Origin of the sequence: Marilutibacter spongiae (genome assembly GCF_014145325.1) — a bacterium.
GTDB lineage: Bacteria > Pseudomonadota > Gammaproteobacteria > Xanthomonadales > Xanthomonadaceae > Marilutibacter > Marilutibacter spongiae.
The window spans coordinates 56913-112257 of sequence record NZ_JACHTF010000012.1 but is presented as its reverse complement, the minus strand read 5'-3'; the positions used below and the strand labels follow the sequence as shown (position 1 = coordinate 112257).

At 69.4% G+C, this 55345-nt stretch carries 50 protein-coding genes (1 of these 50 running past the window's edge); 16 read left to right on the top strand and 34 right to left on the bottom strand.

Features of this window, described 5'->3' with window-relative positions; translation table 11 throughout:
- The 4 genes from H4F98_RS11935 to H4F98_RS11920 form a co-directional block, all read right to left on the bottom strand.
- Nucleotides 1-57, bottom strand: partial view of a hypothetical protein gene (locus tag H4F98_RS11935; RefSeq protein ID WP_182687988.1) — the 5' portion only. The gene continues 288 nt to the left of window position 1, outside the view; the window shows 57 of its 345 coding nt (coding positions 1-57); it begins with the start codon at nucleotides 55-57; its stop codon lies off the left edge, out of view.
- Nucleotides 58-156: 99 nt separating this feature from the next.
- A complete protein-coding gene (locus H4F98_RS11930; RefSeq protein ID WP_246373138.1) occupies nucleotides 157-3597 on the bottom strand; it encodes an amidohydrolase family protein in 3441 nt (1146 codons plus the stop codon).
- A 91-nt stretch (nucleotides 3598-3688) separates the two neighbouring features.
- Nucleotides 3689-4633: a DegV family protein gene (locus tag H4F98_RS11925; protein ID WP_182687958.1), complete on the bottom strand. Its 945-nt coding sequence runs from the start codon at nucleotides 4631-4633 to the stop codon at nucleotides 3689-3691.
- 97 nt (nucleotides 4634-4730) lie between these two features.
- Nucleotides 4731-5375, bottom strand: a complete 645-nt coding sequence (locus H4F98_RS11920) for a 2-hydroxychromene-2-carboxylate isomerase (RefSeq protein WP_246373137.1) — start codon at nucleotides 5373-5375, stop codon at nucleotides 4731-4733.
- Nucleotides 5376-5517: 142 nt separating this feature from the next.
- Between H4F98_RS11920 and H4F98_RS11915 the strand changes: the two genes are divergently transcribed.
- Nucleotides 5518-7152, top strand: a complete 1635-nt coding sequence (locus H4F98_RS11915; RefSeq protein ID WP_182687956.1) for a sensor domain-containing diguanylate cyclase — start codon at nucleotides 5518-5520, stop codon at nucleotides 7150-7152.
- Between the two features lie 31 nt (nucleotides 7153-7183).
- Here H4F98_RS11915 and H4F98_RS11910 read toward each other — a convergent pair whose 3' ends face one another.
- Nucleotides 7184-8500, bottom strand: a complete 1317-nt coding sequence (locus H4F98_RS11910) for an amidohydrolase family protein (protein ID WP_182687944.1) — start codon at nucleotides 8498-8500, stop codon at nucleotides 7184-7186.
- Nucleotides 8497-9951 (bottom strand): amidohydrolase, encoded by a 1455-nt coding sequence (locus tag H4F98_RS11905; protein ID WP_182687942.1) that lies wholly within the window; start codon nucleotides 9949-9951, stop codon nucleotides 8497-8499. Before H4F98_RS11905 ends, H4F98_RS11910 begins: the two co-directional genes overlap by 4 nt.
- Before the next feature lie 168 nt (nucleotides 9952-10119).
- Between H4F98_RS11905 and H4F98_RS11900 the strand changes: the two genes are divergently transcribed.
- Entirely contained in the window at nucleotides 10120-10746 is a 627-nt protein-coding gene (locus H4F98_RS11900; RefSeq protein ID WP_182687940.1) for a lysozyme inhibitor LprI family protein, read from the top strand.
- 78 nt (nucleotides 10747-10824) lie between these two features.
- Nucleotides 10825-11367 (top strand): DUF924 family protein, encoded by a 543-nt coding sequence (locus H4F98_RS11895; protein ID WP_343064765.1) that lies wholly within the window; start codon nucleotides 10825-10827, stop codon nucleotides 11365-11367.
- Nucleotides 11368-11921: 554 nt separating this feature from the next.
- Here H4F98_RS11895 and grxD read toward each other — a convergent pair.
- Nucleotides 11922-12851, bottom strand: coding sequence for a Grx4 family monothiol glutaredoxin (grxD, locus tag H4F98_RS11890; protein WP_182687936.1), 930 nt, complete (start codon nucleotides 12849-12851; stop codon nucleotides 11922-11924).
- A gap of 97 nt (nucleotides 12852-12948) precedes the next feature.
- Here grxD and H4F98_RS11885 point away from each other — a divergent pair, with 97 nt between their 5' ends.
- Nucleotides 12949-13743, top strand: a complete 795-nt coding sequence (locus H4F98_RS11885; RefSeq protein WP_182687934.1) for a polysaccharide deacetylase family protein — start codon at nucleotides 12949-12951, stop codon at nucleotides 13741-13743.
- Nucleotides 13744-13765: 22 nt separating this feature from the next.
- Here H4F98_RS11885 and H4F98_RS11880 read toward each other — a convergent pair whose 3' ends face one another.
- The 5 genes from H4F98_RS11880 to H4F98_RS11860 form a co-directional block, all read right to left on the bottom strand.
- Complete coding sequence (locus H4F98_RS11880; protein ID WP_182687932.1) at nucleotides 13766-14461, bottom strand: methyltransferase domain-containing protein; 696 nt, start codon at nucleotides 14459-14461, stop codon at nucleotides 13766-13768.
- Between the two features lie 11 nt (nucleotides 14462-14472).
- Complete coding sequence (locus H4F98_RS11875) at nucleotides 14473-15081, bottom strand: SGNH/GDSL hydrolase family protein (RefSeq protein ID WP_182687986.1); 609 nt, start codon at nucleotides 15079-15081, stop codon at nucleotides 14473-14475.
- Between the two features lie 82 nt (nucleotides 15082-15163).
- Complete coding sequence (locus H4F98_RS11870; RefSeq protein ID WP_182687930.1) at nucleotides 15164-16423, bottom strand: aminotransferase class I/II-fold pyridoxal phosphate-dependent enzyme; 1260 nt, start codon at nucleotides 16421-16423, stop codon at nucleotides 15164-15166.
- 266 nt (nucleotides 16424-16689) lie between these two features.
- Complete coding sequence (locus tag H4F98_RS11865; RefSeq protein ID WP_182687928.1) at nucleotides 16690-17082, bottom strand: hypothetical protein; 393 nt, start codon at nucleotides 17080-17082, stop codon at nucleotides 16690-16692.
- Nucleotides 17083-17150: 68 nt separating this feature from the next.
- Entirely contained in the window at nucleotides 17151-18272 is a 1122-nt protein-coding gene (locus H4F98_RS11860; protein ID WP_182687926.1) for an N-acetylmuramoyl-L-alanine amidase, read from the bottom strand.
- A 239-nt stretch (nucleotides 18273-18511) separates the two neighbouring features.
- On the opposite strand from H4F98_RS11860, the gene rsgA reads away from it, so the two are divergent.
- From rsgA to H4F98_RS11845, 3 genes are all read left to right on the top strand, one after another.
- Nucleotides 18512-19654, top strand: coding sequence for a ribosome small subunit-dependent GTPase A (gene rsgA, locus H4F98_RS11855; protein WP_182687924.1), 1143 nt, complete (start codon nucleotides 18512-18514; stop codon nucleotides 19652-19654).
- An 84-nt stretch (nucleotides 19655-19738) separates the two neighbouring features.
- Nucleotides 19739-21001 carry a flavohemoglobin expression-modulating QEGLA motif protein gene (locus H4F98_RS11850; RefSeq protein ID WP_182687922.1) on the top strand — a complete coding sequence of 421 codons (1263 nt, stop codon included), beginning with the start codon at nucleotides 19739-19741 and terminating at the stop codon, nucleotides 20999-21001.
- A gap of 668 nt (nucleotides 21002-21669) precedes the next feature.
- Nucleotides 21670-23964: an NADP-dependent malic enzyme gene (locus H4F98_RS11845; protein WP_182687920.1), complete on the top strand. Its 2295-nt coding sequence runs from the start codon at nucleotides 21670-21672 to the stop codon at nucleotides 23962-23964.
- Nucleotides 23965-24569: 605 nt separating this feature from the next.
- Here the strand turns inward: H4F98_RS11845 and H4F98_RS11840 are convergent.
- From H4F98_RS11840 to H4F98_RS11825, 4 genes are read right to left on the bottom strand one after another with little or no spacing between them, the layout of a single operon-like run.
- Nucleotides 24570-24977: an STAS domain-containing protein gene (locus H4F98_RS11840; protein WP_182687918.1), complete on the bottom strand. Its 408-nt coding sequence runs from the start codon at nucleotides 24975-24977 to the stop codon at nucleotides 24570-24572.
- Nucleotides 24978-25005: 28 nt separating this feature from the next.
- Nucleotides 25006-25389: an STAS domain-containing protein gene (locus H4F98_RS11835; RefSeq protein WP_182687916.1), complete on the bottom strand. Its 384-nt coding sequence runs from the start codon at nucleotides 25387-25389 to the stop codon at nucleotides 25006-25008.
- Complete coding sequence (locus H4F98_RS11830) at nucleotides 25386-25820, bottom strand: ATP-binding protein (RefSeq protein WP_182687913.1); 435 nt, start codon at nucleotides 25818-25820, stop codon at nucleotides 25386-25388. The genes H4F98_RS11835 and H4F98_RS11830 overlap by 4 nt, the downstream gene beginning before the upstream one ends.
- The gene (locus tag H4F98_RS11825) at nucleotides 25814-27805 is read right to left on the bottom strand and encodes a SpoIIE family protein phosphatase (RefSeq protein ID WP_182687911.1); all 1992 of its coding nucleotides are present in this window, start codon (nucleotides 27803-27805) and stop codon (nucleotides 25814-25816) included. Before H4F98_RS11825 ends, H4F98_RS11830 begins: the two co-directional genes overlap by 7 nt.
- 263 nt (nucleotides 27806-28068) lie before the next feature.
- Here H4F98_RS11825 and aceE point away from each other — a divergent pair, with 263 nt between their 5' ends.
- Nucleotides 28069-30774, top strand: a complete 2706-nt coding sequence (gene aceE, locus H4F98_RS11820; protein ID WP_182687909.1) for a pyruvate dehydrogenase (acetyl-transferring), homodimeric type — start codon at nucleotides 28069-28071, stop codon at nucleotides 30772-30774.
- 616 nt (nucleotides 30775-31390) lie between these two features.
- Here aceE and H4F98_RS11815 read toward each other — a convergent pair.
- From H4F98_RS11815 to H4F98_RS11790, 6 genes are all read right to left on the bottom strand, one after another.
- Nucleotides 31391-31627 (bottom strand): hypothetical protein, encoded by a 237-nt coding sequence (locus H4F98_RS11815; protein WP_182687907.1) that lies wholly within the window; start codon nucleotides 31625-31627, stop codon nucleotides 31391-31393.
- Nucleotides 31628-31716: 89 nt separating this feature from the next.
- On the bottom strand, nucleotides 31717-32592 hold the full coding sequence (locus H4F98_RS11810) for a protein NO VEIN domain-containing protein (RefSeq protein ID WP_182687905.1): 876 nt from the start codon (nucleotides 32590-32592) through the stop codon (nucleotides 31717-31719).
- Between the two features lie 194 nt (nucleotides 32593-32786).
- Nucleotides 32787-33548 carry a class I SAM-dependent methyltransferase gene (locus tag H4F98_RS11805; RefSeq protein WP_182687903.1) on the bottom strand — a complete coding sequence of 254 codons (762 nt, stop codon included), beginning with the start codon at nucleotides 33546-33548 and terminating at the stop codon, nucleotides 32787-32789.
- 60 nt (nucleotides 33549-33608) lie between these two features.
- Nucleotides 33609-34106: a M48 family metallopeptidase gene (locus tag H4F98_RS11800; protein WP_182687985.1), complete on the bottom strand. Its 498-nt coding sequence runs from the start codon at nucleotides 34104-34106 to the stop codon at nucleotides 33609-33611.
- A 285-nt stretch (nucleotides 34107-34391) separates the two neighbouring features.
- Nucleotides 34392-34748 carry an excalibur calcium-binding domain-containing protein gene (locus tag H4F98_RS11795; RefSeq protein WP_182687901.1) on the bottom strand — a complete coding sequence of 119 codons (357 nt, stop codon included), beginning with the start codon at nucleotides 34746-34748 and terminating at the stop codon, nucleotides 34392-34394.
- A gap of 161 nt (nucleotides 34749-34909) precedes the next feature.
- Complete coding sequence (locus tag H4F98_RS11790; protein WP_182687899.1) at nucleotides 34910-36427, bottom strand: S41 family peptidase; 1518 nt, start codon at nucleotides 36425-36427, stop codon at nucleotides 34910-34912.
- A gap of 155 nt (nucleotides 36428-36582) precedes the next feature.
- Between H4F98_RS11790 and H4F98_RS11785 the strand changes: the two genes are divergently transcribed.
- Nucleotides 36583-37854 carry a winged helix-turn-helix domain-containing protein gene (locus H4F98_RS11785; RefSeq protein ID WP_182687897.1) on the top strand — a complete coding sequence of 424 codons (1272 nt, stop codon included), beginning with the start codon at nucleotides 36583-36585 and terminating at the stop codon, nucleotides 37852-37854.
- An 81-nt stretch (nucleotides 37855-37935) separates the two neighbouring features.
- Here H4F98_RS11785 and H4F98_RS11780 read toward each other — a convergent pair whose 3' ends face one another.
- The 3 genes from H4F98_RS11780 to H4F98_RS11770 form a co-directional block, all read right to left on the bottom strand.
- Nucleotides 37936-38577 carry a DUF2242 domain-containing protein gene (locus H4F98_RS11780; RefSeq protein WP_182687895.1) on the bottom strand — a complete coding sequence of 214 codons (642 nt, stop codon included), beginning with the start codon at nucleotides 38575-38577 and terminating at the stop codon, nucleotides 37936-37938.
- 87 nt (nucleotides 38578-38664) lie between these two features.
- Nucleotides 38665-39369, bottom strand: a complete 705-nt coding sequence (locus tag H4F98_RS11775) for a glycosyltransferase (protein WP_182687893.1) — start codon at nucleotides 39367-39369, stop codon at nucleotides 38665-38667.
- Between the two features lie 193 nt (nucleotides 39370-39562).
- Nucleotides 39563-39832 (bottom strand): hypothetical protein, encoded by a 270-nt coding sequence (locus H4F98_RS11770; protein WP_182687891.1) that lies wholly within the window; start codon nucleotides 39830-39832, stop codon nucleotides 39563-39565.
- Between the two features lie 284 nt (nucleotides 39833-40116).
- On the opposite strand from H4F98_RS11770, the gene H4F98_RS11765 reads away from it, so the two are divergent.
- A complete protein-coding gene (locus H4F98_RS11765; RefSeq protein WP_182687889.1) occupies nucleotides 40117-41250 on the top strand; it encodes a helix-turn-helix domain-containing protein in 1134 nt (377 codons plus the stop codon).
- 12 nt (nucleotides 41251-41262) lie between these two features.
- Here H4F98_RS11765 and H4F98_RS11760 read toward each other — a convergent pair whose 3' ends face one another.
- Together H4F98_RS11760 and H4F98_RS11755 are read right to left on the bottom strand one after the other, a co-directional pair.
- Nucleotides 41263-41919 (bottom strand): DUF2306 domain-containing protein, encoded by a 657-nt coding sequence (locus H4F98_RS11760; protein ID WP_182687887.1) that lies wholly within the window; start codon nucleotides 41917-41919, stop codon nucleotides 41263-41265.
- Between the two features lie 111 nt (nucleotides 41920-42030).
- Nucleotides 42031-42654: a TetR/AcrR family transcriptional regulator gene (locus tag H4F98_RS11755; RefSeq protein ID WP_182687885.1), complete on the bottom strand. Its 624-nt coding sequence runs from the start codon at nucleotides 42652-42654 to the stop codon at nucleotides 42031-42033.
- Nucleotides 42655-42780: 126 nt separating this feature from the next.
- Here H4F98_RS11755 and H4F98_RS11750 point away from each other — a divergent pair, with 126 nt between their 5' ends.
- The 4 genes from H4F98_RS11750 to H4F98_RS11735 all read left to right on the top strand — a co-directional run bounded on the left by H4F98_RS11750 (nucleotide 42781) and on the right by H4F98_RS11735 (nucleotide 47512).
- Nucleotides 42781-43881, top strand: a complete 1101-nt coding sequence (locus tag H4F98_RS11750; RefSeq protein ID WP_220479201.1) for an MBL fold metallo-hydrolase — start codon at nucleotides 42781-42783, stop codon at nucleotides 43879-43881.
- A 95-nt stretch (nucleotides 43882-43976) separates the two neighbouring features.
- Nucleotides 43977-44819 carry an arylamine N-acetyltransferase family protein gene (locus tag H4F98_RS11745; protein WP_182687881.1) on the top strand — a complete coding sequence of 281 codons (843 nt, stop codon included), beginning with the start codon at nucleotides 43977-43979 and terminating at the stop codon, nucleotides 44817-44819.
- A 63-nt stretch (nucleotides 44820-44882) separates the two neighbouring features.
- Nucleotides 44883-46298 carry an IgA Peptidase M64 gene (locus H4F98_RS11740; protein ID WP_182687879.1) on the top strand — a complete coding sequence of 472 codons (1416 nt, stop codon included), beginning with the start codon at nucleotides 44883-44885 and terminating at the stop codon, nucleotides 46296-46298.
- Nucleotides 46299-46765: 467 nt separating this feature from the next.
- Nucleotides 46766-47512: a glucose 1-dehydrogenase gene (locus H4F98_RS11735; protein WP_182687877.1), complete on the top strand. Its 747-nt coding sequence runs from the start codon at nucleotides 46766-46768 to the stop codon at nucleotides 47510-47512.
- Nucleotides 47513-47527: 15 nt separating this feature from the next.
- Here the strand turns inward: H4F98_RS11735 and H4F98_RS11730 are convergent, their stop codons facing one another.
- Nucleotides 47528-49078: a tetratricopeptide repeat protein gene (locus tag H4F98_RS11730; protein WP_182687876.1), complete on the bottom strand. Its 1551-nt coding sequence runs from the start codon at nucleotides 49076-49078 to the stop codon at nucleotides 47528-47530.
- A 150-nt stretch (nucleotides 49079-49228) separates the two neighbouring features.
- The gene (ald, locus tag H4F98_RS11725; RefSeq protein WP_182687874.1) at nucleotides 49229-50347 is read right to left on the bottom strand and encodes an alanine dehydrogenase; all 1119 of its coding nucleotides are present in this window, start codon (nucleotides 50345-50347) and stop codon (nucleotides 49229-49231) included.
- Between the two features lie 162 nt (nucleotides 50348-50509).
- Here ald and H4F98_RS11720 point away from each other — a divergent pair, with 162 nt between their 5' ends.
- Nucleotides 50510-50977 (top strand): Lrp/AsnC family transcriptional regulator, encoded by a 468-nt coding sequence (locus H4F98_RS11720; protein WP_182687872.1) that lies wholly within the window; start codon nucleotides 50510-50512, stop codon nucleotides 50975-50977.
- Between the two features lie 9 nt (nucleotides 50978-50986).
- Here H4F98_RS11720 and H4F98_RS11715 read toward each other — a convergent pair whose 3' ends face one another.
- The 3 genes from H4F98_RS11715 to H4F98_RS11705 form a co-directional block, all read right to left on the bottom strand.
- Complete coding sequence (locus tag H4F98_RS11715) at nucleotides 50987-51757, bottom strand: SDR family oxidoreductase (RefSeq protein WP_182687870.1); 771 nt, start codon at nucleotides 51755-51757, stop codon at nucleotides 50987-50989.
- A gap of 135 nt (nucleotides 51758-51892) precedes the next feature.
- Nucleotides 51893-52306 (bottom strand): g-type lysozyme inhibitor, encoded by a 414-nt coding sequence (locus H4F98_RS11710; RefSeq protein WP_182687868.1) that lies wholly within the window; start codon nucleotides 52304-52306, stop codon nucleotides 51893-51895.
- 80 nt (nucleotides 52307-52386) lie between these two features.
- On the bottom strand, nucleotides 52387-52689 hold the full coding sequence (locus H4F98_RS11705; RefSeq protein ID WP_182687866.1) for a hypothetical protein: 303 nt from the start codon (nucleotides 52687-52689) through the stop codon (nucleotides 52387-52389).
- 188 nt (nucleotides 52690-52877) lie between these two features.
- Here H4F98_RS11705 and H4F98_RS11700 point away from each other — a divergent pair, with 188 nt between their 5' ends.
- Nucleotides 52878-54089, top strand: coding sequence for an MFS transporter (locus H4F98_RS11700; RefSeq protein WP_182687864.1), 1212 nt, complete (start codon nucleotides 52878-52880; stop codon nucleotides 54087-54089).
- 28 nt (nucleotides 54090-54117) lie between these two features.
- Here H4F98_RS11700 and H4F98_RS11695 read toward each other — a convergent pair whose 3' ends face one another.
- Both H4F98_RS11695 and H4F98_RS11690 read right to left on the bottom strand, forming a co-directional pair.
- A complete protein-coding gene (locus H4F98_RS11695; RefSeq protein ID WP_182687862.1) occupies nucleotides 54118-54288 on the bottom strand; it encodes a hypothetical protein in 171 nt (56 codons plus the stop codon).
- Nucleotides 54289-54292: 4 nt separating this feature from the next.
- On the bottom strand, nucleotides 54293-54580 hold the full coding sequence (locus tag H4F98_RS11690; RefSeq protein ID WP_182687860.1) for a DUF427 domain-containing protein: 288 nt from the start codon (nucleotides 54578-54580) through the stop codon (nucleotides 54293-54295).
- Between the last annotated feature and the right edge of the window lie 765 nt (nucleotides 54581-55345).

The following is a 55345-nucleotide window of genomic DNA, read 5'->3' as shown; positions in this document are numbered from 1 at the left end:
TTCGTCGCCGCGGGCCAGTCGGCCGTCGGGCAGGGACAGGTAGTAGCGGGTGGGCATCATCATGTTCCCGTGTTCGATGGCCCAGCCTAGCCCGCTCGCCATCGTGGCCCGGTGAACGCGGGGGGCGGCCGCGTCGGCACGCCCCCGCGGCGGGGCTCAGTCCAGGTGGACGTGGCCGCCCGGCGCGTGCCCCTTCGGGCAGTGGCAGATCGACGTGGGCCCGAACTCCAGGCCGAACGTCTGGCCATCGCGATGCCGCTGCCAGTAGAACTCCGGCGGCGCTTCGCCATGGTTGCCGATCTCGGCCATGTCGGCGTCGACGTCGAACAGGCGGCCATCGACCATCACGAAGCGCGTGTCGATGGTGCTGCGGATGTTCTCCAGCGGGTTGGAATTCAGCACCACCAGGTCGGCCTGCTTGCCGGCCTCCAGCGAGCCGATCTGCGAGGACAGGCCCAGCAGGTCGGCGCCGTCGAAGGTCGCCGCGCGCAGGGCCTCGAAGTTGCTGAAGCCGCCCTGGGTCAGCATCCAGATCTCCCAGTTCGGCGACAGCCCCTGCAGCTGGCCATGGCCGCCGACCTGGATCTTGACCCCGGCGTCGCGCAGCTTCTTCGCCGACTTCGCCACCTCGATGTGCCAGTAGTCCCAGTCGGGCGCGGTCTCGCGTCGGATGCTGCGGGCATCGAGCGTCTCGCGCGGGAAGAAGCGGTTGAGCTTGGGGTCTTCCCATACGTTGTCGCGTGCGTACCACCAGTATTCGCCCGACAGGCCGCCGTAGCTGACCACCAGGGTCGGCGTGTTGCGCACGTCGGTCTGCGACCAGAGCTCGACGACATCCTTGTAGAGCGGCGCCACCGGGATGTTGTGCTCGATGCTGGTCACGCCGTCGAGCACCATCGTCATGTTGTGGTGGAAGGTGCTGCCGCCTTCCTCGACCACCAGCATGCCCAGCTCGCGCGCGGCCTGGTCGATCTGCTGGCGCTGGTCGCGGCGCGGCTGGTTGTAGCTCTTCACCGAGAACGCCCCATTGGCCTTCATGCGCGACAGGTGGCCGCGGGCGTCGTCGAGCGAATTGACCACCGCCTTGAAGTCGCCGTCGGCGCCGTAGAGGATGGTGCCGGTCGAGAACACGCGCGGGCCGACCATGCGACCGGCCTTCTGCAGCTCGCTCTCGGAGAACACGAACTCGGTGGTCGCCGAGGGGTCGTGCATGGTGGTCACGCCGAAGGCGAGGTTGGTGTAGTACGCCCAGTTCTGCTGCGGCACCACGCCCTGGCCGAAATGCGCGGCGTGCGCGTGCACGTCGACGTAGCCCGGCACGATGGTCTTGCCGCTGGCGTCGATGACGCGTGCGCCGGCGGGGACCGCGACGTCGCGACCGACGGCCTCGATCACGTCGCCGCGCACCACCACGGTGCCGTCCTCGATCACGTCCTCGCGGTTCTCGGCGTCGCGCATGGTGACGATGCGCGCGTGGGTGAAGGCCACCAGGTCGCGGGGGGTGTCGACCGGTACCTGCAGGCCGACCGCGATGCCGCCGTCGTTGCTGGGCTCCGGCAACGTCGCCGGGGCGCCGGGCAGGAACGCGAAGCTGTCCTTGAGGTTGCGCGAGTGATAGCGGTCGCCCACCATCCAGTGCAGCGACTTCGAATCCGCGGCCCAGTGCAGGTAGCTGCCGACGTTCTCCGTCACCTGCTTCACCGGCACCGCCTGGGTGTCCTTGCTCAGCTCGACCGCCTTGCCGGCGGTGGCGAGCGGGGCGACGTAGGCGTTGAACAGCTCGGTGAAGGCGACCCACTGGCCGTCGGGCGACAGGCTCACCGAGTCGACGTACTTGAGGTTGAACACCTCGCGCGGGTCCTCGCCGTTGAGGCCCACCGACATGAGCTTCTTCTCCAGTCCGCCGCCGGTGAGGTAGTACACGCGGCTGCCGTCGGCGCTGAACTGCGGCGTTTCGCCGGACTCGGCGACCCGCACCGGCGTGCCCCCGCCCGCCGGCATGACGTAGACGCCGCGGTCGCCCGACCACAGCGAGCCGGTCAGGCCACCGCCGCCGGACTTGCTGTAGACGATGCGGCGGCCGTCGGGCGAGAAGCGCGGACCGTAGTAGAAGCCCTTTTCCTGGGTCAGCCGCGTGCCGGTGCCGCCTCCGTTGGCGCTGCGCACGTAGATCGCGCCCATGCCGGCGTCCGACCAGGTGGTGTACAGCAGCTTGCTGCCGTCCGGGCTGAAGCTGGGCTGGTATTCGTAGACGCCGTCGTTACCGGTCAGCCGCTCCGGGCGGCCGCCGGGCAGGCGCTTGCGCCAAAGCTGGCCGACGGCATGGAAGACCAGGTCGCGGCCGTCGGCGCTGGTGGCGACGTCGCGGATCATCTTCGGGGTGAACGTGCCCTCGTCGATGCGCTGCTCGAAGCGCAGCGGCGCGGTCACCGTCTGCTCGACGCTGGCGGTGAACGGAATCTGCACGGCCCGGCCCGCCGACATGTCGACGCGCCACAGCTTGCCCTGCGCCCACAGCACCACCGACTTCGAATCCGGCGTCCAGTCGAAGTTGGAGTACGGGCCGAAGATCGCCCAGGCCTCCTGCTGGTCGTGCGACAGGCCGTCCCAGACGGGGCGGACTTCGCCGCTGGCCAGGTCGAGCACGTGCAGCACCGACTTGTCGCGCACGCGCTTGACGAAGGCCAGCGACTTGCCGTCGGGCGAAGGCTGCGGCCGCACCGCGCCGCCGGGGGTGGCGACGACCGTCTCGACCTTGCCGGTCTCGCGGTCCAGGCGCTTGATCGCGTAGATGACGTCGTGGGGGTTCTTGTTGTACTGGAAGGTCGGCCCCTGGCTGACGTCCTCGGAGAAATAGACGTAGCGACCGTCCGGCGACACCGCCGGCTCGCCCAGGTCCTGCTGGTCGTTCTTCTTCTCGGTCAGCTGCAGGCCGCCGCCCTTCGCGACACCGCCGCTGGCGTGGTACTGCCACAGTTCGCCGGCGCCGAGCGAGCGTTCGGAAGTGAAGTGCTTGCGGCCGATGATGAAGCGCCCGTCGGGCGTCCAGGCCGGGTTGTTGAGCAGGCGGAAGTCTTCCATCGACACCTGCACGGCGCCCTGGCCGTCGGCGCCGATGCGCCACAGGTTGTTGCCGCCGCCGCGGTCGGAGGTGAAGGCCAGCTCGCGGCCGTCGGGCGACCAGCGCGGCTGCACGTCCCAGGCCGGGCCCGAGGTGATGCGGCGCGCGGTGCCGCCGCCGATCGGCAGGCGGTACAGGTCGCCCAGCAGCGAGAACGCCAGTTCGCGGCCGTCGGGCGAGACGTCGACGTCCATCCAAGTGCCTTCGTCGGTGTCGAAGCGCACGGTCTTGACCGGTCCGTGCGGCGCGCTGATGTCCCAGGCCGCCTCGTCGGCGTGGTCGCCGGGGGCGGCGCGACCGCGGGCGTCGGCGGGCGAGGCCTGCGCCGGGGTGTTGCCGACCGGGTCGAGGGCGTCCTGTTCGAGTTGCGCTTCCTCGTCCTGCGCGGGCGCGGGCGGGTCCTGCGCCCAGGCGGACGGAGCGGGCACGGAAAGGGCGCTGGCGAGCGCCACGGCAAGCAGGCGGCGGGACATCATCGGCAAGGTTCCACGGGCAAAAGACCCCGCAGCCTAACCCGCGCCGGCGCTCCCGTCCCCGGGCCGAAAGTCGGGGGGGCGCGCCGCGGCCTCAGGACAGGGTGGGGGCGTTCTCGGCGGCGAAGGCCACCACCACCGCGCCCTTGCCGACATTGACCATGCCGGTGAGGCTCATGACGCTCTCGAACAGTTCGATGTTGTTGTCCAGGCAGGCCTGGCGGAGCCCGGCGTAGCCAGGCAGCGCGCGCATCTCCTCGAGTTCGCCGCCATAGCTCAGGCAGACGGTCGGCGTCATCAGGCCGGCGCGGATGCGCTCGACCGTGAAGTCGAAGAGCTTCTGCACGGCCGGCTCGAAGCCCTTGATCTTGGCCGTCGCCGAGGTCTCCCCGCGATAGCCGCGCAGCACCGGCTTGATGTCCAGGGCGCTGCCCAGCGCGGCACTGAGCAGGCTCACGCTGCGGTCGTTCTTCTTGCGGGCGCGGGCGCGCAGGTAGTACAAATCGCGCGGGATCATGTAGCCGTGCGTGTGCAGGGCGAGGTTCTCCAGGCGCGCGCGGATCTTCGGCGGGCCCTCGCCGGCGTCGCGCAGGCGGATCGCCTCCACCGCGGTGATGCCCTGGGCGGCGAACAGGTTCTGGGTGTCGATAACGCGCAGCGCGAAGGGCGTGGCGTTGCCGGCCGCCGCGCGCACCGGCTTGTAGTCGTTGAGGATCGAGAAGCTGGCCTGCTGCGCGTTGTCGAAGATCGGACTGCGCGAGCGGGTGATCGTCATGCAGAACACGTAGTCGTATTCGATGACCAGCCGCTCCAGGAACAGATCGTGGATCTGCTGGACCGTGAATGGCATGGTCTCCGCCTCGGCGCCGCGCTCGGCGACGTGGGCGTGCAGGAACTCGAGCGTGGCTTCTTCGTCGCGATGGTCGGCGAGGACGGCTTCGCCGATTCGGACGGTGATCGGCAGGATGGTGACATCGTGTCGTTGCAGATAGTCCAAGGGCAGATCGCAGGCGGAGTCCACGACGAGGCCGATGCGCATGGGGAGGTCACTCCCGTCTCTGGATGTCAGTGGCCGCCAGAATAGCGTGACGGCCGTCGCTACTCATGCTGCATTGCGCAACCGAACGCGCGGGCGTTCAGGCCTTGCGACGGATCCCGACCGGCAGCTGGGCGACGCGCGCCATCTCGCCGCGGCCGAGCAGGCCCGGATCCTTGAGGCAGGCGAGGGCGAATTCGTGGGCATCGTTGCCCCAGAACAGGGCCTCGCCGATGGCCAGCGTGGGGACGCCATGGACGTGGGCGGCGATCGCCGAGTCGGTGCGCGTGCGCAGTCCGGACTTGGCTGCGTCGCTGGCGATGGCATCGGGCGGCACCCCCAGCGCGTCGGCCAGCGGTGCCAGGGCTTCGGAGGTGTCGGCGGCGCGTCCGGACTTCCAGATCCAGTCGAAGATCGCGTCCACCGCGTCGGCCCCGCAGCTGGCGGCGATGCACAGGCGCAACGCCGGCAGCGGGTTGAACGGATGGCTGGGCGGGAACACCAGCGGCACGCCCTCGCGTCCGGCCTGCCAGAGCACGTGGCGATAGGTGAACTCGCGCTTGCCGGGGATCTCCGCCGGGCCCTTCTGGCCCAGGGCATCAAGTACGGCGGCGAACACGATCGGCACCGGCTCGACCGCGTGACCGGCGTCGAGCATGCGCTTCACCTTCTGCCACTGCAGATAGGAGAAGGGTGAGATGAAGTCGAAATACCAGCGCATCGGGGGCGGGGCGGGGGGCGCCATCGGGGTCTCCTGGTCGGCCGGATGCCCGCCGGGGCGGCCCGGCGGGCGCATCGGCCGAGTCTAGCGCCCCCGTGGCCTGCCGGACACGGCTTGTGGCGCGGCGGGGCAGGGAGGACACTGGGCCGGTCTTCAGGGGAATCCCATGCCTCGACTCTGGGCCAGCGTGCTCATCCTGTGGTTGGCCTGCGGGCCTTGCGGGGCCCGCGGCATCGATCGCATCGAACGCGTCGACATGCAGCAGGCGTTGGCGGCCGGCGCGCTTTCGGATGCCGCGGTCGAGGGCGTCATGCAGCCGACCGGCAGCGGCATCGACGATGGCTGGTGGCGCCTGACCCCCACGCCGTTCGAAGGCCGGCGGCACCTGCTCGTCTATCACCCCTACAGCGCGCGGATCACCGTGCGTGCGCCACCGGACTATCGCCCCCGGACGATGGACATCTTCCAGGCCGATGCCGGGCGTGGGCATTCGCGGCGTGCGCTGGCCTTCGACCTGGACGCGCCGGGCCCGGTGTACGTCGGGGTCGAGGATGCCCGCTACCCCCTGCAGGTGGCGGTCAGCAGCGAAGGCGCCTACACCGTCGAGGACTACGGCCACGTCCGCGTGCTCTGGGCCAGCCTTGGGATCCTGACCGGGGTCTCGCTGGTGGCGCTGCTGTTCTGGCTGCGGCTGCGCGAACGCGTCTACCTGCTGTTCGCCGGCAGCATGTTCGCCCAGGTGCTGTACGTGCTGTGCGCCTACGGCGATGCCTATGGCGTGCCCGGCCTGTCGTGGCTGGCCGCCTTCGGCGTGGAGGGCATCTGGTTCATCGCGACCCTGTCGACGATGGTGACGGTGTGGTTCCTGCTCGACTTCGCCGAACTGCGGCCGCGCGCGCCCCGCCTGAGCCGCCTGCTGCTGCTGGTCGGCTTTTTCCTGCCCGGCCTGCTGCTGCTGGCCCTGGTGTCGCCCTGGCCCTCGGGCAACCGCTGGTTCCCGCCGCTGGGCAACGGCCTGCTGCTGCTGGCGAACGTGCTGGCGATCGCCACGCTGCTGCACGTCTGGCTGAAGGGCGGCCGGCATGCCGGCTTCGTCCTGATCGCCTGGGTGCCGCTGGTGGCGGTGTCGACCGCGCGCGCCGTCCAGTTGGGCATGGGGGCGTCGCTCTCGACATGGCTGGAGTACGGCCTGCCGATCATGCTGGCCTTCGCCGCGGTGGTGCTTGTGCTGGGCCTGGCCGACCGCATGGTCGCGTTCCGGCGCGAACGCGACGAGGCCAAGCTGCACGCCGAGCACGATGGCCTGACCGGCGCGTTCAACCGCGACGGCATCACCTCGCGCCTGCAGCGCGCGCTGGCCGAGGCGCGGGCCAGCCACCAGCCGGTGTCGGTGCTGTTCCTGGACCTGGACCACTTCAAGTCGATCAACGACACCCACGGCCACCCGGTCGGCGATGCCTGCCTGCGGGCGGTGGTGGAGGTGATCCGCGAACAGGCGCGGCTGGGCGACCTGCTGGGGCGCGTCGGCGGCGAGGAGTTCCTGCTTTACCTGCCGGGGGCGACGCTGGCGGCCGCCAGCGGCACCGCCGACCGCCTGCTGCAGGAGGTGGAGTCGCGCTGCCGGCGCGTCATGGGCGCACCGGTCAACCTGACCCTGAGCATCGGCGTGGTCGAGTGCCTGCCGTTCGACAACGTCGAGTCGCTGATCCGCCGGGCCGACGACGCCATGTACCGGGCCAAGCGGGCCGGGCGCAACCGCGTCGTGGTCCTGGGCGAGGAGGCGCTGGCACCGGCGCGCTGAGCGGGCCGGCGCCAGGGGCGTTTCAGGTCGCTCAGCCCTGGCCCGGCAGCGGGTAGGCGCGCGGCAGCCCGCCCTGCTCGCGCGGGCGCTGCGGGTGCAGGTAGCGGTCGCGCAGTTCGGTCTGCCGGCTGCGCATCTCGATCGCGCGGCCGTCCATCCATACCTGCAGGGCGACGGTGCTCACTTCCAGCGGATCCCCGCTCCACAGCACCAGGTCGGCACGCTGGCCGGGCGCGATCCGGCCCATGCGGTCGGCGACGCCGAACGCCTGCGCCGGGACCGAGGTCAGGCCCGCCAGGCCCTGTTCCCAGGGCAGGCCATGGGCGACCGCGTTGCCGGCGAGCTGGCGCACCTTGCGCGCGTTGTGCGAGTCGCCCAGGGTGAAGCCGACCGGCACGCCGGCGGCCGCGAGCCGGGCGGCATTGCCGAAACTGGCGTGGATGGCGTCGAAGCTCGACGGCAGGTCGTCCAGCGGGTTGACGAACACCGGCACCTGCGCCGCGGCGAGGTCGGCGGCGAGCATCCAGGCCTCGGCGCCGCCGGCGATCGCGATCCTGACGTCCTGCCGCTTCGACCAGCGCAGCAGCTGGCGGATGTCGGCGGCGCGATCGACGCCGACCACGACACGGCCGCCATTGTCGAGATAGCGCAGCAGCGTGCGGCGTCCGGCCGGCGTCAGCAGCGCCATGTTCGAGTCCGCACCGATGCGGCCCCGGGCTTCGTCGATCAGCTGGTCGAGCAGCATCCACTGCGCCGCGCGCGACTTGCCGGTCAGGCCCGAGGCATTGCTGCCCAGGCGCACGAACAGTACGCGCGGGCCGACCGGATCGGCGCTGCCGTCCAGTCGCACGACGCCGCCCTGGCCGCCTATGATCGAACCGCCCAGGGTGCTGCCGGCGCCGAGCAGGGTCCAGCCGATGCCCTCCACGCGGGCGACCGGCACCAGCACCGAGGCGGGGTTGTAGGCCAGGGTCACGTCGAACTCCGGCCGCACCGTCATTTCCTTGGTCTCCACGCCCAGCGCGAGACTGGCGTCGACCGTGCTTTCCTCGGCGGACACTTCCTCCAGGCCGATCTCGGTGATGCCGCCGAACAGCGTCGGCGTCAGCGAGCGGCCCTGGGCGTCGATCACCTGCGCGCCGGCCGGCGCGGCGAGGCCGGGCCCGACCGCGCGCACCACCCCGCCCGACACCAGGACGTCTGCGCCCTCGAGCGTGCCCTGCGGGCCGGCGGTGTGCACCCTGGCGTTGCGGATCAGCACCTCCTGCGCCGCTGCGGCGGTGGCGGCGAGCGCCAGGCCGGCGGCGAGCGCGGCGGCGGCGAAGGTCTTCATGCGGGCGCGGCTCATTCGACACCTCCGGTCATGCCGTGGCGGGCATCGGCGCCCTGGCCGAGCAGGAAGTCCGAAGTGGGGCGGCGGCCGGGGTCGGCGATGTCGTAGACCCGCGCGCCGTCGATGTAGACCTGTTCGGCCTTGGCGTAGACGCTGAAGGGCGTGCCGTTCCAGACCACCACGTCGGCCATCTTGCCGGTCTCCAGGGTGCCGGTGCGATCGAGCACGCCGAGCGACTTGGCCGCGTTCTGGGTGAGCCAGCGGATCGCGCGCTCGGGCGGGATGTCCATGCCCGCCAGGCCGGCGTGGGCGATCACCTTCGCGGCTTCCTGGTTCAGGCGCTGGATGCCTTCCTCGGAATCTGAGTGCACGATCGCGCAGCTGTTCGCCGGGCGGTCGACCAGGGCGATGTTCTCCTGGATGCCGTCGAAGGCTTCCATCTTGAAGCCCCACCAGTCGGCCCAGAGCGCGCCGCAGACGCCTTCCTCGGCCAGCCGGTCGGCGATCTTGTAGGCCTCCACGCCGTGGTGGAACGCGGCGACCTTGAAGCCGAATTCCCTGGCCAGGTCGAGCATGGTGGTCATTTCGTCGGCGCGGTAGCAGTGGATGTGCACCTGGATGTCGCCGTTGATCGCGCCGGCCAGCGTGTCGAGCTTGAGGTCGCGCTTGCCGCCGGTGGCCTGGTCGCTGTCGGCGCCGTCGTCGCTGCCCTGCCACCAGTGGCGCTTGCCGCCCTCGTCGGACTTGGGCGTGTTCTTGGCCAGGTACTCGGCGGCATCGATGAAGGCCGCGCGGTAGCCGGCGACGTTGCCCATGCGCGTGGACGGCGCGGTGCCGCGGCCGCCATAGACACGCTTGGGGTTCTCGCCGCAGGCCATTTTCAGGCCCCAGGGCGCGCCGGGGAACTTCATCGCCTGGTAGCTGGTGGCGGGGACGTTCTTCAGGGTGACGCCGCGCCCGCCGACCAGGTTGGCCGAGCCGGGCAGGATCTGCAGCGAAGTGATGCCGCCGGCCAGCGCCGCGGCGAAGCCCGGGTCCTGGGGCCAGACCGAGTGCTCGGCCCAGACGTTGGGGGTCACCGGCGAGGTCATCTCGTTGCCGTCGCTGTGCGCGCCCACGTTGGGACTGGCGTAGACGCCCAGGTGCGAGTGCACGTCGATCAGGCCCGGCGTGACCCACTTGCCCGTGCCGTCGACGACGGTGGCGCCGTCCGCGGCCAGCGCCGTGCCGACGGCTTCGATGCGGCCGTCGCGCATCAGCACGTCCGCGCCCTCCAGGCGCTCGCCGGTGCCGGTCAGGACGGTGGCGCCGCGGATAAGCACCGGCGGCGACGCGATCCGCTCGTAGGTGCTGGGGTAGGGATCGTCGACGAAGCGCGGCTTCGCCTTTTCGGCGGCGAGCGCCGCGGTCGACGCAAGCGTCGTGGCAAGCGCCACGGCGAGCGCGGCGTTGGTGGGTCGGAACATGTCGGTTTCCCCGGGTGTCGTGTTGACAGCCCTTCGACCGTAGACGGCCCCGCGGGCGCTGCCAACCCTGACAAAGGTCATGCGCCCCGGCCCGGGTCGCAGCGGGGGAGACCCCGACAGGGCACACTAGGCGCCTGAACCAGGGAGCGGTCAACGGAGGCATCGAGCGTGGAACAGATCATCTATCTCATCGTGGGCGCGGCCCTGACCTGGACCTTCTACTTCGTCCAGCGCCGGGTCGAGCGCCGTCGCAGCGTGGACGCGATCGACCGCCACCAGCGCCTGCTGGCGCTCATGCAGGGGCTGGAGACGGCCGACACCAGCCTGGAGGACCTGCGCCGCTTCGAGCACCGCCTGCTCGGCCGCGCGGAGACCGCCGCGCGCATCGCCGACAGCTACTTCACCAAGGCCGAGGAGGTCGCGCGGCAGGCGCGCGAGGTCGAGGGCGCGGTCCATGGCATCGACCACGAGGCGCTGCAGGCGTTCAAGCAGGCCGACGGCGAACTGGCGCGGCTGGTCGCGCACCTGCGCCAGCAGCTCGACGGCGAATCGCTGCAGACCTTCGAAGAGGCCCACGCGCGCTGGCTGGACTACCGCGGCCGCTACGCGCGCTTCATCGCCGCCTCGTATTCCGGCGGCGCGCTGCGCCCGCTGATCCACGCGGTGACCCTGGAGAGCGTCACCCAGGCCTGGATCAGCGAGCTGGAGATGCAACTGGGCGACGAGGACACCGACATGGACGCCGAAGCCGAGGGCGACGCGTTGCTCGAAGCCGATGCCGGTCCCACCGGCTGAACCCGTGTTCGCGCGATGTTCGGTCGCGACTTGCTAGGGTATGCCCCTGAATTTTCCAGATACACGAGAGGTAAGTGCGTGAACGTAACCGCGAAGGAAGTCGTCGATTTCTGGCGAGATGCCGGCCCGCAACGCTGGTTCGCCAAGGACGAGACCTTTGACGACATGTGCGAGATGGCGTTCGAGGACGCGATGGACGATGCCGCCGCCGGCAAGGGCGAGGCCTGGATGGACAGCGCGGAAGGCGCGCTGGCCCTGGTCCTGCTACTCGACCAGATGCCGCGCAACATCCACCGCGACAGCGCCCGCGCCTACGCGCACGACGCCCAGGCCCGCGCCTACGCCGAGCAGGCCGTGGACCGTGGCTACGACGCCGAGGTCGATTCCGCCCTGCGCGTGTTCTTCTACATGCCCTTCGAGCACTCCGAGGACCTGGCCGACCAGGAACGCTCGGTGGAGCTGCACCAGAACCTGGACGGCGAAGACGCCGACAAATGGGCGGTGCTGCACAAGGAGATCATCGAGAAGTTCGGCCGCTTCCCGCACCGCAACGCCGTGCTCGGCCGCGAGACCACGCCGGAAGAGCAGGCCTGGCTGGACGCCGGCGGCTTCAAGGGCTGAGTGTCGGGCGGGCGAAGTCGATGGGTATCGCTTCGCGCGACCCCTCCTACGGTGATAACGCCGTTCACGTGGCCCGGGTAAGCGAAGCGCACCCGGGGCCTTGGCATGGGTGCAGACTCGTAGGGTGCAACAAGCGCAGCGCATTGCACCACGCAAGGTAACAAGCACCTAGGATGGGTAAAGCGAAGCGCAACCCATCTTCGTACGTCCATTGCACAGTTCACGTAGCCCGGGTAAGCGAAGCGCACCCGGGGCCTCGACATGGGTGCAGACTCGTAGGGTGCAATAAGCGCAGCACGTAGGATGGGTAAAGCGAAGCGCAACCCATCTTCGCACGTCCATTGCACGGCACTCCCGACGCCCGTCATCCCAGCGAACGCTGGGATCCAGCCTTTGGCGTGGTGGTCGCGCGCGCGGGTGATGGGTACCGCTCCGGTCGGTGGGCCCTCCGCCATCGGGGATGCCGGCCCCACGCGTCACTCGCCCTGTCGCAGGCAAAAAAAAGGCCCGCATGCCGTGACATGCGGGCCTCGTGCGTCGCTTAGCGGCGCAGCTCAGTAGCGTGGGATCGCGCCGTCCACCTCGGCCCAGGCCTCGATGCCGCCCTCGACGTTGTAGACCTCGCGGAAACCGAGGGCGCGGAAGTGCTCCGCCGCCTGTGCGCTGCGTCCGCCGTGGTGACACAGGAAGGCCAGCGGCGTGGCCTTGTCCAGCGCCTCCAGCGACGCGGCGTTGCCACCGTCCAGGGTGGCGAACGCGACGCCGACCGACGCCTGCGCACGCTCGTCGGCGGGGCGGACGTCGACCAGGGTCAAGGTGCCGGCGGCCACGCGGGCGGCGGCATCGGCCGGCGACATCCCCTTGACCTTCGGGGGAGCGTTCGGGTTGTCGATCACCAGGCCACGACCGCGCTCGTCGTCGACCCAGTCGATCGACAGGCCGTCGGCGCGGCGCACGCCGGCCAGGTCGAACTGCAGGCGCAGGCCGTCGACCTCCACCGCGATGGCGTTCGGGTCGGCCGGCGCCAGCTGCAGGCGGGTCTGGAAGCGCGCGTCGACCTCGACCTGCACCGCATAACCGGTGCCGGCGTTGGCGGCGGCATCGCGCAGCATGGCGATCGCGGCCGGGGTGACGGTGACCGTCGGCGGGCTGCGGTCCGGGGCCGGCAGGCCCAGGGCACCGTGCAGTTCGCCGGAGTTGAGCATCTGCTCGACGATGTCGCTGCCGCCGACCAGCTCGCCGCCGATATAGAGCTGCGGAATCGTCGGCCACTGCCCATAGGCCTTGATGCCCTCGCGGATTTCCGGGTCCGAGAGCACGTCCACGTGCGCGTAGCCGTCCGGCAGCAGTGCGCTCAGCGCACCCGAGGCCTTGGCCGAGAAGCCGCACTGCGGCGCGTTCGGCTCGCCTTTCATGAACAGCACGACGTGGTTCGACTGCAGCAGGGATTCGATGCGCGAACGCACGGCGGGATCGAGGGACATGACGGGTACCTGTGTATTGGGGTGGTTCGCTGTGGAGGTGGGGGCGCGGGGGCGGCGACACAAGCCGCATCGGCCCATCCCCGGGTTAGCATGCCGCATGCGCTCTGAAGCCTCCCTGCATCGACCGCCTCGCCGGCCCTGGGCCTGGCTGTGGGTGTTCGCCGCCTCGCAGGTCCTGGTGCTCGCGGCGTGGTGGACGTTGGGGTGGCGCTGGGGCCTGCCGCTGCTGCTGGCCAGCCACCTGGCGGTCGTGTGGGGGACCCTCAGGCCCGGCTCGCGCCTGTTCAGCCCGGTCCTGTCGCGACTGCCGGGCGGGGCGCGCACGGTCTGGCTGACGATCGACGACGGCCCCTCGGCCGAGACCGGGGCGATCCTCGACCTGCTCGACGCCCATGGCGCGAAGGCGACCTTCTTCCTCGTCGGCGAACGCGCGCTGGCGCGACCCGAGGCCGTGCGCGAGATCGTCCGCCGCGGGCACGGCATCGGCAACCACAGCTTCGACCACCCCTCGGCCTGGTTCTGGGCCCTGCCGCCGGCGGCGATGCGCGCGCAGGTGGATCGCGCGCAGGCCGCGCTGGCCACCACCGCGGGCGCGCCACCGCGCTGGTTCCGCGCGGTGGTGGGCATGGCCAACCCCTTCGTCGGGCCGGCGCTGGCCCGCCATGGCCTCACCCGCGTGGCCTGGAGCGCGCGCGGCTTCGATGCCGTCGAGTCCGACCCGGACCGGGTCCTGGCGCGGATCGAGCGCGACCTCCGACCGGGGGCCATCGTCCTGCTGCACGAAGGCGCCCGCCACGGCCGCAATCCCGAGACCCTCGCGCGCCTGCTGCAACGGCTCGATGCGCTGGACTACCGCGCCGTGCTGCCCGACGCGGCGGACGCCTGCGCCTGAGTCCCGTTCCGCGGACGCGCACTCAGGCCGGTCGCGTCGCCACCACCCGCCAATTGTTGAAGGGCGTGTTGCCCGACAGCGGCGTGATCGCCACCTCCAGCCCCGCCCCGACCAGTCGCGCCTGCAGCGCCTCGCGGTCGGGGTAGTGCTGGGGCGCGGCATTCATCCAGCCCAGGTGGCGGGAGAACACATCCACCGCGCGCGTGAACCGTGCCCGGCCGCCGCCGTCGTCGAAGCCGGTGCGCATCACCAGTCGGCCGCCGGGCTGCAACATCGCGACCACGGCATCGAGGATACCGGCATGCGCCTCGCGCGGGATGAACTGCAGCACGTCGAGCAGGGCGACGTTGCCGCGGTGCGCGGGCAGGCCACGGGCCAGGTCGACCGCGTCGAACACGACCCCGCCAAGGCCGGCGCGAACCGCCGCGCGCCGTGCCCGCGCGATCTTGCCGGCGTCGATGTCGACCCCGCGATACGGCATCGCCAGGCCAGCGTCGCGCAGCGCATGGGCGAGCAGTCCCAGCCCGCAGCCGAGGTCGAGGAGCGGGGCCGGCGTGTCGCGCAGGGCTTCGATGACGCCGGGGTAGACCGGGTCGCTGCCGAGCTTGCCCCGGCTGTAAAAGTAGTCCCAGCGATTGCCCATCCAACTGTCGGGGCCGAACGCAAGCGCGATCGCGCGGGCCGAGGCCGGCGGCAGCGGGCGGGCATCGTCCTGCATGGCGGGCGGCCTCAGGGGCGCAGCAGGCTTTGCGCGACCGGCTCGGCGACGCGGGCCCACTCCGCGTACATCGCCGCGGAAGGATGCAGGCCGTCCTCGGCGACCATCGCCGGCTCCGCACCACGGGCGCGCGACACCGGGGTGATGTCGACGAAGCGCACGCCGCGCGCCTGGCTCAGCGCGCGCGCGGCGGCGTTGAAGGCGTCGATCTGGGCGCCGATGGTAGCGGCGCCACGGGTGTCCTCGCGGCCGAAGGGGGTCACGCCCCAGTCCGGTATCGAGAGCACCATGACCCGGTCGGCGTCGCCGCCGGCGTAGCCGATCGCGCGCTGCAGCAGCGCGTCGAACTCTTCACGGTAGTTGTCCAGGTCGCGGCCGCGGTACTGGTTGTTGACGCCGATCAGCAGGCTCACGAAGCCCCATTCGCCCAGCGGCTCGGCGGCATCGAGCGCATCCGACAGCTCGTCGGTGGTCCAGCCGGTGGTGGCGATGATGCGTGGGTCGTCCAGGGCGATGCCGTCGGCGCGTAGCGCGGTGGCCAGTTGCACCGGCCAGCGGCCTTCCACGGGCACGGCCTCGCCGATGGTGTAGCTGTCGCCCAGGGCCAGGTAGCTCGTCATGCGGGTGTCCTTGTGTGGGGGCGCGGCGCAGGCGGCGAGCAGCCCGGCCAGCACGAGGCCGGCCAGGCCTGCCGGGCCGCGCTCAAGCCAGCGCCGCACGGGCCTGCACCGGGGTGGCCGCGTCGCCCGCCATGCGGTCGAGCACGCGCTCGATCCGGCGGAACACCTCACGCAGTTCGTCGGGCTGCGGCAGCAGGGTCACCCGGAAGTGGTTGCGGTAGGGCACGTTGAAGCTGCTGCCGGGGACGACCAGCACGTTCTCGGTTTCCAGCAGCTCGAGCGCGAAACGGTGGTCGTCGAAGCCCTCGGCAGCGGCACCGGTCACCGAGGGGAACGCGTACAGCGCGCCGGCCGGTTCGACCAGGTCCAGATGGCGGCTGGCGGCGACGCTCTCGACCACGGCGCGGCGGGCCTCGTAGAGCCGGCCTTCCGGCGCGCACAGCGGGTCGATGGTGTTGGGCCCCTGCAGCGCCGCCTCGACCGCGAACTGGCCCGGCACGTTCGCGCACAGGCGCAGCGCGCCCAGCAGGTCCATCGCGTGGTGGAACTCGCGGACCGCCAGGGCATCGCCCGACAACACGGCCCAGCCGACCCGCCAGCCACAGGCGCGGTGGACCTTGCTCAGGCCGCTGAAGGACAGGCAGGGCACGTCGCCGGCGATCGGCGCGACCGGCTGGAAACGCGCCGTGTCGTAGAGGATCGAGTCGTAGATCTCGTCGCACAGCAGCAACAGCCCGTGGCGCGCGGCGATGGCGACGATCCGCTCGATCAGCTCGCGCGGGTAATTGGCGCCGGTGGGGTTGTTGGGGTTGATCAGCACGATCGCGCGGGTGCGGCTCGACACCAGCGCCTCGATTTCGTCCGGGTCGGGCAGGAAGCCGTTCGCCGGCAGGCAACGGTAGTAGACCGGTCGACCATCGTTGAGGATCGTCGCCGCGGACCACAGCGGATAGTCCGGGGACGGCAGCAGCACCTCGTCGCCCGGGTTCAACAGGGCCCGCAGCGACAGGTCGATCAGCTCGCTGACGCCATTGCCGATGAACACCCGTTCGGCGTGCGCGTCGGGGATGCCGCGCCCGCGGTAGTGCGCGGCCAGCGCCTCGCGCGCGGCGGGCAGGCCCTGCTGGTGGGTGTAGGGGTCGGTCTGGTCGATGCCGTCGACGATCGCGCGCTGCAGGTGCGCGGGCGCCCGGAAGCCGAACGCACCCGGGTTGCCGATGTTGAGCTTGATCAGGGTCCGGCCCTGGGCCTCGAGCTCGCGGGCGCGGCGGGCGAGTTCGCCGCGGATCTCGTAGCGGACTTCGGACAGGCGTTCGCGGGTCTTGAGGCTGGCGGGGGGCATCGGCGGGAAGGGGCGGTGTGTAGGGATGGGCCAAATTTCCGCCAGACTATCCGATTGCGCGGTCGTGTCCAATCAGGACAATGCCGATATGCACGCGTTGTCCCGAGCCCGATTTATGGCACCGCTGACCGCCGGAATTTGCACGGTCCGGATTCCAGTTATCGATGGCTAGACCACACATTGTCTTGGGCGCGGATAACGCTGACGCCCAAACGTCCTGCGAATTAAATGTGGGTGCGGGTGACTCCCTGGCCCGGTGAGGGCTGTCAGCTCATGTCAGTAAATACCATGCCCATGCAGGTAAAGCTGCCCTCGTGCCACTCGGTCGTCACGCCGTCTGCGTCAGTGAGGCGAGCGCGAAACTCGATGACTTGATCTTCCGGCGGATCCCCTCCACACCTGAAGGGGAACACCAATGGAGACTCAGCTCCGATCGCTGGATAGGTGCCGCCTTCGCATTCCACACCGTTGGGGCAATGTAGTATCTCCACTTCGACCGTGGCGGGATGCTGCGGGTATCCTTCATAATACGCCACCAAGGGTGCGTATTGAGCAGGCGGATTGGAGCCAGCTCCGATCAAGGGTATGTCAGTGATCTTGAACTCTCTGCATGGTTCTCCCGCAGCATGCAAGCGATAACCCTTTTCAACTCCTTTCATTGCGGCTGTTCGAAAAACAGGGTCCTTTAGCGCGGTTGCGTCGCTCGTATTTGTGTGAAAGCCTGATTCTATAATAATGGGGGCATGTGGGCTAAGCTATTCTCACCCAAGTCATTGCGCGGAATCGCCATATTTGGAACAGTGTAATCTTCATAAGGCTCTTGAGCATGAATAAGCTCTTTCATGTAGCATAAAATGCTATTCCCAAGTTTCTCGTCGATAGCTCGGCCTGTGTGAAACAATACCCGCACCCCTGTAGCTGATGGGTTTGCGGCATTGGTATGTAGGTGAAGTATGGTTCCAGCGCCTATGTGGTTAGCAAACAGCGGCCGGCTGCGTATGTCCTCATTGCGTTCGCGCAGGTGGCCGGTATTATTCGGAAGCGAGTGCCAGATCTCAGGACTGTCTGGATAGCTCGCCTCCAAGGAATAGCGTGCCCCTAGCTTCCACCATGGTTGGCCACTGGGTTGGTGCGTATCGGTTGATTTGGAACGGGGATTGCCGATCATGGTGACTGTCTCGTGGCTGCGTTCAATCAGCCATTTTTTCAACTCTGCAGCGTACCCCGGTGTGACGAAATCTTCGGTGATACCATTGTGCTCATCGCGCTGCGGACACCAGGCCAGGCCGCACACAGATCCATAGTTCCGATAGATGCCATGCCCAGCTGCTACGACTACAGTACTAGTGGCTGCTGATGAGACTGCATCTTTGTGAGAAGGGTCAAAATATTCTGGAGGTGAATCTTCAGGGTAATAGTGGTAGATGTCTCTGCCATCAAATAGGAATTCGACTCCCTTGATATGAACTACGTCAAGAAGTAGTTCGTAGGCAGTATTGTGGAGTTCGGATAGTATGTCTTCGAAGTCGGCGCCCATATGGCGTACGCCTCGGTTGTAGTCTGGGTTGCGCGGTAGATATCCTTTGCTGATGTCTACGATCAACCAAGGCGTGTTGGCGCCCCTGCCAAACTCGTCGCGACGTTCGAATCGGGCGGACAGGACAAGAGGATGTTTCCCCTGCCCTTCAATGCGCTTCTGGCTGTCGACAGTCCGCTGCAACTCTGCTTTAAGCATGCTCTCCAGCTGAGCACGTTCTGTCTGCTTCATCTGGAAGGGCGATAGCGGTCGTTCCTTACCTTCAGTCTGAGCGGTGACTGCCGGAGCGCCCAATGCCAGGGCGAGTGCCAACAGAGCGCGACGTAGTCCAGTCCTCATGAGTGGCTTTGCCCTTGAGGGGTTTGGCGAGCGAGACGAGGAGCACATAGTAGACACGTTGACCTCCTTGTTCCTTGTCTGTGCGTGATGAGACTCCTGCAAAAGAAGCATCACGTCAAACAACTCCGAATGTTGTAGAACTTGTTGCCTAAGCAGCACTCCTCTTCTTCCGTCCGGTAGAATCCCGCTAACCGCGATGGTGATCTATTCGTATGACCTCTGCGCTACAGGTAATCGGTTGGCCCTTTGCCGGGTCGCGGCCCATTGCAGGCGAAAGCGTTCCCGGCGGCTGGGCAGTTCTGTTTATAGCCCATCCGGCCGCGCGGCCGGCCCGGATCGTCGAGCAGCACCGCAGTGGGTACCTGGTCGCCGAGTCGCTTGAAGACGGCTATCCGGCCGAGTCCCTGCCCGAATGGCAGCGCGCCAGCACCTACCGCAAGGGCGGCACCGCGCCCGAGTCGCGGCCGGCGGTCGGCGACTGGGTGCTGGTCGAGGGCGAGGGCGCGACCGCGCGCATCGTCGCCCTGCTGCCGCGTTACAGCGCGATCAAGCGCGCCGCCGCCGGCGAACACTACAAGCAGCAGCTGATCGCCGCCAACGTCGATACGGTGTTCGTGGTCTGCGGCCTGGACGACGATTTCAACCCGCGCCGCATCGAGCGCTACCTGCTGCTGGTGCGCAGCGGTGGCGCGGAACCGGTCGTGGTACTGACCAAGGCCGACCTGGCCGAGGCCGAACGCGCCGGCGCGGTCGCCGCCGCCATCGACGACCTCGCCAGCCTGGGCCTGGAAGGCCTGGCGGTGGTACCGATCAATGCGCGCGACGCCGGCAGCGTCGACGCCCTGGCCGACTGGCTGCATCCGGGGCGCACCGTGGTGCTGGTGGGCAGTTCCGGCGCGGGCAAGTCGACCCTGACCAACAGCCTGCTCGGCCGCGACCGCATGAAGACCGGCGAGGTACGGGGCAGCGACTCCCGCGGCCGTCACACCACCACCCACCGCGCGCTGGTGCCGTTGCCCTCGGGGGCCTGCCTGATCGACACGCCCGGCATGCGCGAGCTCAAGCCGACCGGCGAGGAAGACGTCACCGAGAACTTCAGCGACATCGACGCCCTGGCCGAACAGTGCCGCTTCCGCGATTGCGCGCACGGGCGCGAACCCGGCTGCGCGGTGCGCGCGGCGATCGAGGCCGGGACGCTCGACGCCCAGCGCGTGGCCAACTACCACAAGCTGCGCGACGAGGTCGCCGGCGCCGCCGCCACCCTGGCCGATCGTCGCAGCGAGCAGAAGTCCACCACCCGGCAGTACGCGCGCATCCAGAAAGCCCGTCGCGACGAAAAATACGGCGAGGACTGAGCCCTTCGCGACGGCGATCCCGCCCGCGACGGCCCGCAGGGGCTATGCTCGGGGCGAAGCAGCTTCCCGGGCCCCGTCCACGCCATGCCGGATTTCCCGCCAGACATCGCCCACCATGCCGCGCTCGACGAGCGGATGGTCAAGGCCGCGCGGGGCATCCACCTTCTTTCGCTGACCAGCTGGCCCGCCGAGGTCGAGGCGCGCTTCCTGGCCGACCACGCGCGCGGCGCGGCGATCCTGCCGCGCATCGAGTATCCGCGCCACGACTTCAGCGAGGTCCGCGCCGAACTGGACGCGGTGGCCGCCGACGCCGATCCCGACCACCCGCTGGGCCAGTACCTGCGCGAGTCCGCGCACAGCTGGAGCACCGCCACCCGCCTGCTCGAATCGCTGGGCACCGCCGAGGTCAGTCGCTATTCCATCCAGCTCTATGGACGGCCCGACGAAGCCTTGCCGGGCAAGGGACCCAGTGCGGTCGAGGCGGCGCTGCATTTCATCTCGATCGCCGACGAGCTCGACCGCGAGTTGCTGGCCCCGGCCGAGCACATCACCGTGTCGGCGACCGCCTTGCAGCTGCAACTGCAGCGCGACCTCGACAACTTCTTCGGCGAACGGGTGATCGAGGTCGAACTCGACCCGGACATGATCGCCAAGGCCGCCGCCGGCGCCACCCGCATCCGCCTGCGCTCCAACGCCGCCTTCAGCGACTACGATCGCGACCAGCTGCTCCAGCACGAGGCCTTCGTCCATTCGCTGACCGCGATCAACGGTCGCGCGCAGCCGGTGCTCGCCAGCCTGGGCCTGGCCTCGCCGCGCAGCACGGAAACCCAGGAAGGCCTGGCCACCTTCGCCGAACAGATCACCGGCAGCATCGATATCGGTCGCATGAAGCGCATCAGCCTGCGCATCGAGGCCGTCGACATGGCCCTGCGCGGCGCCGACTTCATCGAGGTCTTCCGCTACTTCCTGGCCGCCGGCCAGACCGACGAGGAGAGCTTCGCCTCGGCCCAGCGGGTGTTTCGCGGCTGCCCGGTCACCGGCGGGGCGGCCTTCACCAAGGATGCGGTGTACCTGCGGGGCCTGGTGTCGGTGCACACCTTCTTCCGCTGGGCGCTGCGCGAGCAGAAGCTGCAGCTGTGCCGCTGGCTGTTCGCCGGCAAGATGACGCTCGACGACGTCCAGCGCTTCGAGCCCTTGTTCGTCGAGGGCGTGCTCGAGCCCGCGCGCTGGATGCCGCACTGGATCACCCGCGCCAACGGCCTGGCCGGCATGCTGGCCTTCTCCCTGTTCGCCAACCGCATCCGCCTGGACGCCATTGCCGGCGGCGACGAGCCGTTGGCTTTCTAGTGATTGGTGATTGGTGATTGGTGATTGGTGATTGGTGATTGGTGATTGGTGATTGGTGATTGGGGAGTGGGGAGTGGGGAATGTGAGGCACCCCGCGTCCCGGTCGCAACGCCTGCTCTCGTAGGATGGGTAGCGCGAAGCAAAACCCATCGTGCGTCATGGCCGGCAGCGGCGACAGTGGGTATCGCGTTCGGCTCGATCCACCTGGTATTGGCGCGACCAAGGGCGGGCAATTCGACCCCGGCCCAGCGCAGCGCGCTGGGCGTTCGGCCAGACCGCGCGGCTGTGCCGCGCAAGCGGTCCGCCTCACCCCAGCGCACGCTGGGATCCAGCCTTTCGGGCAGCACCGTAGGATGGGTAGCGCGAAGCAAAACCCATCGTGCGTCGTAGCCGATGGTGGCGACGGTGGGTATCGCCTTCGGCTCGATCCACCCCACGGCTAGGCTGCCTTTGCATGGGCCCTTGATTTCGGCCTTCGCCGGTTTGGGCGCCGTGCATTCCCGCGTGCGCGCCAATACGTAACCGTACTGTGCCAATGCCGGCCGCTTGCCACGAATGTGAACAGGGGCCGTCGATGCCGCGCCCGCTGGCCGCCGTGCGGCTGTTCGCCCCTGTCCCTCCCGGCCATCCCCGGTAGAATCGGGCTCCCGTCCCTGATTTCCCCCGTGATGTCCGAAAACGACGCCTTCAAGCAAGCCGCGCTCGACTACCACCGTCTCAGCCCCCCCGGCAAGATCAAGGTCACCGCCACCAAGCCGATGGTGACCCAGCGCGACCTTGCCTTGGCGTACTCGCCGGGCGTGGCCTATGCCTGCGAGGCGATCGCGGCCGACCCCAACACTGCCCGCGACTACACCGCGCGCGGCAACCTGGTGGCGGTGGTCAGCAACGGCACCGCGGTGCTCGGCCTGGGCGACATCGGTGCACTGGCCGGCAAGCCGGTCATGGAAGGCAAGGGCGTGCTGTTCCAGAAGTTCGCCGGCATCGACGTGTTCGACATCGAAGTCGACGAACGCGACCCGGACAAGCTGGTCGACATCATCGCCAGCCTGGAGCCGACCTTCGGCGGCATCAACCTCGAGGACATCAAGGCGCCGGAGTGCTTCATCGTCGAGCGCAAACTGCGCGAGCGCATGAAGATCCCGGTGTTCCACGACGACCAGCACGGCACCGCGATCATCGTCGGCGCCGCCGTGCTCAACGCCCTGGAAGTGGCCGGCAAGGAAATCGAGGACGTCAAGCTCGCCACCTCCGGCGCCGGCGCCGCGGGCATCGCCTGCCTGGACATGCTGGTCGCGCTGGGCATGAAGCCCGAGAACATCCTCGCGGTCGATCGCGACGGCGTGCTCTACACCGGACGCGAGCACATGGACGCCGACAAGGCGCGCTACGCCCGCGACACCGACAAGCGCACCCTGGCCGACATCGTCCAGGGCGCGGACGTGTTCCTCGGCCTCTCCGCCGGTGGCGTGCTCAAGCCCGAGATGGTCGCGACCATGGCCGAGAAGCCGATCATCCTGGCGCTGGCCAACCCGTACCCGGAGATCCTGCCCGAGGACGCCAAGCAGGTGCGCCCGGACTGCATCATCGCGACCGGCCGCTCGGACTACCCGAACCAGGTCAACAACGCACTGTGCTTCCCCTACATCTTCCGCGGTGCGCTCGACGTCGGCGCCACGGTGATCAACGAGGACATGAAGCTGGCCTGCGTGCGCGCGATCGCCCGCCTGGCGCGCATGGAAGCCGGCGACCTGGGCAATGCCTACGGCGGCGACATCCCGACCTTCGGCGCCGACTACCTGATCCCGCGCCCGTTCGACCCGCGCCTGCTGGTGATGCTGGCCCCCGCGGTGGCGTTGGCGGCGATGAAGTCCGGCGTCGCCACCCGCCCCATCGAGGACGTGGAGGCCTACGTCGAGCAGCTCGGCCAGTTCATCCACCGCACCGGCCTGGTGATGAAGCCGGTCTACGACCGCGCCCGTGCCGACCGCAAGCGCGTTGTCTATGCCGAGGGCGAGGAAGAGACCGTCCTGCGCGCCGTGCAGACCGTGGTCGACGAACGCCTGGCGTTCCCGATCCTGATCGGTCGTCCCGACGTGATCCACGCGCGCATCGAGCGCCTCGGCCTGCGCATGCGCGAGGGCACCGATTTCGAATTGACCAACATCAACGACGATCCGCGCTTCAACGACTATTGGCAGCAGTACCACGCCATGACCGAGCGCCGCGGTGTCACCCCGGCGGCGGCCAAGAACCTGCTGCGCTCGCGGCCCACCCTGATCTCGGCGCTGATGGTCGAGCGTGGCGAGGCCGACGCGATGATCTGCGGCCTGGTGGGGCGCTTCCACAAGAAGCTCGGCTACCTGCGCAGCGTCTTCGACTTCGAGAAGGGCGTCACCGGCACCGCCGCGATGACCGGCGTGATCAACGACAAGGGCGTGTGGTTCTTCCTCGACACCCACGTGCAGGTCGACCCGCCCGCCGAGCAGATCGCCGAAGCCACCCTGCAGGCGACCTACCGCCTGAAGCTGTTCGGCGTGGAGCCGAAGGTGGCGCTGCTGTCGCACTCCAACTTCGGCAGCCACGACAACGCCTCCGCGGCGAAGATGCGCAAGGTCCGCGAGATCATCGCCCAGCGCGCGCCCAAGCTCGAGGTCGACGGCGAGATGATGGCCGACACCGCCTGGGACGAGGAGCTGCGCCACCGCATCTTCCCCAACACCCGGCTCAAGGGGCGCGCCAACCTGTTCGTGATGCCCAACCTGGACGCGGCCAACATCACCTACAACATGATCCGGATGATGACCGAGGGCGTCGCCATCGGCCCGATCCTGATGGGCCTGGACAAGCCGGCGCACATCCTCACGCCGAACTCGACCTCGCGCCGCGTCGTCAACATGACCGCGATCGCCGCCGTCGACGCCCAGATCCGCGCCGCCCGCCTGGCCAACCCGCGCGGCTGACCCCACGCGCGGGCCCGCCGACCCGGCCGGGCCCGCGCATTCCCATGCGGTGCAATGCGCTGCGTTTGTTGCACCCTACGACACGCCATGCGGCCAAGCGTTGTACCCGCTTGCGTGTGGGGATCTCCGTTGCCGGTGGCTGTTTCTACGGTGGCCGCAACGAGTAAGAGCTGGATCCCAGCGTCCGCTGGGATGACGTGACATGGAGTAACGAAGGGCACGACAAGCTTTGCCTCATTGCCTCGGGAGGTCGTGATCGCACATTTTCCCCAGAGCAGTGAATCCGCACACCGTCATCCCAGCGAACGCTGGGATCCAGCCTTTGGATTTCCGGCTTCTTCGTCTCATCTCGACGAGATAGGCCCCGTAGGATGGGTCGAGCGAAGCGACCCCCATCGCCGCGCGCCATGTTCGAGTCGATCGCCCCCATCCGGTGCAATGCGCTGCGCTTATTACACCCTACGACAGGCCATGCGACGTCGTCTGCGGATCTTGTAGGGCGCAATAAGCAACGCTCATTGCACCCCGCGTGGGATGGCTACCCGGCGAAGGTATCCGATACGACGCGGCCCCCGCCCCGCCCCGCGTCGCGACCGCGAAGTCATTCAATCCTCGCGCGCAGGTTCGCTTTCGCCCCATATCTCGCCGTCGAGCACCTGCCTCTGCACCTGGTCGAGGTAGGCGTCGAGCGCCTCGGTGGTGTTGAAGATGGCGTCCAGCGGGACGGCGCGGGCGAGGTCGAGGACCTTGCGGATCTGCGCCTGCGGGTGCAGGACCAGCACGTGGCCATGGCTCGGCGCCAGCGCCTGCCGCGCCTGCAGGATGCAACGGATGCCGGCGCTGCTGATGTAGTCCAGGTGGGCGAGGTCGAGCACCAGCGCACGCGGCTGCTCGGCGAGCAGCGGGGCCAGGCGCTCGGCCAGCGCTTCGTAGGTGTGCGAGTCCAGGCGACCCGAGACCTTCAGGTATTGGTTGCCGTTGACGGCCGGATAGACGTCGATGTCCAGGGGCATGGCGGGCGGTCCCTGCGCGATGGGTCGGTCAGACCTCGTCGTCGCCCTGCAGCACCTTGCGCTGCATGGCGTCGAGGTAGGCGTCGGCTTCCTCCACCGAGGCGAAGATCTCGTTCATCGGCACGGCCTTGACCATGTCGAAGACCTTGCGGATCTGAGGTTGCGGGTTCGCGATCAGCACCTTGCCGCCGCGCGTGGCCAGGGCCTTGCGCGCCTTGAACAGCGAGCGGATGCCGGCCGAGCTGATGTACTCGAGGCTGCCCAGGTCCAGCAGCAGGGTGCCGACCCCGGGGTCGGCGAGGACCGGCACCAGGGCCTCGTCGAGCTCGGCATAGGTATGGGTGTCGAGGCGGCCGGCGATGACCACCCGCTGGGTGTCGGCGGGCGGATGGATGGTGATGTCGAGGCTCATGACGCGTTCTCCGTGGCGTTCAGGCGCAGGCTGAGGTCCAGCAGGTTGTAGGGCTCTTCGCGGCGGTAGTCGACCGACTCGGCGAGGCTGCGGATGAGGTGCAGGCCCAGGCCGCCGATGTCGCGTTCGAGGATATCCCCATCCAGGTCGGGTTCGGGCTCGGCGGTGGGGTCGAACGGCGCGCCGGTGTCGCGGAACTCCAGTTGCAGGCGCCTGTCGTCGATGCCGATGTGCACCGACAGCTCGTGCCGGGGGATGCCCTTCGGGTCGCCGCCGTACTTGATCACGTTGCTGGCCAGCTCCTCGACGATCAGCCGCACGTCGTCGCGCAGCGCCTGGTCGATGCCATGGCGCATGAGCACCGCTTCCAGCGATGCGTTCATGTCCTCGACGCGTGCCAGTTCTCCGGGGACGATCAGGCGGATCAGCATGGGGCCTCCTCTTGCAGGTGGGGCGCGTCCTGGCGCAGGCGGATCGCCAGCACGGTGATGTCGTCCTGCGCCGCCGGGTGCGCATAGGCATGGACGTCGGCGATCAGGTGCTCGCACTGGTCGCGCGCGTCGCGACCGGCGCCGATGCTGGCGATCATGCCCTCCATGCCAAAGGCGACGTTACCGGCATCGAAGGCTTCGGTCACCCCGTCGGTATACGCAAGCAAGGTCATGCCCGGCTCCAGCCGGCCTTCCCAGCGTGGGAAATCGGCGCTGACCTCGAAGCCCAGCGGCGGTCCCGTCTCCACTTCCAGCGTTTCGATGCGCCCGTCCGGGTGCAGCAGGACCGGCGGGTCGTGGCCGGCGCTGGCGAGCACGCAGTCGCCGGTGCGCACGTTGATGCGGCCGCACAGCACGGTCGCGAACATGCAGGTGTCGTTGCCTTCCACCAGGCGCCGCGAGGCGCGCGCGAGCACGTCGGGCGGGTCGCCGCTGGCGCGCGCGGCGACCTCGAGCACGGTGGTGCTGCGGGCCATGAACAAGGCCGCCGGCACGCCCTTGTCGGAGACGTCGCCGATCGCGAACCACAGGTCGCCGTCGGCGAGTTCGACGAAGCTGTAGAAATCGCCGCCCACGGCCTTGGCCGGCTCCAGCTGGGCGTAGGCCTCCAGGTGGTGGTCGGCGCGGTCGATCACGCGTCCCGGCGGCAGCATCGCCAGCTGGATGTCGCGCGCGATCGACAGTTCGCTCTCCAGCTTCTGCCGCGCCGCGCCCATTTCCTCGATCTCGGTGAGCTGCCGCTGGATGGACGTGCGCGCATGTTCCAGCGTGCGCGCCATCACCCCGACCTCGTCGCGCCGGCGGGTGTCGGCGACCGGCGTTTCATAGTCGCCATTGGCCAGCTGCGCGGCCGAGGCCGACAGGCGCCTCACCGGCTGCGCGATCCTGCGTGCCAGCCGGCGCACCAGCAGCGTGCACAGCAGGCTGAGCACGATCCCGCCCGCCGCCAGCCAGAGCAGGGCCTCGTTGAGCTTGGCCGCCATCAGCGCGTGCGATTGCGAGACCAGCAGGGACCAGCCGCTGTCGCCGACCGGCTCGACCACGGTGAAGCGCTGCTCACCGGTGTTGGCATCGGCATGCGCCATCTGGAAGCTGCGGTGCTGGCGGATGGCCTCGATCGCCGGCGCCAGGTCGTCGCGGCCGAAGGCCTCGGCCAGCTCGCCGACCGTGCGCGTCTCGCGGGTGACGTCGATCTCCGGGTGCAGGGCGAGGGTGCCGTCGGGCGCGACCAGCGTCACCCGCCAGCCGGGCAGGTGGGCCAGGGTCTGCAGGTCGTCGGTGAGCGTGGTCAGTGGCAGGTCCAGGCTGACCATGCCGCGCGCCTCGTCCGCGCCGTCGGGCCACAGGGCGGCGTTGTAGGTGACCATCCACACGTCGCCGGCGGTCTCGTTGAGGTAGGGCTCCGACCACCAGCCCTCGCGCGATTCCAGGGTCTTCTGGAACCAGGCCTGCGCGCGGTAGTCGTAGCCCATCGCGATGAAGTCCCTGTCGGGCACGTCCAGGCCCACGTAGCCCGCATGCGGCGCGCCACCGGGCCCGCGCGGCTCCAGCGCCAGCAGCCCGCCCACGCAGCCCGGGGTGGCCTCGATCAACGCACGCAGGGTGTCGGACAGCACCGACGGCTCCAGCGCGGTGTCGGCCGCCAGCAACGACATGCCGTCGGTGGTCACCGCGAGGGTGTGCATCATGGTGTCGAGGTGCTCGGCCGCCTGGCGCGCGTTGGCGAGCGTGTCCAGCCGCGCATCCTCGGCGATGTCGCGGCGCAGGTAGGCCGCCATCGCCAGGGTCAGCACCACCACCACCGCCACCGCCATCAGGCCCGACCAGAGCGCGATGCGGGTGCGCAGGCTGTCGCGCCAGTGCACGCCGCTGGCATCCGCGCCGTTCGCGGCGCCGGCTCGAGGAGAATGCTCGCCCGCGTTCATCCGATTGTCCGCCCCCGGACGCCCCGCACGGGCACCCCGGCCTCGATCATAAGCACGCCGATTGTCTTGAAGATGTGGACGCCGTCGCGGTGGTCGCGTGCAGCCCGGGCGGGCGCCCTTCAATACGCCTGCGAATGTCCGGTGGACAGGCCGTGGACGCGACCAAAGCACCGTCTGGCGCTGTCATCGGCCCTGCTAGAATCCCGGGTCTGACTCTTTCTATACCCCTACGACCGAGGCGTGGCCACGGGGCCGCGAATTCAATGAGCCCGACCTACGAAAGCCCCTTCGCAGACCTGCTGCACAACGATCCCGATCCCACCGAGACCCAGGAATGGGTCGAGTCGGTCCAGGCCGTCATCGCCAACGACGGCGCCGAACGCGCCCACCAGCTGCTCGAAGGCATGGTCGAGGTCACGCGTCGCGCCGGTGCGCACCTGCCGTTCGCGCCGACCACCGAATACATCAACACGATCCCGCCGCACCTGGAGCCCAAGACCCCGGGCGACCAGACCATGGAGTGGCGCATCCGCTCGCTGATCCGCTGGAACGCGATGGCGATGGTGGTGCGCGCCAACCGCAAGCCCGGCGACCTGGGCGGCCACATCGCCAGCTTCGCCTCGGCGGCGACGCTGTATGACGTCGGCTTCAACCATTTCTGGCGCGGTCCCGAGGGCGACCACCCCGGCGACCTGATCTGCGTGCAGGGCCACAGCTCGCCCGGCATCTACGCGCGCTCCTTCCTCGAAGGCCGCCTGAGCGAATCCCAGCTCGACCATTTCCGCATGGAAGTCGACGGCCGCGGCGTCAGCTCCTACCCGCACCCGTGGCTGATGCCCGACTACTGGCAGGTGCCCACCGTGTCGATGGGCCTGGGCCCGATCGCCGCCATCTACCAGGCGCGCAACTGGAAGTACCTCGAAGGCCGCGGGCTGATCCCCAAGACCGACCGCAAGGTCTGGTGCTTCATGGGCGACGGCGAGTGCGACGAGCCCGAGAGCCTGGGCGCGATCTCGGTCGCCGGCCGCGAAGGCCTGGACAACCTGGTCTTCGTCATCAACTGCAACCTGCAGCGCCTCGACGGCCCGGTGCGCGGCAACGGCAAGATCATCCAGGAACTGGAAGGCCAGTTCCGCGGCGCCGGCTGGAACGTCATCAAGACCATCTGGGGCAGCTACTGGGACCCGCTCCTGGCCCGCGACACCACCGGCAAGCTGCGCCAGCTGATGATGGAAACCGTCGACGGCGAATACCAGAACTGCAAGGCCTTCGGCGGCGCGTACACCCGCGAGCATTTCTTCGGCAAGTATCCCGAGACCGCGCGCCTGGTCGCCAACATGAGCGACGAGGACGTCTGGCGCCTCAACCGCGGCGGCCACGACCCGCACAAGGTCTACGCCGCCTACGACGCGGCGACGAAGATGCAGGGCATGCCCACGGTCATCCTCGCCAAGACCGTCAAGGGCTACGGCATGGGCGCCTCGGGCGAGTCGCTCAACCCGACCCACGGCACCAAGAAGATGGACGACGAGGCCGTGCGCCTGTTCCGCGACCGCTTCAACGTGCCGGTCACCGACGCCCAGCTCGCCGACGGCCAGGTGCCGTTCTACCACCCTGGCAAGGACTCCGAGGAAGTGCAGTACATGCTCGAGCGCCGCCAGGCCCTCGGCGGCTTCCTGCCGCAGCGCCGCCGCAAGGCCAGCACCGCGCTCGAAGTGCCCGCACTTGCGACCTACGAGCGCCTGCTCAAGTCCACCGGCGACCGCGAGATCAGCACGACGATGGCCTTCGTGCAGATGCTCAACATCACCCTGCGCGACAAGCAGGTCGGCCCGCGCTGCGTGCCGATCGTCGCCGACGAAGCGCGCACCTTCGGCATGGAAGGCCTGTTCCGCCAGCTCGGCATCTACGCGCCGAAGGGGCAGAAGTACAAGCCCGTCGACCGCGACCAGCTCATGTACTACCGCGAGGACGCCGCCGGCCAGGTGCTCGAGGAGGGCATCACCGAGGCGGGCGCCTTCGCCAGCTGGATGGCCTGCGCCACCAGCTACAGCACCAACGACCTGCAGATGCTGCCGTTCTACATCTACTACTCGATGTTCGGCTTCCAGCGCATCGGCGACTCCGCCTGGCAGGCCGCCGACATGCGCGCGCGCGGTTTCCTGCTCGGCGCCACCGCCGGCCGCACCACGCTCAACGGCGAAGGCCTGCAGCACGAGGACGGCCACGGCATGGTCCAGGCCGGCCTGATCCCCAACTGCCGCAGCTACGACCCGACCTTCAGCTATGAAGTCGTCACCATCATGCAGCACGGCATGCAGCGCATGGTAGCCGAGCAGCGCGACGAGTACTTCTACGTCACCCTGATGAACGAGAACTACCCCCACCCGGACATGCCCGAGGGCAGCGCCGAGGGGATCATCAAGGGCATGTACCTGCTCCAGGACGCCGGCAAGCCCAAGAAGGGGGAACTGCGCGTGCAGCTGCTCGGCAGCGGCACCATCCTGCGCGAAGCCATCGCCGCGGCCGAACTGCTGGACAAGGACTTCGGCGTCACCGCCGACATCTGGTCCTGCCCCAGCTTCAACGAGCTCGGCCGCGATGGCATCGACGCCACCCGCCACAACCGCTACAACCCCGAAGCCAAGAAGCCGCGCAAGCCCTACGTCACCGAGCTGCTGGAAGGCCGCCAGGGCCCCGCCATCGCCGCCACCGACTACATCCGCACCTACGCCGACCAGATCCGCGAATACGTGCCGATGCGCTACACCGTCCTCGGCACCGACGGCTTCGGCCGCAGCGACACCCGCGCCAACCTCCGCCGCCACTTCGAAGTCGACCGCCACTACATCGCCCTGGCCGCGATCGAGGCCCTCGCCGCCGACGGCAAGATGAGCGCCAAGGACGTTGCAAGGGCGATCAAGCAGTACAAGATCGACGTGGACAAGCCGAATCCGATTGGGGTTTGATGTTTTTGTTTTCATCAAGAGTCAGGGCGGCCGGAAGGACGCCTTGACTTCATATGGATCGCTCAGCCGGCTTTCCTAAACCTAGGCGCGAGTTGCTGTGGTGAATTCTGCGGCTGAGGCCTGCAGCCACTTCTTGAACTCGCTTGGCAGCAGTCCAAGAAATTCTGGCAAAGGGCAATCGGAAAGGTCGTAGGTGAGCTGAAGTTGACGAACAACCGCGACGAGCCGACGAGGCGAACCAAGGCCTTTTCCGCCTGAGCCTCGACGGGGCTTTTCAGCGACCGGGTCGAACCAGAGCTGGTAGGCCGCTGCAATTACCGTAGTGCAACCAAAGATATCCGCGTACGCGCCTAGCTGTTCCGCTAGGTCAGTGCGTGCGAAAACAGGGGTCAGAGTCGACTTTTGGTGGTGACCAGTTGTGATGATCCTCGCTATCACGGTCTTGTAGGGCCGTAGGGCGCAATAACCGGAGGGCATTGCGCCGAAAGTAGTTCGGTCGAATGCAATATGGCAGCGAACTACCCTGGTGCGAAGAAGAGGACTCTTTTGGTTTGCCGAGCGTGGTTGGGTGATACCGGCTGCGGTTTCGGTTCGAACCGACGAGACCTCCTCTGGCTCAAGTGCGGGCAGGCCTCAAGCGCCTGGCGATTTCTCGAAGACGTACCTCCCGCCAGGCGTTCGGCCGGCGCGAACAGTTGAGCGGGCTTGACGATAGCGGGCAATTGGCCGCGTGCGGGACATTGTTGGACTGGCGGGGATACATCATCTTGTTCCGCAGGACGAGGGCATCGACATGCTCCCGATCCAGTTCGGTGGCTTCGGAAACGCCGCAGCCGAGAACCTTGATGAGCATTCTCGCTTCTTCTGTCGACATGGTAAACACGAGGTCCGGCGTAGCCACATAGAGAGGCGGCCAGTTCCCGTCCGCTCTTCTATCGTCAGTCATGTCCTCGCACGCAGAAGGGTCGCGCGGAAGCTCACAGGATCGAGCAGGAAGTTCGCATCTACGGCACCGGGGACTGTGAACATCTGCGGCTTTCGACGGAAGCCAAACAGGCGGTAGAGGTGGAACCTGTCCGCTTCCTGATCAGAGAATGCGACCTCATTTGGACTGATGAAGAAGGGCGTTTCCGCGGCGTAAGCTGTGGTCTTGACCTCAATGAAGCGTTCGCGGCCATCTGCATCGAACGACAGGATGTCGTAGCCGGTGCCATCGCCCTTGTCCTTGGACACGTGTTCAATTTTATTGGCGAGCGTCTTAGCACCTCCGGTATGCAAGCGACGCTGCTCGTACTCCAGGACCAGCAATTCGCCCGCCAACCCGAGCGAGCGGTTACGTGCCTCACGTTCAAGATAATCGCGCTTGACCGGCGCTCTGCGAACCCAGTCTGCACGTTGCTCGGCGACGGCAATCTTGGGGATCGGGATCTGCACGACGAAGTTGGAGAAGTCTTCCACCAGGGGTGGCTCGGCGGGTGTCTCCACGCTTCGTAGACTGACTTCATCCAACATGCGGTCTTGCTCAATGGCGCGAGCTACGACGTCGACCAGCATGTGCTGGAAGTTCGGCAGTGCCTTGTAGCCGTTCAGGGCCTGCACGCCGAAGAGGTTGAGCACGGCGCTGATGTTTCGATGCTTGTACTCGATGGACGATGCGTTCCGAGCGGGCAGCAAAGCCTGAAGGCGGCGATTGTGTTCTCGCTTGTTCGGGACTTGCCCCATCTCCTGCATTCGGAGCATCTGCAAGTAGACGGCGACGGTCGCCTCCACTTCCGCTTCGCTCCACGGTTGGCCGGTTTCACCGTCGTCAATCGCCATCGCCATCGCCGTCCCCTCTGTGCCTGCGTCCAGGATATCGTTTGGACGTAGAGATCGCCTCCAAGAGTTGGACAGTGACGACCTCTCGGTGTAGCCCGGGTAAGCGCAGCGCACCCGGGTTGCGGGATCCCCGGATGCGCTTCGCTTATCCGGGCTACGGGATAGGGGTGGGCGTGCGCATCAGCTCTGCCCGTTCACTCCTGCGTTGCGCGCTTCCTGCACACCAGCAGCACCTCATCCACGCCTGCGGTGGGCACCATGCCGTTCACCAGGGCCAGTGGCTTCTGGGCACGGGCGAGGAGGGGGAGGGTGCGGTTGTACCAGCGCATCGCCAAGGCGCGGTGGTGGGTGAGGAACCACATGCCCAGTTTGAGTAGCCAGGAGGCCTTGGGCTGCATGCCGTAGATGGCGCTGCGCTCCAGCGTGAGGCCGTGGGCGGCGAGTTTGGCCAGCAGGGCGTCGGGCTCGTAGCGGCGGCAGTGGCCGACGAAGTCGTCGAAGGCGGTCCAGCTGTCGGGGTGCAGGGGGGCGGAGAGCAGGACGTGGGCGCCGGGGCGGGCGACGCGGGCGAGTTCGGCGAGCACGGCGTCGTCGTCCACGAGGTGCTCGACGATGTCCATGGCGCAGACGGCGTCGAAGCTGGCGTCCGGGAACGGCAGGGCGGCGGCACTGCCTTGCAGGGCCTGTCCCCCAGCGGCGCGCAGCGCGGCGAGCGCCGGCGTGCTGATGTCGACGAAATGGCCGCCGTCGACCGGGAAGCGCGGGCGCAGGCCGGGGGCCACTTCCAGGCGTCGTGTGGCGCGCTCGGTCAGGGCCCGGACCAGCGGCCAGGTGTTGAAGCCGGCGGGGTCGCACAGCCGGGCGCCGCCCCAGAGGCCGTCGTAGAAGTGCCGATTGCGCGCACGTAGCGTCTGTTCGTCGATGGGGGCTTGGGGGGAGGCGGCGGTCGTCGTCATGGCTCGATGCTACACGGGGAAACGGGCATTCCCGCCATCCAGCCGGGACGCGTCCGGGCGTCAGGCCTGCCGGAGCTCCAGCTGCGTCAGGTACAGCCGCAGGTCGAACTCCAGCTGGTGGTAGTCCGGCGCCATGTGCACGCACAGCTGGTAGAAGGCCTTGTTGTGATCGGCTTCCTTCAGGTGCGCCAGTTCGTGCACCACGATCATCTTCAGGAACTCGGCGGGCGCATCGCGGAACACGCTGGCGATGCGAATCTCGCGGCTGGCCTTGAGGCGGCCGCCGTGGACGCGCGACACCGCGGTGTGGGTGCCCAGGGCGTGCTTGAGCACCTGCAGCTTGCCGTCGTAGAGGACCTTGCCCAGCGGCACCGCCTTGCGCAGGTGGCGGTTCTTGAGCGCCTGCACGTAGTCGTACAGCTGGCCGTCGTTGCGCACGGCGTGGGGCTCGGGGTACTTGTCGGCCAGCATCGCGCCCAGCCGGTCCCGTGCGATCAGCTCGCGCACCTGGTCCTGCAGGTGAGGGGGATAGCCGGCGAGGTACTTGAGGCTGTGCATGGGCGCGGGCAATGCGGCGAGGGTCCACATGATGGGCCGCGACGGGGGGAAGGGCCAGCCGCGCGCGGGTCGTCCGCCCTGGGTAGCCCGGATAAGCGAAGCGCATCCGGGGCATCGCGCAATCCCGGATGCGCTTCGCTTATCCGGGCTACGGACTGCTCGACCCGGCGTGGCGCGGTAGAGGCGCCTCAGCGCGACGCGTCCATGGCTTCGATCGCTTCCAGTGCGTGGGCCGGGTGCGATGCCCCGGATGCGCTTCGCTTATCCGGGCTACGGGTGCCGTCGCTACTCGCAGCCGATGCCGTCGCCGTCGCGGTCGAGGTGTCGACCATATCCCGGCTCGCCGACGCGCACCGGTGCGGCCGCCGCGGCGCGGGCGGCACTGCAGTTGGCGTAGTAAGCCTGCCCGCCGATGACCTGGCGTCCTTGCCCCTGGCTTGGCCGGTTCGCCTGCAGCATGTACGAATCATCGCGCGGCGGTGGACGGGGCGCAGGACTGCGGTGGCAGTGGTAGCCACCGTTCTTGCGGTCGTTGTGACAGCCCTCGGCGTTGAGCCCCCCGCTGTGCGCGGCGGCCGCGAGCGGCCAGACGAGTGGAATCGCCAACATCATCAGCATCGCCCCGCGGCGTTGGATCGTCATCATTGGACACCCCCCATGTCCTCCTACGATGCGTCGACGGTAGCACCGGGTGGGTGTTGGGAGGTGAATGGGGACGCGCGGCAGCCGGATAGGCGCTGAGCATCCGGGATGGCGCGATGCCCCGGATGCGCTTCGCTTATCCGGGCTACGGTCGCGGTGCCTCAACGCGTCGCGTTCGCCGCTTCGATCGCTTCGACGGCCCGGGCCAGCACGACATCCGTCTCGCCCGGCACTATCGGCGTGTCGATGGCGATGTCGGGCACCACGCCGCGCGGGGAGGGGTCGCCGTTCGGGCGGAGGATGCGGGCCTTGGGGTAGCCGACCTCGATACCCGTGCGCGGCAGGGTGAAGTGCTCCATGGCGCCATAGGTGCTGGCCAGGTCGGCGGTCTCCTCGCCGACGATCGTGGCGAAGCCGAAGTCCTGGGCGAGGGCGGCGACGTTCACCGCGTTGGAGTAGGTGTGGCGGTTGACCAGCAGGTAGACCCGGCCGTCGAAACGCGGCGCGGGGCGGGGGTCGACCGTGTCGATCGGGAATCGCACGACGGCCCCCTCCGGCTGCCCGGCATAGGCCGCGGCGAGCTTGGCGGAGGTGCTGTCGGGGTCGCCGTCCTGGGCGTCGAGCCGTGCGCGGTTGGAGCCGACGGTGGCCGCGCTGACGCGGATCTCGAAGGCCTCGCTGAAGCGGAACGGCGTGTCGGCGAACCAGGCGATCATCGGGTCGCTGAAACTGTTGTCGCCACCGGGGTTGTCCCGCAGGTCGATCAGGAGGCGTTTGGCGCCGGCGTCGATGAAGCCCCGGAAGGCATCGTCGATGAAGGCGACGAAAGCGCCCGGGTCCCAGGGGTGCGGGGCTTCGGGCCGGTTGTCGTAGAACGGGCCGGGCCGCAGGTAGGCGATGCCGCCGTCGAGCATGCGGGCCTGGCGGGCATTCCAGTCGAGCTCGAATCTCGCGGGTTCCGAATCGCTCGCGGCGGTGAAGGCCGCGCGGTCGCGTGCGGGCACGTCGAGTTCGGCGCGTCGGCCGCCGGGCTTCTCGACCGTGACGGCGAAGCGCTCGACCTCGCCCAGTTCCAGCCATGCAAGCACGGGCAGGCGGTTCTCCATCTGCGCCCAGGCCATGTAGGCGTTGTCGGCGGAGACATGCGCGCGCAGGCGGCCCAGCCAGTCCATCGCCGGCACGCCGTCGACCGACACCAGGCGGTCCCCCGGCTCGAGGCCCGCCAATCCGCCCGTACCATCGACGACGAAGGCCTCGTCGCCGCGTACGCGGACGTACAGCGGGAAGGCCCGGCCCCCGGCGACACGGAAGCGCTCCCAGGCGTCCATCGGCGGCTCGATCCGCGCATGCGCGACGTTGCCGAACGCGACGAAGCGCTGGAAGGCGATGCGCGCCTGGTCGGGGGTCAACGGCGCGTCGAAGCCGGCGCGCATGTCGCGGTAAAGCGCTTCGTACGCCGCCTTGTCGCGGTGAGCGTAGAGGTCGAAGTGGGCGGCCTGCAGGCCTGCGTAGAGGGCGTCGAAGTCGTCGCGCAGCGCCTCGGGGGCGATCAGGGACGGGGAGGGGTCGGGGCTTTTGTGAGACGGTTCGAGCGGCGGCGCGCAGGCGGCGACGCCGCTGAGCGAGGCGAGCAGCAGGGCGGCGGAACAGGCGCGCAAGACGGTACGTGGCAGGGGCATGGAGGCTCCGGAAGCGGTGCCGCGGACGGTCCGCGGCTTGCCGTCCGATGGAACGCCGGCCCATCCTATCCGACCATGATGGAAGGCTCCTGCTTTCCTGATCTCTTTCTCCCACGGTGGTGACGGCTTTGGAATCAAGGACTTGCAACGGGGTGATGCAGTTCGGCGACTGGCGCGCGGAGCACGCGTCCGGTGAACTGACGGGCCCCTCCGGCACCCAGCGCCTGGAGCCGAAGGTCATGGACCTGCTGTTCCTGCTGGCCGGGCGGCCGGGCGACGTGGTCCCGCGCGAGGCGCTGATGGAGGCGCTGTGGCCCGACATGGTGGTGGGCGACGACAGCCTGGCCCGCACGGTGTCCAAGCTGCGGCAGGCGCTGGGCGACGACGCCCGCATGCCGCGCTACGTGGAGACGATCGCCAAGCGTGGTTATCGCTGGTGCGGGCCGGCGGCGTCTTCGGCCCCGCATGATCGAACGCATGCGCCCGCTGGGGCAGCGGCGTTGCCCCGGAACGGCGCGCGTCGTCGCAGTGTGGCCGTCGCGCTGGGCGTGCTCGGCGCGGTCGCCGTGGTGGCCGTGACCTGGCAAGCGGGCCCGCGCCCGGACGCCGGCCCGGTGACCCCGGTCGAAAGCCGCGAGCGCGACGCCCTGCTGGCGCGTGCCGACGATGCCTACTTCCAGTTCTCCCGCGCGGACAACGAGGCCGCCATCGAGTTGTACCAGCGCGTGCTCGGCGTGCATCCGGACGATCCCGCCGCACTGGCCGGCCTGGCGAACGCGCTCGTGCAACGCGCGCTGCGCTGGCCGCAGGCGAGCGGATCGGACGTACACGAATTCAGGCGGCTGGGCGATGCGCTGGCCAACGGCCATCTTGCCCGCGAGCCGCAGCGTGGCCAGGTCGAGCGTGCGCGGTTGTTGGCCCAGCGTGCGGTCGCGCAGGCGCCGGACTCGGCGGCGGCACACAAGGCCGCGGGCTTCGTCGCCAGTGCACAGGGCCGCTTCGACGACGCGCTGGCCGCCTACGCGCGCACGGTCGAGCTCGACCCCGACAACTGGGGCGCGATGATCAACACCGGCGACGTGCTCGACATCACCGGCCGCGCAGGCGCCGATGCCTGGTTCGAACGGGCGTATGCGGCGATGGAGCGCGCCTATCCGGACAATCCCGCACAGGTGCGCCCGTGGCAGGCCGCCCTTGGCGTGCTGGTCGCGTCGCGCCTGCAGGCGCGGGGCGACAGCGTCGGCGCCGAGGCCTGGTACCGCCGGGTGCTGCGCCAGGCGCCGCTCGATCCTGCCGCGACGTCGGGGCTTGCCGACGTGCTCCGCGCCTCGGGCGATGCCCCGCAGGCCGAGCGACTGTGCACCGAGCTGCGCCAGCGCACCGATGCCGCGTGTGTCGATGCCAGCGGTCGCGCGACCGCGCGTTAGCGGGTCGCTTGCGGCTGCACGATGCCCCGGATGCGCTGCGCTTGTCCGGGCTACGGGCTACGGGCTACAGGTGGCGTGGCTTCAGTGCGGCTCGGGCGTGTCGGGATCGACGAGCGGGTCCAAGGGCGCCGGCGGCTCCGGGTCGGGGAGGGTTTCGAACATGGCCGGTGGCGGTTCCGGGCCGAGGCCTTCGGTGCTGGGAATGAAGGCGGCGACGCGCTCGAAGAAGCGGCGGTAGAAGTCTTCGTTCTGCACGGTGTTGGTGGCGACGCGGACGAGGTCGCCGCCGCTGGTGCCGATCGGCAGCGACACCGAGCCCAGCATGCTGACGCCGACGCTGGCGGACTTGACCGAGGTGTTGAGCACGTAGCGGTCCTGGACGGCATTGACGAACACGATGGCGCCGCCGCCCGGTTGCTGCAGGCAGGTCGCGCGCACGTTCAGCTGGGTGTGCACGTCGGATTCGGGCTGGAAGCTCTTGGTCGCCTGCAGCGCGTCGTCGCTGGCCTTGCCAATCACGTAGCCCTGGCCGAGCAGGGCGCGGCGCGTGGCCTCGCAGGCACTGGCCGGGGGCACGGCGTAGGTGCGCGAATACGTGTCCCCGGCGCCGAAGGTCTCGCCCAGCGGCGGCGGTTCCGATTTGCGGTTGAACCCGCAGGCGGCCAGCGTCGTGGCCAGTCCCAGGACGGCCAGGGCGCGGAAAGGCAGGCGTGCGCGTTGCATGCGATAGGCAGGGGGTGTGGGCGGAATCGCGAGTCTAGCGGCGAGCGGGTGCAAGGGTGCTGAACGACGGCTGGCCCACGGGGCGCTTCAGCGACCGTCCCGCCGCTTGTCGTACCACAGGTCCAGGCCTTCGCGCGTCTGCAGGATGCCGCGGCCGCGAAAGAGCAGCCGCCCGAGCAGGCGCAGGTGCTCGCCGGGCGAGAAGGTGCGCAGCTTGCGGTCCGAGGTGCGGACCGATTCGCGAAGGATCACGAAGCGGCCCTGCGTGGCGAGCGCGCGGCTCATCGCCACGTCCTCGCCGGCGTACCAGCGCGGGTCGAAGCCGCCGACGGCTTCGAAGGCCTCGCGGGTGCAGAACAGGAAGCAGCCCGGCGCGATACCCGTCCAGCGGAAGCCGAAGGCGGCGATGCCGGCCAGGGCACGTTCGTGCCAGCGCGCCGGGCCGGCGAGGCGCACGCGGCAACCACCGCCGATGGCGCCGTGGTCCATCGCCTGCATGGCGGCGCCGAGCACCGTGGCGTCGACGAGGGTGTCGGCATCGAGGAACAGCAGGCGTGCGTGGCACGCGGCCGTCGCGCCGGCATTGCGGGTGGCGGCGATCTGGCGGTGCTCGACGCGCAGGACGCGGACGCCACGCGCGGCGGCGATCTCGCCGGTTGCGTCGCTGGAGGCATCGTCGACCACGATCACCTCGTGTTGCACGGACAACGCGCGCGTCGCTTCGGCCAGCGCATCCAGCGTGGCGCCGATCAGGGCCGCTTCGTCGTGGGCGGGAATGATGATCGACAGCATGCCTGCAGCATTGCATGGCGATGTGCAGGCCGGGGGTGAATGCCCCGTGCATCCGTTCAGGCCGGCGGCGACGAGCGAGCGTTCCGCGCGGGAGCGTGGCACGTGGGACGAAGGTGCCCGGTATCCGACTGGCCGGGTCGATGGAAGATGGAATGCCCGTCCAGGGACGAGTGGTCAGGCGAGGGGGCGGCGCTCAGGCGCCCGATATGCCCAGGGTGTCGTTGCCCTTCTCGAGGTCGGTCAGCATGCCCAGGCGGTGCGCATCGGCCGCGCGCTGCATGGCGGCGTCGATCCATTCGCGATGCGGGTTCTCCTGCCAGCGGGGCAGCTTGAATATGTGCGCGCGCGGGTATTGGCGGATGGTGTCGGCGTCCTGGATCCATTTCCAGTCGCCGGGCATCAATGCCTCGTCGCGGGCGAAGGCGCTGGCCGTGGCGGCGCTGCGCGCGTAGATCAGGTTCATGGGCGCCTCGTGTCGGCTGCGAAGAAGCTCCGGGGGATACCGGGCTCATTCGGTCCAACGCGCCGGCTTGCCGAACGCGGCCAACGCGGGTCGTGTACCTGAGCGATGGCGGTGGGTGGGGTCGTGATTGGGGAGTCGTGATCCGTGCGGTGTGTTGCGCGCACCCAAGCCATCGTCAGACGCGGGCTTGAGCGATCGTGGCTATCGACTTCGCCGCGATCCACCTTGGGGCGTGCGGCCGCGGCCTGACATAATCCGGCGCGATGGGAACGGGAGGGGCGAACATGGGAGGGGTCGGCCACTGGGTCGTGATCTTCGCCATCGGCGGTGCGCAGGCGGTACTCCTGGCGCTGGCCTTGTGGCGGCGGCCGGTGAACCGGGCGGCGAACCGCGTGCTGGCGGCGTGGCTCGGGCTGGTGGGGTTGGACCTGGGCGTCAAGGCGGCGTTCCTTGCCGCGCCGGCGCCGGGCCTGTTCCGCGTGTTGTTGTTCGTCGGGGTCTTCCCGTTCCTCTACGGCAGCTTCTTCTATCTCTACGTGCGCACGTTGACCACGGCGCGGCGGCTGGCGTGGCTCGATGGCGTCCACCTGTCCGGCTTCGCCGTCGCGTTCGCGGTGGGCCTGCCGGCGCTGTTGGCCGCGCCGGACACGAACCTGGCCAACATGCAGGCCTGGCTGGCCGGCGCGTTTCCGCCGCCGGTACCGTGGTACAGCCCGTTCCTTTATGCCTGGAGCCTGAGCTATGTCGCCGCGGCGGTCTGGCGCGTGCTCCGCTTCCGCCGCGAGGTGCGCGAGCGGCGCTCGGACGCCGACCGCGTGTCGCTGCACTGGGTGATGGCGATGGCGATGGGGCAGGTGCTGATCTGGGGCATTGCCGTCGTCCACGACTACGTGCGTCCCGCCGGCATCGGATACTTCACGATCTACGGCGCCGTGGCCGTCTGGGCCTGCGTGCTCGGCTACCTGGGCCTGATGCAGGCGACGGTCGCCGGGGACGACACCGCCGAGCCGGGCGCGCCGCGCGAGGTCCCGCCCGATCCACCGGCGGCCCCGCCGGCCCAGGACGAGGACGCGCGCCTGCCCGAGGTGCAAGCGCGGCTGGCCGGCCTGATGGAGGACGAGGCGATGTACCTGGCACCGGCGCTGACGATCGCCCAGGTCGCCCGGCGAAGCGGCTATCCCGAATACCTGGTCTCGGCGGCGATCAATCGCGGTTTCGGCTGCACGTTCTGGGACTACATCAACCGCCAGCGGATCGCCGCGGCCTGCCGCTGCCTGGCGGACGCGTCGGACACGCGCACCATCCTCGACATCGCCTACGCCTGCGGTTTCACGTCCAAATCGACGTTCAATTCGGCGTTCAAGCGCGAGACCGGCCACACGCCAAGCGCCTGGCGTGCGCGCCAGGCGGCGGCCTGACACGGAGGCGCTTCAGGCCGGCTGCGCGCGCCGGGATGCCTGCAGCGGCATCGCGCGACGGCGCCAGCGCAGCCACAGTTCGCACACGGCCATGTTGAAGGTCCAACTGGTCCAGGCGGCGAAGATGTAGACCGGCTCCAATGGCAGCTTGAAGACCAGCGTGCCGCCGAACAGGATCACCCGCAGGGTCACCGCACCGAAGGTCATCGCCAGGCTGTGCACCATCCAGTGCCGATGGCGGGCGATGTCGCCCAGCACGGCGAAGCGGATCCCGTTGCCGGTCACCAGCAGCCAGGTCACCGCGAGCAGCAGGAAGCCCGCGCCCGAGGCCCAGCCGCCCTGGGCGTGGAAGGCCATGCCCAGCCCGGCCACGCCACCGGCCAGGACGCCGCCGGCATACAGCCAGCCACTGGTGCGATGCAGGGCCGGCCAGCGGCGACGGACCCAGGCGCTGGCCTGGACGGGGGCCAGCAGCAGCGCCAGCCCGGCCCCGAAGAAATGCATCGGCACCACCAGGCCCTGGACAGCGAAGCTGGCCATGAAGGGGTTCTGTGGTTCGTAGGGCAGCACCTTCAGGAACGCGAACGCATAGGCCGCGACCATCACGCTGGTGAGGGCGAAGAAGGTGAAACCGATACCGCGGAGACCTGTCCCGATGAAACGTCGCATGGCGCCTGTCCTGGCCTGGTGGGGCCTGCAGGGTCCCGTGCGACGGGCCTGGGGTCGTCCGGACCGGCCGGATCGGACGTCCGGTTCGCCCGGATCGGTCGTGGGACGGGGTCAGCGCGGGGCGTAGTACGCCAGGAACATGTCCACCGCGGCCTCGCCGACCTGCTTCTGCTGGCCGGGGCTGAGCGGCGGCTGGCCCATGGAGATCTGCGGCCAGAAGGCGAAGCCCTTCACCAGGCCCTGCAACTGCATCGACGCGAAGAGGGGGTCGTCGGTCTTCAGTGCGCCGTCGGCGGCGGCGGCGCGGATCCAGGTGGTCAGGCCTTCCTCGCGGTCGCCCAGCCGCGCCAGCATCTCTCGCGCGCGCTCGGGCGAATGCACGCCCGCGGCGATGGCGACGCGCGCCAGGTCGGTGAAGTTGGGATCATCGAGCAGGCGCAGCTTCTGGCTCACCAGCTCGAGCAACTGCCCGCGCAGGGGCCGGTCGCGCCGGTAGGCGAGGTCCACGCCCTCGGTACCCCGTGCCCAGAGCTGCTCCAGGATGCGCGCGAAGAGCTCTTCCTTGCTGGCGAAGTGGTTGTAGACCGTGCGCTTGGAGACGCCGGCGCTGGCCGCGATGCGGTCCATGCTGGTCGCTTCGTAGCCCGACTCGCGGAACTCGGCGATCGCCGCGGCCAGGATCGCCGCGTGCTTGCGCTCGGTCAGGCGGGGCGTGGGGGCGGGCTTGGCGGACATGGGGCTAGTTTACACCGATCGGTTTACTTTCTCGAATACCGGAACTACACTGCCCTGTGTAGTTTCCATTCGAGCCCGCCGTCCCCCATGCCGTCCGCCCCCGTCCCCCGTCGAGCCCGCCGGCGTTTGCGTCGCCTCGGCGCGACCGTCCTGACCCTTGGAGTCCTCATCGTGAGTGCCTGCCTGTTGTCCGCCGCCCGCACCAACCGTCCCGTCGCCGACTATCCGGCCTCCCCGCAGTCGGCCGAGGGCCGCTTCCGCAATCCGGCGCCGCGCCCGGCCGAGGGACTGGGCAAGACGCTGGGCATCATGTGGAACTTCTTCTTCAACAAGCCCGACACCACCGTGCCCCGCGCGCCGGTGCCGGTGGCGACGCTGACGCGCGCGCAGCTGCTCGCCGCGCCCGATCGCAGCCTGTTCCGGCTGGGGCACTCGACCGTGCTGCTGAAGCTGCGCGACGGGTTCTGGATCACCGACCCGGTGTTCGCCGAGCGCGCCTCGCCGGTGCAGTGGATGGGCCCCAAGCGCTTCCATGCCCCGCCCATCGCACTGGAGGACCTGCCGCCGCTGCGTGGCGTGATCCTCTCCCACGACCATTACGACCACCTCGACCGCGACACCGTGGTGGCCCTGGCCGAGCGCGCCGACATGTTCCTCACGCCGCTGGGCGTCGGCGACCGGCTCGTGGCCTGGGGCGTGCCGGCCGCGAAAGTGCACCAGTTCGACTGGTGGCAGGGCACCCGCGTGGATGGGCTGCACATCATCGCCACGCCCGCCCAGCACTTCTCCGGCCGCGGCCTGTTCGACGGCAACAAGACGCTCTGGGCCTCGTGGACGATCATCGACGAACCCGAGGGCGCGCCCGGCCTGCGCCTGTTCTTCAGCGGCGACACCGGCTACTTCGACGGCATCCGCGAGATTGGCCGGCGCTTCGGTCCCTTCGACGTGACCCTGCTCGAGACCGGCGCGTACGACCCGCAGTGGCCCTACGTGCACATGCAGCCGGCGCAGACCGTGCAGGCCCACGAAGACCTGCGCGGCCGCTGGCTGATGCCGGTGCACAACGGCACCTTCGACCTGGCGATGCATGCCTGGCAGGATCCCTTCGAGCAGATCTCGGCGCTGGGCGCCGCGCGCGGCATCGCCCTGGCCACCCCGGGCATGGGCGAGCGCCTGGACCTGGCCGCGCCGCAGCCGACGACGGCGTGGTGGCGCACGGTGGAGTAGGGCGCGTGGCCCGGGGCGATGCGGTGCGAATGGCCCTTGACCTCAAGCGTGCTTGAGGGCGCAGGCTAGGGCGCCCTCCCCGAAGCCCTGTCGCCATGCCCGACGCCCCGCTCGACCTCGACGCCTACCTGTCCCGGCTGGGCTTCGCCGCCCCGCCGCCGCCCACCCTGGACGCCCTGCGCACGCTGCAGCTGCGGCATACCCAGGCCTTTCCCTTCGAGACGATCGCGACCCTGCTGCACGCGCCGGTGCCCATCGACCTGCCCGCGCTTCAGCGCAAGCTGCTGCACGGGGGGCGCGGCGGCTACTGCTTCGAACTCAACAGCCTGTTCCTGGCCTTGTTGCAGCGACTGGGCTTCCAGGCGCGCGCGCTGACCGCCCGGGTGGTGATGGGGCGCAGCGACGACGCGGCCCCGCCGCGCAGCCACATGCTGCTCGAAGTGCGCCTGGACGACGTGGACTACATGGTCGACGTCGGCTTCGGCGGCATGGTGCCGACCGCACCGCTGCGCCTGGGCGACCCGAGGCCGCAGCAGACCCCGCACGAGGACTACCGCGTCGTCGAACGCGACGGCTGCCTGGCCGTGGATGCCTGCGTGCTCGAGGCATGGCGACCGCTCTACGTGTTCGACCGCCAGGCGCAGGCGCCGGTCGACCTGGACGTCGCCAACTGGTACGTGTCCACCCATCCGGCCTCAGGCTTCGCCGGCCAGCTGCGCGTCGCGCGCACCGGACCGGGCGAGCGCAGGACCCTGCAAGGGGGTCGCCTCACCCACCACCGCCTTGGCCAGCCGAGCACGAGCTGCCTGCTTGCCGACGCGGATGCGGTCGTGGCTGCGTTGCGCGAAGTGTTCGGCCTTCGCGTGCCCGACGACGCGGCCCTGCGCGGCGCCATCCAGGCGCGGCTGGCCGCGGACGCGGCGGCGGAAGTCGCCTGAGCCCGGGTTTGCAAGCGCGCGGCCATCGCCGATGATGGCCGCGCACGTTGCCGGGAGACCCCGATGTTCGCTCGCGCCCTGCTTCTCGCCCTTGCCCTCGCATCCGCGGCCGGACCTGTCCGGGCCACGCCGCCGACGCTGCGCGTCGACATCCAGCATGCCGGGGATGCGCACGTCGAGCGCTACGCCCTCGAGCGCGTGGTCGGGGAGCCGTTGCCCTGGCCGGGCAATCCCGCGCACCCGATCGACGGCAGCAACCTCGGCAGCCAGAAGTTCGAGGTCGCCGACGCGGCGACCGGTGAGCTCCTGTACTCGCGCGGCTACAGCACGGTGTTCGGCGAATGGCGGACGACCGGCGAAGCGAAGGCGATGCAGCGCAGTTTCCAGGAATCGCTGCGCTTCCCGATGCCCGACGCCCCGGTGGAGCTGACCGTCTTCGGCCGCGATGGCGACAACCGCTTCGTGCCGTCGTGGTCGGTCACCATCGATCCCGCCGCGCTCGACGTCGAGCGCGGTCCGACCGCCATGGCCGACCGCTGGCCGGTGGGCATGCCGATCGCGATCCGCCGCAACGGCGCGCCGGCCGACAAGGTCGACCTGTTGCTGTTGGGCGACGGCTACACCGCGGACGAGATGGACGCCTTCGAGGCGCGGGCCCGCGAGCTGGCCGACACGCTCTTCAGCGTCTCCCCGTTCAAGGAACGTGCCGCCGACTTCAACGTCTGGGCGCTGGCCGTGCCGGTGCCCGAGTCCGGCGTGAGCCGTCCTTCGACCGGCATCCACCGCGCGTCGGCGACGGGCGCGCGTTACGACATCTTCGGCAGCGAGCGCTACATCCTCACGCTCGACAATCGCGCCTTCCGCGACCTCGCCCAGTACGCGCCATACGATTTCGTCGAGATCATGGTCAATGGCGACACCTACGGCGGCGGTGGCATCTTCGGCCAGTTCAGCACGGTGGCCGCCGGCAACGACTGGCGCGACTACGTCTTCGTGCATGAGTTCGGCCACCACTTCGCCGCGCTCGCCGACGAGTACTACACCTCGCCCGTCGCCTACGGTGCGGCCGACCACCCGCGCGTGGAGCCGTGGGAGCCGAACGTGACCGCGCTGCTCGATCCCGAGCGGGTCAAATGGCTCTCGCAGGTCACGCCGGCGACGCCGGTGCCGACACCCTGGCCGAAGGAGGCCTACGAAGACTACGAGCGCGGCATCCAGGCGCGCCGCAAGCGCTTGCGCGAGGAGCGCCGGCCCGAGGCGGAGATGAGCGCCCTGTTCCACGAAGAGCAGCGCCACATCGAGACGCTGTTCGCCCAGGCCGCGCATCGCGACGCCGTGGGTGCGTTCCAGGGTGGCAACTATTCGGCGACCGGTTACTACCGCCCCCAGCTGAACTGCCTGATGTTCACGCGCACCGATGCGTTCTGCCAGGTCTGCCAGGGCGCGATCGAGGTGGTGATCGACATGTACAGCCGCTAGCGGGACGTGATGGGTGATTGGCGATTCGTAGTTCGTGATGGGTGATTCTTGGTGCGTGGAGGATGGAGGGTGATGCGCAAGGGACGGAACGCCCAAGGCGTCATCCCAGCGAACGCTGGGATCCAGCCTTTGCCTTTGCCTTTGCCTTGGAACCCCGCCTGCCTTCGCAATCCCTGGGCGCGTCCATTTCGTCGCCGACCCAGCGCAGGCTCGCAGGAGGGCGCGAAGCAAAGCCCCTCGCGGGTGCGACGTGCGCGGCGTGTATGGATGGGTGTCGACCTGGGCTCCATCGACCCTGCGGCGCCTGCCGGCCTGCGGCGCTACCCGCCCATCGGCGGGATGCTCATTCCCGGTTTCGACACTTTCGCGCCTGCGGCGGCGTTCGCATGTCGTGGGAAGCGGCGCGCGTTGGCGTGGCCGCCGGGAGGCCCTGGCCTCCGTTCTTCCCCACGAACAGGACATTTTCCATGAGCAAGCTGAAAGGCAAGGTCGCCCTCGTCACGGGCGCTTCCAAGGGCATTGGCGCCGGCATCGCGTCCGCACTCGCGGCCGCGGGTGCCTCGGTCGTCGTCAACTACGCATCCAGCCAGGCCGGCGCTGACGCCGTCGTCGCGCGCATCGCCGAGGCCGGTGGCCAGGCGGTGGCGGTGCGCGGCGACGTCTCCAGGCGCGAGGACGCGGAAGCGCTGGTCGCGGCGGCCATCGAGCATTTCGGGCGGCTGGACATCCTCGTCAACAACTCCGGCGTGTACGAATTCGCCGCGCTCGATGAAATCGACGAGGCGCATTTCCGCCGCCAGTTCGACGTCAACGTGCTCGGCCTGCTGTGGACCACCCAGGCCGCGGGCAAGCACCTGGGCGAGGGCGCGAGCATCATCAACATCGGCTCGGTCGTCACCCGGATCGTGCCACCCGGCAGTGCCGTCTACACCGCCACCAAGGGCGCGGTGGACGCCATCACCGGCGTGCTGTCGCGGGAACTGGGGCCGCGCGGGATCCGCGTCAATGCCCTGAACCCGGGCATGGTCGAGACCGAAGGCACCCACGCCGGCGGGATCATCGGTTCGGACATGGCCGCCGAGGTGGTCGCGCAGACGCCGCTGGGGCGCCTGGGCCAGCCCGACGACATCGCGTCGATCGCGGTGTTCCTGGCCTCCGACGATGCGAAGTGGCTGACCGGCGAACACCTCTATGCCGGAGGCGGCGTCCGCTGAAGCGCGACGCCCGCGTCAGCCGAAGTCGGGCGAGGGCGTGAACGCGTAACGCTCGATGCGGCCCACGGCCTCGACCGCGGCGCGCACGTCGTCGCGGTCGAGCAGGGTCGCGCGCGCTGCCTCGCGACCGGTGTTGCCCGGCAGCACCGGCGCGTCGGCGTAGCCCTGCAGCCACCAGAGCATGTCGCTGCGCAGGGCCGGGTCGGCCAGATGGCGGCGCACGAGCGCCGCGGCCTCGTCGATGCGTGCATCCCGCAGCAGCGCTTCCAGCAGCTGTTGGACCGCGTCCGCGTCGTGCTCGCGGAGGTAGTCCAGGGCCTCGCCCGCGGCCGTGGCGTCGCCTCGCTGCGTGGCGATGCAATGCCGGATCTTGCGAAGGACCATCTCGCCGTAGCCGCTCATTGCGCCCACCGCGTCGATCGCGCGCTCGGCGTCGTCGGGCCGCTGCAGGCTGCAGTAGTAGTCGCCCAGGTTGAGGCGCTGGCTGACGTTCGCCTGGCCTGCTTCGTCCATGCCGCTGGCCCGTTGCATGTCCGCCTCGGCTTCGGCGGCGCGGCCGAGGTGGCTCAGGGCCATGGCCCGGTTGTTGAGCAGCCAGATCGCCTCGTCGGCATCGTCGAACCGGTCGTCGGGCGCCTGCGCCACGCGATCGAGTACCCGGGTGGCGACCGCGTTGGTCTCGTCGTAGCGACCGGTCATCAGCAGTCCGTAGGTGAGCTGGACCTGCGCCTGGATCGAGTCCGGGGCGACATCGGCCGCGCGCTGCAGGCGCTCGACCTGCAGCCGGACGGCGTTGTCGACGTCGAGCGAGGTCGCATTGCGGTCGAACAGGCCATCGAAGCGGCGGTCGCTGCGTATCCGGACCAGGTCGCTCGGGCTGCTGACCCGGCGCAGGGCTTGGCGCGCGCGCTCGCGCTCGCCGCGCTCGACCCGCGCGAGGGCCAGGTCGTACCACACCGCACTGTCGCCCCCGTAGGGGCTTCGCCAGTTGGCGTCGAACAGGGCCTGGGCCAGGGCCAGGCGTTCGGGCGCATCGGCGGGCAAGGCGAGGCGGAGGCGGTGGATGTCGCTCTCCTCGATCTCGTCCAGCGTCTCCGGCCAGCGTTGCACCAGTTCGATGAAGTGGCGTGCGGCGGCTTCGGGTTGCTCGAGGTGGGACTCGAGCATGGCGAGCCGGTACCAGTCCCACCGATCGCCGGGCTCGAAGGCGACCGCGCGCCCGCACAGCGCACGCGCGTCTTCCAGGCGCTGCTCGCGCGCGGCGGTCCAGCATGCGAGCGACAGCGTCGCGCCCCGCGTTTCCGCCGGCAGGGCCTCGAAACCCGGGTCGGCGAGTATCCCGGTCAGTGCCAGGTCGGCGGCTTCGCCATCGTCCGCGCCCGCAAGCGCGCGTGCCTGCTCGATGCGTTGCTCCAGCGCCGATCCGGGCGAGAGCGATTGCACGGCGAGATCGGTGGACGCCTTGTCGACCTTGGTTCCGGCCGCGGCCGGCAGGCAGGCGACCAACAGCAAAGCGAGGAGGGTGTGCAGGCGGGGGCGCGGGAATGCGTGGCGGTTGCCATCCATGGGTCGACGTCACCTTCGGGCAATGGAGTCCGACCGAGTGTCGCAGCGCGTCGCGCCGTGCGCCAGCCCGTGCCGGCGTGTCGCAACGCAACAAAAAGGCGGCGCCATGAAGGCGCCGCCTGGATCGTGTCGTGTGTCGCGATGGCGCGCTTACAGGCCGATCACCGACTCCGCGCTCACGAAGGACAGGCCCTGGGCCTGGGCCACCGGCTCGCAGGTCACCTGGCCTTCGCAGACGTTGAGGCCGTTGCGCAGGTGCGCATCGTCGGCCAGGGCCTTCTTCCAGCCCTTGTTGGCCAGCGCCAGGGTGAAGGGCAGGGTGACGTTGTTGAGTGCGAAGGTCGACGTGCGCGCGACCGCGCCGGGCATGTTGGCCACGCAGTAATGGACCACGTCGTCGACGACGTAGGTCGGCTCGGCATGGGTGGTGGCGCGCGAGGTTTCCACGCAACCGCCCTGGTCGATGGCGACGTCGACGATGACCGAGCCCGGCTTCATGCTCTTGACCATCTCGCGGGTGACCAGCTTCGGCGCGGCGGCGCCGGGGATCAGCACGGTGCCGATGAGGAGGTCGGCGCGGCGCACCAGTTCCTCGATCGCGGCCTGGGTGGAGAACACCGTCGAGATCGAGGTGCCGAACTGGCTGGCCAGGCGCTTGAGCGCGTCGGCCGAGCGGTCGACGACGGTGACCTTGGCGCCCATGCCCACCGCGATGGTGGTGGCATGGGTGCCCGACACGCCGCCGCCGAGCACGACGACTTCCGCCGCCGAGACGCCGGGGACGCCGCCGAGCAGCACGCCGCGGCCGCCCTGGGCCTTCTCGAGCGCATGCGCGCCCACCTGCGGGGCCAGGCGGCCGGCGACTTCCGACATCGGGGTCAGCAGCGGCAGCGAACCGTTGGCAGCGGTCACGGTCTCGTAGGCGATGCAGATCGCGCCGGAGTCGACCAGGTCCTTCGTCTGCGCCGGGTCCGGCGCCAGGTGCAGGTAGGTGAAGAGGATCTGGCCCTTGCGCAGCTTCTTGCGCTCCTCGGCCAGCGGCTCCTTGACCTTGACGATCATGTCGGCCCGGGCGAACACCTCGTCGGCGGTCGCGGCGATGCTGGCGCCGGCGGCGACGTAGTTCTCGTCGGTCAGGTCGACGCCGAGGCCGGCACCGCTCTGGACCACGACCTCGTGGCCGTTGTTGACCAGTTCCTGGACGGAGGCCGGCACCAGGCCGACGCGGTACTCGTGGTTCTTGATTTCGGTGGGAACGCCGATGCGCATGGCGGAGGCTCTCGATGGCGGGAAGGGCGCCGACGCGGTCGGCGTGGGAGGTGGCAAATTATGATCGAAGGAACGCGCACTTTTTGACCAATCTGATCGCTGTTAAGCTTCATAAGTCGCATCAATCACTAATGTCCCGTCATCCAGTAGAAGATTATTCCAATGCCGGAGCCAACCCTCGATTCCCGTGATCGCGCCATCCTCAGGCTGCTGCAGGAGGACGGCCGCCTGACCAACATGGAGCTCGCGCAACGCATCAACCTGTCGCCCTCGGCCTGCCTGCGCCGGGTCAAGCTGCTGGAGGAGCGCGGCCTGATCTCCCGCTACGTGATGCTGCTCGACGAGGAGATGGCCGGCCTGCCGGGCACGGCCTTCGTGCTGGTGACCCTGGACCAGCAGGGTCGCGCCGCCCTGGACACCTTCGAGGACGCGATCCAGCGCCATCCGGAAGTCACCGAGTGCTGCCTGCTCGCCGGCGTCGCCGACTACATGGTGCGCGTGGCCTACGCGGACGCGGCCGATTTCGAGCGCATCCACACCGAGATCCTCACCCAGTTGCCCGGCGTGGTCCGCGTGCAGTCGACGCTGGCGCTGCGCACGGTCAAGAAGACCACTGCCCTGCCGGTCTAGGTCCGCTGCTCAGGTGCGGTTGATCGAGACGCCGCCGTCGACGCGCATCGCGCTGCCGGTGACGAAACTGGAGGCGTCCGAGGCCAGGAACAGGGCCGCCTCGGCGATCTCGGCCGGATCGGCGACGCGCTTGAGCGCGTGCAGGCCTTCGACGAATGCGCGCGAATCGGGTGTATCGAGGAAATCGCGGGCGCCGGGCGTGTCGGTACCCCCCGGCAGCAGCGCGTTGACGCGCACGCCGCGGGGGCCGGCCTCGGCGGCGAGCACCTGGACCAGTCCGATCACGCCGGCCTTGGCCGCGGCGTAGGCGGCCATGCCCGGCATGCCGACGGTATGGCCGACGAAGGTGGAGGTGCAGATGATCGACCCCGCCCCTGCATCGAGCATGGTCGCCAGCTGGCGGCGGGTCCCCAGGAACGTGCCGGTGAGGTTGGTGTCGAGCGTCTCGCGCCATGCGGCCAGCGACATGCCGGTGACAGGTCCCATCGGGCCGGTCCCGCCGGCATTGTTGAAGGCGATGTCGAGCCGGCCGTAACGCTCGAGCGCGATGTCGACCAGTGCATCGGCATGGGCCTCGTCGCGCACGTCGCCGGTACAGGCGACGGCGGTGCCGCCCGCGGCCGCGATCTCGTCGACAAGCGCCGCCAACGCATCGCCCCGGCGCGCGCCTAGGACCAGCCGCGCGCCTTCCCGCGCGAAGCGCAACGCGGCCGCGCGGCCGATGCCCGAACTCGCGCCCGTGATGAGGGCGGCCTTGCCCGCCAATGCCCGTGTCGCCATGTCCTGCGCTCCCATGCGTCGATAAGAGCGCGCAGTCTGGTCAAGGGGGCCGGCCGATGCTCGCCACTATCGGCCATGGCACTTCGGACGGCCCATGCGCGTTCCCGGACGGGCATGCAGCCTGCTCGCCTGCGCTTACTCGATCGCGAAGCGGATCGTATAGGTCGCCGTCCCGCCCCGGCGCGCCTGCGCGCGCGGCTGGAAGACCTCGATCCGATACTCGCCCGTGGCCGGCAGCGGGCCGCTCCACGACTGCAGTTCGAGGGCGCCCGCCATCGCATGGTCCTCGCCGGGGGCGATCACGTTGAAGTAGGCATCGTTCGAGTCCGACAGGGTGACGTGCATCGTCTGGCCGGCGCGCGCGCCGAGCAGGTAGTTCACCGTGTCGTAGCCCGTCAGGCTGCCGCTGACGGTGCTCTCGCTGGTGCCGCGGGCGAAATGCACGGTGTGGCGGTTGGCCCCGGGGTCGGCGGCCGACGCCGATGCGAGGGGCAGCAGGGCAAGGGCAAGGGCAAGGACCAGCAGGCAGCGAAGGCGAAGCGGGTTCATGGCGGTATTCCTCGGGGATGGCCCGCGCCGCGCGGGCGCCAGGCCGGGACATCGGGGCTGCGCGCAGGCAGCCGGCGCCGTCAGCGCCTGACGGCGCGCAGGAAGGCGATCCAGCGCCAGATCGCCCACAGGCTCAGCAGTGCGAGCACCGGCCAGATCACCAGCAGGTCGATCCGGATATTGGCCTCCGGCGTGCGCCAGGCCACCACCATCTCCCAGGCCGCGTAGGCCAGCCAGGCCAGCGCCGCGATCCGGACCGCGCGTCGCGATGGCGGCGGCGTGGCGACCGCGGCCGTCGGCCACCAGGCGGCCAGGAGGAACGGAAAGGCGATGACCAGGATGTTGATCGGCTTTCCGACCAGCAGGGCCGCGAGCTGCTCCATGGACATTCTCCGGCGGGAACGCGCCGAGTATCGCGTTCCCCATGTCAGCCGGACGTGTGCGTGGGCGCGCGTTGCAAACGTATTCCGGGTCGAATCGACGGATCTGGCACACAGCGATCCACGCAACCGCGTGGCAGCGCATGCTGCAATGCACAATAATGAGGGCTCCCGCCTTCCCTGAACGCGCCATGACCGCCGCCGGTACCCCCGCCACTCGCATCCTGCCTCCGGCCACGGTGCGGGCGATCCTGTTCGCCCTGGCGATGGGGGGATTCGCGATCGGCACCAGCGAATTCGTGGTGATGGGCCTGATGCCCGACATCGCGCGGGGCCTGGGCGTCGGCGAAACCCAGGTCGGCCACGTGATCAGCGCCTACGCGATCGGCGTCGTGGTCGGCGCGCCGCTGCTGTCGATCCTGGGCGCGCGGCTGCCGCGGCGGCCGATGCTGCTGGTGCTGATGGGCTTCTACGCGCTGGGCAACCTGGCCAGTGCGCTGGCGCCCGACTACCCGACCATGCTGGTGTTCCGCTTCGTTGCGGGCCTGCCGCACGGCGCCTACTTCGGTGTCGCCGCCCTGGTCGCCGCTTCGATCAGTCCACCGGCGCAGCGCGGCGTTGCCGTCAGCCGGGTGCTGCTGGGCCTGGCGGTGGCGCTGCTGGTCGGCAATCCACTCGCCACCTGGCTGGGCCAGCAGTTCGAATGGCGCCATGCCTTCGGCCTGGTCGCGCTGATCGCCACGGCCACCGTGGTGATGGTCGCGCGGACCCTGCCGCCGGATCCGGACGAGCCGCGCGCCGACCCCGTGCGCGAGTTGCGCGACTTCAACCGCAAGCCTGTCTGGCAGGCGATGGGCATCGGTGCGATCGGGTTCGCCGGCATGTTCTGCGTCTTCAGCTACCTCGCGCCGACGATGATCCACGTGACCGGGGTGCCCGAGGCCTGGACGCCGCTGGGCATGCTCGCCTTCGGTGTCGGCGGCATCCTCGGCAACCTCGCCGGTGGCTGGCTGTTCGACCGCCTGCAGTTCCGCGCGATCGCGGTCGTGCTCGCCTGGTCGGTGGTCCTGCTGCTGGCCTTCCCGCTGGCGGCGGGTTCGATGTGGACGCTGCTGCCGGCCGTGGTCGCCGTGGGCACCATGGGCGCCCTGGCGCCGGTCCTGCAGGCGCACCTGATGGATGTCGCCGGCAACGCGCAGACCCTCGCCGCGGCCTCCAACCATTCGGCGTTCAACACCGCCAACGCGCTGGGGCCCTGGCTCGGCGGCATGGCCATCACCGCCGGGTATGGCTGGACCTCGACCGGTTATGTCGGCGCCGCCACCGCGCTGGCGGGCCTGGGGGTCTACCTGTGGGCGGCCGCCGGCCGCCGCGCGACCGCAGCCTGCGAGGCTGCCGCCTGAGCGCAAGCATCGGCTGGCGCCCGAGCGCCTATTCGCGTGGCAGCTTGCGCGCCCACATGTTGTCGACCAGGTTCGGATAGCGGCGGCCCGCTGCCTCGGCCCGTTCGCGCGCCGCGGCCTTCTGCGACTCGCTCAGCGGCACCGGCGCGCGCTGGCGTCGCGGCGATGGCTTCTTCCACGGAGGCACCGGGTCGTTCATGGCGTCAGGTCCCGTCGACGACGACGCCCTTCCAGAACGCCACGCGATCCTTGATCTGCGCGGCCGCCGGTTTGGGGTCGGGGTAGTACCAGGCGGCGTTTGCGTTGACGGCGTCGCCGACCACCACGTCATAGTAATGGGCCGTGCCTTTCCACGGGCAGACCGTGGTGTGCTCGCTGGGACGCAGGTGCTCGATGTGCAGCGAGCCGGGCGGGAAATAGGCGTTGCCCTCGACCTCCACGGTCGCGTCGCTGCGGGCCAGTTCGGTGCCGTGCCAGTGGGCAGTGGTCATGGCGTCGGTCTCCGGTGGGGAGCGACGACCATAGCGCAGCCGGCGTCGACGCCGTGGCACGGACCACGATGGATTCCGCAGGCGCCTGAAACACGGGCGCAGGAAGGAAAAGGCCCCGCGCCGGCGGGGCCTGGTGTGGCACGATGCGCGCGACGTGGCCGGGGTCAGGGCCGTAGGGTGGGTAGAGCCGAAGGCGAAACCCACCTTCGCGGAGCCGCACGCACGACGCGCGATGGGTTTTGCTTCGCGCTACCCATCCTACGAGGGGCGTGGGATCGCGAGGCAACCGCAAAGGCGACTCGCTGCGTAGGCCGGGTAAGCAAAGCGCTCCCGTGGCCCTGATGTGGGGGGCAGGGCCGTAGGGTGGGTAGAGCCGAAGGCGAAACCCACCTTCGCGAAGCCGCACGCACGACGTGAGATGGGTTTTGCTTCGCGCTACCCATCCTACGAGGGGCGTGGGATCGCAAGGCAACCGCAAAGGCGACTCGCTGCGTAGGCCGGGTAAGCGAAGCGCCCCGGGGCCCTGATGTGGGGCTCAGGGCCGTAGGGTGGGTAGAGCCGAAGGCGAAACCCACCTTCGCGGAGCCGCACGCACGACGCGCGATGGGTTTTGCTTCGCGCTACCCATCCTACGAGGGGCGTGGGATCGCGAGGCAACCGCAAAGGCGACTCGCTGCGTAGGCCGGGTAAGCAAAGCGCTCCCGTGGCCCTGATGTGGGGGGCAGGGCCGTAGGGTGGGTAGAGCCGAAGGCGAAACCCACCTTC

What these genes read in the sequence shown, in the direction of transcription:
- H4F98_RS11930 (WP_246373138.1), bottom strand. Translation starts at nt 3,597, where the DNA reads ATGATGTCCCGCCGCCTGCTTGCCGTGGCGCTCGCCAGCGCCCTTTCC.
- H4F98_RS11925 (WP_182687958.1), bottom strand. Translation starts at nt 4,633, where the DNA reads ATGCGCATCGGCCTCGTCGTGGACTCCGCCTGCGATCTGCCCTTGGAC.
- H4F98_RS11920 (WP_246373137.1), bottom strand. Translation starts at nt 5,375, where the DNA reads ATGGCGCCCCCCGCCCCGCCCCCGATGCGCTGGTATTTCGACTTCATC.
- H4F98_RS11915 (WP_182687956.1), top strand. Translation starts at nt 5,518, where the DNA reads ATGCCTCGACTCTGGGCCAGCGTGCTCATCCTGTGGTTGGCCTGCGGG.
- H4F98_RS11910 (WP_182687944.1), bottom strand. Translation starts at nt 8,500, where the DNA reads ATGAGCCGCGCCCGCATGAAGACCTTCGCCGCCGCCGCGCTCGCCGCC.
- H4F98_RS11905 (WP_182687942.1), bottom strand. Translation starts at nt 9,951, where the DNA reads ATGTTCCGACCCACCAACGCCGCGCTCGCCGTGGCGCTTGCCACGACG.
- grxD (WP_182687936.1), bottom strand. Translation starts at nt 12,851, where the DNA reads ATGTCCCTCGATCCCGCCGTGCGTTCGCGCATCGAATCCCTGCTGCAG.
- H4F98_RS11885 (WP_182687934.1), top strand. Translation starts at nt 12,949, where the DNA reads ATGCGCTCTGAAGCCTCCCTGCATCGACCGCCTCGCCGGCCCTGGGCC.
- H4F98_RS11880 (WP_182687932.1), bottom strand. Translation starts at nt 14,461, where the DNA reads ATGCAGGACGATGCCCGCCCGCTGCCGCCGGCCTCGGCCCGCGCGATC.
- H4F98_RS11875 (WP_182687986.1), bottom strand. Translation starts at nt 15,081, where the DNA reads ATGACGAGCTACCTGGCCCTGGGCGACAGCTACACCATCGGCGAGGCC.
- H4F98_RS11870 (WP_182687930.1), bottom strand. Translation starts at nt 16,423, where the DNA reads ATGCCCCCCGCCAGCCTCAAGACCCGCGAACGCCTGTCCGAAGTCCGC.
- H4F98_RS11865 (WP_182687928.1), bottom strand. Translation starts at nt 17,082, where the DNA reads ATGAAAGGAGTTGAAAAGGGTTATCGCTTGCATGCTGCGGGAGAACCA.
- rsgA (WP_182687924.1), top strand. Translation starts at nt 18,512, where the DNA reads ATGACCTCTGCGCTACAGGTAATCGGTTGGCCCTTTGCCGGGTCGCGG.
- H4F98_RS11850 (WP_182687922.1), top strand. Translation starts at nt 19,739, where the DNA reads ATGCCGGATTTCCCGCCAGACATCGCCCACCATGCCGCGCTCGACGAG.
- H4F98_RS11845 (WP_182687920.1), top strand. Translation starts at nt 21,670, where the DNA reads ATGTCCGAAAACGACGCCTTCAAGCAAGCCGCGCTCGACTACCACCGT.
- H4F98_RS11840 (WP_182687918.1), bottom strand. Translation starts at nt 24,977, where the DNA reads ATGCCCCTGGACATCGACGTCTATCCGGCCGTCAACGGCAACCAATAC.
- H4F98_RS11835 (WP_182687916.1), bottom strand. Translation starts at nt 25,389, where the DNA reads ATGAGCCTCGACATCACCATCCATCCGCCCGCCGACACCCAGCGGGTG.
- H4F98_RS11830 (WP_182687913.1), bottom strand. Translation starts at nt 25,820, where the DNA reads ATGCTGATCCGCCTGATCGTCCCCGGAGAACTGGCACGCGTCGAGGAC.
- H4F98_RS11825 (WP_182687911.1), bottom strand. Translation starts at nt 27,805, where the DNA reads ATGAACGCGGGCGAGCATTCTCCTCGAGCCGGCGCCGCGAACGGCGCG.
- aceE (WP_182687909.1), top strand. Translation starts at nt 28,069, where the DNA reads ATGAGCCCGACCTACGAAAGCCCCTTCGCAGACCTGCTGCACAACGAT.
- H4F98_RS11815 (WP_182687907.1), bottom strand. Translation starts at nt 31,627, where the DNA reads ATGCTCATCAAGGTTCTCGGCTGCGGCGTTTCCGAAGCCACCGAACTG.
- H4F98_RS11810 (WP_182687905.1), bottom strand. Translation starts at nt 32,592, where the DNA reads ATGGCGATTGACGACGGTGAAACCGGCCAACCGTGGAGCGAAGCGGAA.
- H4F98_RS11805 (WP_182687903.1), bottom strand. Translation starts at nt 33,548, where the DNA reads ATGACGACGACCGCCGCCTCCCCCCAAGCCCCCATCGACGAACAGACG.
- H4F98_RS11800 (WP_182687985.1), bottom strand. Translation starts at nt 34,106, where the DNA reads ATGCACAGCCTCAAGTACCTCGCCGGCTATCCCCCTCACCTGCAGGAC.
- H4F98_RS11795 (WP_182687901.1), bottom strand. Translation starts at nt 34,748, where the DNA reads ATGACGATCCAACGCCGCGGGGCGATGCTGATGATGTTGGCGATTCCA.
- H4F98_RS11790 (WP_182687899.1), bottom strand. Translation starts at nt 36,427, where the DNA reads ATGCCCCTGCCACGTACCGTCTTGCGCGCCTGTTCCGCCGCCCTGCTG.
- H4F98_RS11785 (WP_182687897.1), top strand. Translation starts at nt 36,583, where the DNA reads ATGCAGTTCGGCGACTGGCGCGCGGAGCACGCGTCCGGTGAACTGACG.
- H4F98_RS11780 (WP_182687895.1), bottom strand. Translation starts at nt 38,577, where the DNA reads ATGCAACGCGCACGCCTGCCTTTCCGCGCCCTGGCCGTCCTGGGACTG.
- H4F98_RS11775 (WP_182687893.1), bottom strand. Translation starts at nt 39,369, where the DNA reads ATGCTGTCGATCATCATTCCCGCCCACGACGAAGCGGCCCTGATCGGC.
- H4F98_RS11770 (WP_182687891.1), bottom strand. Translation starts at nt 39,832, where the DNA reads ATGAACCTGATCTACGCGCGCAGCGCCGCCACGGCCAGCGCCTTCGCC.
- H4F98_RS11765 (WP_182687889.1), top strand. Translation starts at nt 40,117, where the DNA reads ATGGGAGGGGTCGGCCACTGGGTCGTGATCTTCGCCATCGGCGGTGCG.
- H4F98_RS11760 (WP_182687887.1), bottom strand. Translation starts at nt 41,919, where the DNA reads ATGCGACGTTTCATCGGGACAGGTCTCCGCGGTATCGGTTTCACCTTC.
- H4F98_RS11755 (WP_182687885.1), bottom strand. Translation starts at nt 42,654, where the DNA reads ATGTCCGCCAAGCCCGCCCCCACGCCCCGCCTGACCGAGCGCAAGCAC.
- H4F98_RS11745 (WP_182687881.1), top strand. Translation starts at nt 43,977, where the DNA reads ATGCCCGACGCCCCGCTCGACCTCGACGCCTACCTGTCCCGGCTGGGC.
- H4F98_RS11740 (WP_182687879.1), top strand. Translation starts at nt 44,883, where the DNA reads ATGTTCGCTCGCGCCCTGCTTCTCGCCCTTGCCCTCGCATCCGCGGCC.
- H4F98_RS11735 (WP_182687877.1), top strand. Translation starts at nt 46,766, where the DNA reads ATGAGCAAGCTGAAAGGCAAGGTCGCCCTCGTCACGGGCGCTTCCAAG.
- H4F98_RS11730 (WP_182687876.1), bottom strand. Translation starts at nt 49,078, where the DNA reads ATGGATGGCAACCGCCACGCATTCCCGCGCCCCCGCCTGCACACCCTC.
- ald (WP_182687874.1), bottom strand. Translation starts at nt 50,347, where the DNA reads ATGCGCATCGGCGTTCCCACCGAAATCAAGAACCACGAGTACCGCGTC.
- H4F98_RS11720 (WP_182687872.1), top strand. Translation starts at nt 50,510, where the DNA reads ATGCCGGAGCCAACCCTCGATTCCCGTGATCGCGCCATCCTCAGGCTG.
- H4F98_RS11715 (WP_182687870.1), bottom strand. Translation starts at nt 51,757, where the DNA reads ATGGCGACACGGGCATTGGCGGGCAAGGCCGCCCTCATCACGGGCGCG.
- H4F98_RS11710 (WP_182687868.1), bottom strand. Translation starts at nt 52,306, where the DNA reads ATGAACCCGCTTCGCCTTCGCTGCCTGCTGGTCCTTGCCCTTGCCCTT.
- H4F98_RS11705 (WP_182687866.1), bottom strand. Translation starts at nt 52,689, where the DNA reads ATGGAGCAGCTCGCGGCCCTGCTGGTCGGAAAGCCGATCAACATCCTG.
- H4F98_RS11700 (WP_182687864.1), top strand. Translation starts at nt 52,878, where the DNA reads ATGACCGCCGCCGGTACCCCCGCCACTCGCATCCTGCCTCCGGCCACG.
- H4F98_RS11695 (WP_182687862.1), bottom strand. Translation starts at nt 54,288, where the DNA reads ATGAACGACCCGGTGCCTCCGTGGAAGAAGCCATCGCCGCGACGCCAG.
- H4F98_RS11690 (WP_182687860.1), bottom strand. Translation starts at nt 54,580, where the DNA reads ATGACCACTGCCCACTGGCACGGCACCGAACTGGCCCGCAGCGACGCG.